54 protein-coding genes, 1 pseudogene and 1 riboswitch (2 of these 56 only partly in view) are annotated in these 55901 nt (G+C 71.2%); of the genes and pseudogenes, 30 read left to right on the top strand and 25 right to left on the bottom strand.

The genetic code is table 11. The annotated features are described in order from the left end of the window. The 4 genes from AV521_RS13485 to sucD all read left to right on the top strand — a co-directional run. On the top strand, positions 1-100 hold the end of the coding sequence (locus AV521_RS13485; RefSeq protein WP_076088059.1) for a hypothetical protein. It extends 752 nt beyond the left edge of the window; 100 of the gene's 852 nt are visible here — the last part of the coding sequence; its start codon lies beyond the left edge, outside the window; the stop codon is at positions 98-100. Positions 101-295: 195 nt separating this feature from the next. Then, positions 296-2191, top strand: a complete 1896-nt coding sequence (locus AV521_RS13480; RefSeq protein ID WP_076087897.1) for a hypothetical protein — start codon at positions 296-298, stop codon at positions 2189-2191. A 457-nt stretch (positions 2192-2648) separates the two neighbouring features. After that, positions 2649-3830, top strand: coding sequence for an ADP-forming succinate--CoA ligase subunit beta (sucC, locus tag AV521_RS13470; RefSeq protein WP_076087895.1), 1182 nt, complete (start codon positions 2649-2651; stop codon positions 3828-3830). A 27-nt stretch (positions 3831-3857) separates the two neighbouring features. Then, positions 3858-4742: a succinate--CoA ligase subunit alpha gene (sucD, locus tag AV521_RS13465; protein WP_076087893.1), complete on the top strand. Its 885-nt coding sequence runs from the start codon at positions 3858-3860 to the stop codon at positions 4740-4742. 104 nt (positions 4743-4846) lie between these two features. On the opposite strand, the gene AV521_RS13460 is transcribed toward sucD, so the two are convergent. Beyond that, entirely contained in the window at positions 4847-5989 is a 1143-nt protein-coding gene (locus AV521_RS13460; protein WP_371917030.1) for an RNA polymerase sigma factor, read from the bottom strand. Between AV521_RS13460 and AV521_RS13455 the strand changes: the two genes are divergently transcribed. Then, positions 5933-7534, top strand: a complete 1602-nt coding sequence (locus tag AV521_RS13455; RefSeq protein ID WP_371917029.1) for a DUF6350 family protein — start codon at positions 5933-5935, stop codon at positions 7532-7534. The genes AV521_RS13460 and AV521_RS13455 overlap by 57 nt on opposite strands. 52 nt (positions 7535-7586) lie before the next feature. Here the strand turns inward: AV521_RS13455 and AV521_RS49260 are convergent, their stop codons facing one another. Then, entirely contained in the window at positions 7587-8444 is an 858-nt protein-coding gene (locus AV521_RS49260; protein ID WP_076087890.1) for a hypothetical protein, read from the bottom strand. Positions 8445-8738: 294 nt separating this feature from the next. Between AV521_RS49260 and purN the strand changes: the two genes are divergently transcribed. Together purN and purH are read left to right on the top strand one after the other, a co-directional pair. Further along, positions 8739-9377: a phosphoribosylglycinamide formyltransferase gene (purN, locus tag AV521_RS13445; protein ID WP_076087888.1), complete on the top strand. Its 639-nt coding sequence runs from the start codon at positions 8739-8741 to the stop codon at positions 9375-9377. After that, complete coding sequence (gene purH / locus AV521_RS13440) at positions 9374-10954, top strand: bifunctional phosphoribosylaminoimidazolecarboxamide formyltransferase/IMP cyclohydrolase (RefSeq protein WP_076087886.1); 1581 nt, start codon at positions 9374-9376, stop codon at positions 10952-10954. The genes purN and purH overlap by 4 nt, the downstream gene beginning before the upstream one ends. A 67-nt stretch (positions 10955-11021) precedes the next feature. On the opposite strand, the gene AV521_RS13435 is transcribed toward purH, so the two are convergent. Both AV521_RS13435 and AV521_RS13430 read right to left on the bottom strand, forming a co-directional pair. After that, a complete protein-coding gene (locus AV521_RS13435; RefSeq protein WP_076087884.1) occupies positions 11022-11396 on the bottom strand; it encodes an ATP-binding protein in 375 nt (124 codons plus the stop codon). Then, complete coding sequence (locus tag AV521_RS13430; protein ID WP_076087883.1) at positions 11393-11602, bottom strand: hypothetical protein; 210 nt, start codon at positions 11600-11602, stop codon at positions 11393-11395. Before AV521_RS13430 ends, AV521_RS13435 begins: the two co-directional genes overlap by 4 nt. A gap of 106 nt (positions 11603-11708) precedes the next feature. Between AV521_RS13430 and AV521_RS13425 the strand changes: the two genes are divergently transcribed. Continuing rightward, positions 11709-12563, top strand: a complete 855-nt coding sequence (locus AV521_RS13425; protein WP_179023057.1) for a helix-turn-helix transcriptional regulator — start codon at positions 11709-11711, stop codon at positions 12561-12563. Continuing rightward, positions 12541-12780 (top strand): DUF397 domain-containing protein, encoded by a 240-nt coding sequence (locus tag AV521_RS13420; RefSeq protein WP_076087881.1) that lies wholly within the window; start codon positions 12541-12543, stop codon positions 12778-12780. Before AV521_RS13425 ends, AV521_RS13420 begins: the two co-directional genes overlap by 23 nt. A gap of 6 nt (positions 12781-12786) precedes the next feature. Here the strand turns inward: AV521_RS13420 and AV521_RS13415 are convergent, their stop codons facing one another. From AV521_RS13415 to AV521_RS13400, 4 genes are all read right to left on the bottom strand, one after another. After that, positions 12787-13257 (bottom strand): hypothetical protein, encoded by a 471-nt coding sequence (locus tag AV521_RS13415; RefSeq protein ID WP_076087879.1) that lies wholly within the window; start codon positions 13255-13257, stop codon positions 12787-12789. A gap of 109 nt (positions 13258-13366) precedes the next feature. Continuing rightward, positions 13367-14908 carry a protein kinase gene (locus AV521_RS13410; RefSeq protein ID WP_076087877.1) on the bottom strand — a complete coding sequence of 514 codons (1542 nt, stop codon included), beginning with the start codon at positions 14906-14908 and terminating at the stop codon, positions 13367-13369. Further along, on the bottom strand, positions 14905-15654 hold the full coding sequence (locus tag AV521_RS13405) for an FHA domain-containing protein (RefSeq protein ID WP_076087876.1): 750 nt from the start codon (positions 15652-15654) through the stop codon (positions 14905-14907). Before AV521_RS13405 ends, AV521_RS13410 begins: the two co-directional genes overlap by 4 nt. 151 nt (positions 15655-15805) lie before the next feature. Continuing rightward, the gene (locus AV521_RS13400; protein WP_076087875.1) at positions 15806-16357 is read right to left on the bottom strand and encodes a hypothetical protein; all 552 of its coding nucleotides are present in this window, start codon (positions 16355-16357) and stop codon (positions 15806-15808) included. A 265-nt stretch (positions 16358-16622) separates the two neighbouring features. Between AV521_RS13400 and AV521_RS13395 the strand changes: the two genes are divergently transcribed. From AV521_RS13395 to AV521_RS13380, 4 genes are all read left to right on the top strand, one after another. Further along, the gene (locus AV521_RS13395) at positions 16623-17477 is read left to right on the top strand and encodes a bifunctional methylenetetrahydrofolate dehydrogenase/methenyltetrahydrofolate cyclohydrolase (protein ID WP_076087873.1); all 855 of its coding nucleotides are present in this window, start codon (positions 16623-16625) and stop codon (positions 17475-17477) included. Next, positions 17467-17961: a DUF3017 domain-containing protein gene (locus tag AV521_RS13390; protein ID WP_079249236.1), complete on the top strand. Its 495-nt coding sequence runs from the start codon at positions 17467-17469 to the stop codon at positions 17959-17961. Before AV521_RS13395 ends, AV521_RS13390 begins: the two co-directional genes overlap by 11 nt. A 334-nt stretch (positions 17962-18295) precedes the next feature. After that, positions 18296-19675: an XRE family transcriptional regulator gene (locus AV521_RS13385; RefSeq protein ID WP_076087871.1), complete on the top strand. Its 1380-nt coding sequence runs from the start codon at positions 18296-18298 to the stop codon at positions 19673-19675. A 369-nt stretch (positions 19676-20044) separates the two neighbouring features. Then, positions 20045-21034, top strand: coding sequence for a malate dehydrogenase (locus AV521_RS13380; protein WP_076087869.1), 990 nt, complete (start codon positions 20045-20047; stop codon positions 21032-21034). A 109-nt stretch (positions 21035-21143) separates the two neighbouring features. On the opposite strand, the pseudogene AV521_RS13375 reads toward AV521_RS13380, so the two are convergent. Together AV521_RS13375 and AV521_RS13370 are read right to left on the bottom strand one after the other, a co-directional pair. After that, positions 21144-21406: pseudogene (locus AV521_RS13375) on the bottom strand (MFS transporter); the annotation flags it as partial. A gap of 29 nt (positions 21407-21435) precedes the next feature. Further along, a complete protein-coding gene (locus AV521_RS13370) occupies positions 21436-22356 on the bottom strand; it encodes a bifunctional helix-turn-helix transcriptional regulator/GNAT family N-acetyltransferase (RefSeq protein ID WP_076087868.1) in 921 nt (306 codons plus the stop codon). A gap of 209 nt (positions 22357-22565) precedes the next feature. Between AV521_RS13370 and AV521_RS13365 the strand changes: the two genes are divergently transcribed. From AV521_RS13365 to AV521_RS13345, 5 genes are all read left to right on the top strand, one after another. Beyond that, positions 22566-24095, top strand: coding sequence for an aldehyde dehydrogenase family protein (locus AV521_RS13365; RefSeq protein ID WP_076087867.1), 1530 nt, complete (start codon positions 22566-22568; stop codon positions 24093-24095). Positions 24096-24162: 67 nt separating this feature from the next. Next, positions 24163-25695, top strand: a complete 1533-nt coding sequence (locus tag AV521_RS13360) for a GMC family oxidoreductase (protein WP_076087865.1) — start codon at positions 24163-24165, stop codon at positions 25693-25695. Beyond that, a complete protein-coding gene (locus AV521_RS13355) occupies positions 25695-26804 on the top strand; it encodes a glycine betaine/L-proline ABC transporter ATP-binding protein (RefSeq protein WP_076087863.1) in 1110 nt (369 codons plus the stop codon). The genes AV521_RS13360 and AV521_RS13355 overlap by 1 nt, the downstream gene beginning before the upstream one ends. Then, positions 26804-28753: a proline/glycine betaine ABC transporter permease gene (locus AV521_RS13350; RefSeq protein ID WP_076087861.1), complete on the top strand. Its 1950-nt coding sequence runs from the start codon at positions 26804-26806 to the stop codon at positions 28751-28753. The genes AV521_RS13355 and AV521_RS13350 overlap by 1 nt, the downstream gene beginning before the upstream one ends. Position 28754: 1 nt before the next feature. Then, positions 28755-29720 (top strand): ABC transporter substrate-binding protein, encoded by a 966-nt coding sequence (locus tag AV521_RS13345; RefSeq protein ID WP_107480899.1) that lies wholly within the window; start codon positions 28755-28757, stop codon positions 29718-29720. Positions 29721-29729: 9 nt separating this feature from the next. On the opposite strand, the gene AV521_RS13340 is transcribed toward AV521_RS13345, so the two are convergent. Genes AV521_RS13340 through AV521_RS13330 form a run of 3 tightly spaced genes read right to left on the bottom strand, consistent with a single transcriptional unit; the run spans position 29730 to position 31392 of the window. After that, a complete protein-coding gene (locus AV521_RS13340; protein WP_076087859.1) occupies positions 29730-30449 on the bottom strand; it encodes an isocitrate lyase/phosphoenolpyruvate mutase family protein in 720 nt (239 codons plus the stop codon). Further along, positions 30446-30871 carry a carboxymuconolactone decarboxylase family protein gene (locus AV521_RS13335; protein ID WP_076087858.1) on the bottom strand — a complete coding sequence of 142 codons (426 nt, stop codon included), beginning with the start codon at positions 30869-30871 and terminating at the stop codon, positions 30446-30448. The genes AV521_RS13340 and AV521_RS13335 overlap by 4 nt, the downstream gene beginning before the upstream one ends. An 11-nt stretch (positions 30872-30882) precedes the next feature. Further along, a complete protein-coding gene (locus tag AV521_RS13330) occupies positions 30883-31392 on the bottom strand; it encodes a carboxymuconolactone decarboxylase family protein (RefSeq protein ID WP_076087856.1) in 510 nt (169 codons plus the stop codon). A gap of 47 nt (positions 31393-31439) precedes the next feature. Between AV521_RS13330 and AV521_RS13325 the strand changes: the two genes are divergently transcribed. Then, positions 31440-32852, top strand: a complete 1413-nt coding sequence (locus AV521_RS13325; RefSeq protein WP_076087854.1) for a PLP-dependent aminotransferase family protein — start codon at positions 31440-31442, stop codon at positions 32850-32852. Between the two features lie 112 nt (positions 32853-32964). On the opposite strand, the gene AV521_RS13320 is transcribed toward AV521_RS13325, so the two are convergent. Both AV521_RS13320 and rocD read right to left on the bottom strand, forming a co-directional pair. Beyond that, positions 32965-33801 carry a hypothetical protein gene (locus AV521_RS13320; protein ID WP_076087852.1) on the bottom strand — a complete coding sequence of 279 codons (837 nt, stop codon included), beginning with the start codon at positions 33799-33801 and terminating at the stop codon, positions 32965-32967. Positions 33802-33898: 97 nt separating this feature from the next. Beyond that, a complete protein-coding gene (gene rocD / locus AV521_RS13315; protein ID WP_076088052.1) occupies positions 33899-35104 on the bottom strand; it encodes an ornithine--oxo-acid transaminase in 1206 nt (401 codons plus the stop codon). A 102-nt stretch (positions 35105-35206) separates the two neighbouring features. Further along, positions 35207-35295: riboswitch (ZMP/ZTP riboswitch) on the top strand. A 33-nt stretch (positions 35296-35328) separates the two neighbouring features. Here rocD and AV521_RS13310 point away from each other — a divergent pair. The 3 genes from AV521_RS13310 (at position 35329) to AV521_RS13300 (ending at position 38717) form a co-directional block, all read left to right on the top strand. Continuing rightward, positions 35329-36780 carry a glycine hydroxymethyltransferase gene (locus AV521_RS13310; protein WP_076087850.1) on the top strand — a complete coding sequence of 484 codons (1452 nt, stop codon included), beginning with the start codon at positions 35329-35331 and terminating at the stop codon, positions 36778-36780. Positions 36781-36944: 164 nt separating this feature from the next. After that, positions 36945-37961, top strand: a complete 1017-nt coding sequence (gene trpS, locus AV521_RS13305; RefSeq protein WP_076088050.1) for a tryptophan--tRNA ligase — start codon at positions 36945-36947, stop codon at positions 37959-37961. 171 nt (positions 37962-38132) lie between these two features. Next, on the top strand, positions 38133-38717 hold the full coding sequence (locus AV521_RS13300; protein ID WP_076088048.1) for a 2'-5' RNA ligase family protein: 585 nt from the start codon (positions 38133-38135) through the stop codon (positions 38715-38717). 4 nt (positions 38718-38721) lie between these two features. Here AV521_RS13300 and AV521_RS13295 read toward each other — a convergent pair whose 3' ends face one another. Beyond that, positions 38722-39486: a decaprenylphospho-beta-D-erythro-pentofuranosid-2-ulose 2-reductase gene (locus tag AV521_RS13295; protein ID WP_076087848.1), complete on the bottom strand. Its 765-nt coding sequence runs from the start codon at positions 39484-39486 to the stop codon at positions 38722-38724. A gap of 116 nt (positions 39487-39602) precedes the next feature. Between AV521_RS13295 and AV521_RS13290 the strand changes: the two genes are divergently transcribed. After that, the gene (locus AV521_RS13290; RefSeq protein WP_076087846.1) at positions 39603-40514 is read left to right on the top strand and encodes a YihY/virulence factor BrkB family protein; all 912 of its coding nucleotides are present in this window, start codon (positions 39603-39605) and stop codon (positions 40512-40514) included. Here AV521_RS13290 and AV521_RS13285 read toward each other — a convergent pair. Then, a complete protein-coding gene (locus tag AV521_RS13285) occupies positions 40462-41676 on the bottom strand; it encodes a D-alanyl-D-alanine carboxypeptidase family protein (RefSeq protein WP_371917028.1) in 1215 nt (404 codons plus the stop codon). The two genes, AV521_RS13290 and AV521_RS13285, sit on opposite strands and share 53 nt — an antisense overlap. Before the next feature lie 91 nt (positions 41677-41767). Here AV521_RS13285 and AV521_RS13280 point away from each other — a divergent pair, with 91 nt between their 5' ends. After that, positions 41768-42007, top strand: a complete 240-nt coding sequence (locus tag AV521_RS13280) for an SCO4848 family membrane protein (protein WP_076088046.1) — start codon at positions 41768-41770, stop codon at positions 42005-42007. Between the two features lie 240 nt (positions 42008-42247). Further along, positions 42248-43792, top strand: coding sequence for an ABC transporter substrate-binding protein (locus tag AV521_RS13275; RefSeq protein WP_079249235.1), 1545 nt, complete (start codon positions 42248-42250; stop codon positions 43790-43792). Here AV521_RS13275 and AV521_RS13270 read toward each other — a convergent pair whose 3' ends face one another. The 7 genes from AV521_RS13270 to AV521_RS13240 form a co-directional block, all read right to left on the bottom strand. Further along, positions 43793-44575 carry a TetR/AcrR family transcriptional regulator gene (locus AV521_RS13270; RefSeq protein ID WP_076087841.1) on the bottom strand — a complete coding sequence of 261 codons (783 nt, stop codon included), beginning with the start codon at positions 44573-44575 and terminating at the stop codon, positions 43793-43795. 142 nt (positions 44576-44717) lie between these two features. Then, positions 44718-45128, bottom strand: a complete 411-nt coding sequence (locus tag AV521_RS13265; protein ID WP_076087839.1) for a VOC family protein — start codon at positions 45126-45128, stop codon at positions 44718-44720. A 144-nt stretch (positions 45129-45272) separates the two neighbouring features. Next, positions 45273-46037 (bottom strand): succinate dehydrogenase iron-sulfur subunit, encoded by a 765-nt coding sequence (locus AV521_RS13260; RefSeq protein WP_076087837.1) that lies wholly within the window; start codon positions 46035-46037, stop codon positions 45273-45275. Then, on the bottom strand, positions 46037-47791 hold the full coding sequence (gene sdhA / locus AV521_RS13255) for a succinate dehydrogenase flavoprotein subunit (RefSeq protein ID WP_076087835.1): 1755 nt from the start codon (positions 47789-47791) through the stop codon (positions 46037-46039). The genes AV521_RS13260 and sdhA overlap by 1 nt, the downstream gene beginning before the upstream one ends. A gap of 19 nt (positions 47792-47810) precedes the next feature. Further along, positions 47811-48293 (bottom strand): succinate dehydrogenase hydrophobic membrane anchor subunit, encoded by a 483-nt coding sequence (locus tag AV521_RS13250; protein ID WP_076087833.1) that lies wholly within the window; start codon positions 48291-48293, stop codon positions 47811-47813. Between the two features lie 5 nt (positions 48294-48298). Further along, positions 48299-48679 (bottom strand): succinate dehydrogenase, cytochrome b556 subunit, encoded by a 381-nt coding sequence (gene sdhC / locus AV521_RS13245; protein ID WP_076087831.1) that lies wholly within the window; start codon positions 48677-48679, stop codon positions 48299-48301. Between the two features lie 190 nt (positions 48680-48869). After that, positions 48870-49442 carry a 2-oxo-4-hydroxy-4-carboxy-5-ureidoimidazoline decarboxylase gene (locus AV521_RS13240; RefSeq protein WP_076087829.1) on the bottom strand — a complete coding sequence of 191 codons (573 nt, stop codon included), beginning with the start codon at positions 49440-49442 and terminating at the stop codon, positions 48870-48872. Between the two features lie 154 nt (positions 49443-49596). On the opposite strand from AV521_RS13240, the gene AV521_RS13235 reads away from it, so the two are divergent. The 5 genes from AV521_RS13235 to AV521_RS13215 all read left to right on the top strand — a co-directional run bounded on the left by AV521_RS13235 (position 49597) and on the right by AV521_RS13215 (position 54212). Next, positions 49597-51237 (top strand): glycoside hydrolase family 20 protein, encoded by a 1641-nt coding sequence (locus AV521_RS13235; protein ID WP_256725532.1) that lies wholly within the window; start codon positions 49597-49599, stop codon positions 51235-51237. Between the two features lie 173 nt (positions 51238-51410). Further along, complete coding sequence (locus AV521_RS13230) at positions 51411-51971, top strand: hypothetical protein (RefSeq protein ID WP_076087827.1); 561 nt, start codon at positions 51411-51413, stop codon at positions 51969-51971. 145 nt (positions 51972-52116) lie between these two features. Next, positions 52117-52503 carry a hypothetical protein gene (locus AV521_RS13225; protein ID WP_179023055.1) on the top strand — a complete coding sequence of 129 codons (387 nt, stop codon included), beginning with the start codon at positions 52117-52119 and terminating at the stop codon, positions 52501-52503. Between the two features lie 116 nt (positions 52504-52619). Continuing rightward, entirely contained in the window at positions 52620-53261 is a 642-nt protein-coding gene (locus tag AV521_RS13220; RefSeq protein ID WP_076088041.1) for an RNA polymerase sigma factor, read from the top strand. Positions 53262-53375: 114 nt separating this feature from the next. Further along, positions 53376-54212, top strand: a complete 837-nt coding sequence (locus tag AV521_RS13215; protein WP_076087825.1) for a hypothetical protein — start codon at positions 53376-53378, stop codon at positions 54210-54212. A 153-nt stretch (positions 54213-54365) separates the two neighbouring features. Here the strand turns inward: AV521_RS13215 and AV521_RS13210 are convergent, their stop codons facing one another. Beyond that, a protein-coding gene (locus AV521_RS13210) for an FG-GAP-like repeat-containing protein (protein ID WP_143658603.1) crosses the window boundary here: on the bottom strand, positions 54366-55901 show its 3' portion. Its footprint extends 1410 nt past the window's final position; only the last 1536 of its 2946 coding nucleotides appear in the window; the start codon falls outside the window, past its right edge; it ends in the stop codon at positions 54366-54368.

Here is a 55901-nt window from a genome sequence, read left to right as displayed (position 1 = left end):
CCACCGGGCGCCCCTGCGGCTCACGCCCGGCATCACCGCGTGCGTCGACGCGCCCCGCACCCGGGAACGGCACCGGGACATCCCCGTCTTCCCCGGCTAGGCAGCACGGCCGACCTCCCCGCCACGGACCTGTCGCGCGGGGGCGGAACAGGTCTGCCCGTCCGTCCGGACCCCCAGTGACCAGCGCAATCCGCGCTCATATGTCTCGCGTTGAGCGGCCTCCGGACGGAACCCCTAGCCGTTTCCAGCTCTTTCCAGCTGCTTCCAGCTGCCTTCGAAGGACTTGACGCACGCAATGAACAAGAACATCCGTCGTTCGATCGTGATAGCCGCCGGGGTCACCGGCGCATGGGCACTCGGCTCGTCCGTCGCCAGTGCCGACGAACTGTCCAGCACTTCCGTGTCCGCATCGGACGCGGGCACCGACTCCGTCGCCGGGACGGTCGACGGCGTCCTCAGCGGTGTCCACGACACCGTCTCCGGCGTCCAGAACACCGTCGGACAGACCGTCTCCGGCCTGACCGGCACGGCCGCCTCGGCCACCTCGACCGTGTCGGGTACCGCCGCCCAGGCCACGCAGTCCCTGCAGTCGACGCGGACCACCGGCAGTGCCACCGGAACCGTCGACCAGGCCCACCGCTACGTCGACGCCAAGGTTCCGGCCGCCGCGAAGATCCGGGGCGCCGAGGCCGTCAGGGGCGCCCAGGCGGCCCGTAAGGCGCAGGCGCACGCCCAGGCCCGCGTCCAGTCCGACGGCACGCACGGCACCGGGCACGTCACCGGGCACGTCACCCACGCGGCGGCGCACGCCGCTTCGACCGTGTCCCAGGCCGCTCCGCACGGCACCGCTCAGGACGGGATCGACTACCTCTTCGGCCCGCTCTCCTCCTTCGCCCCCGAGGTGGAGGAGGCCCTGGCGGCCGCTCAGACCAAGCTCCAGGTCACGCAGGCGGCCGCCCGCGCGAAGGCGCAGGGCGTCGAGGGTGCCGTACGGACGACGGCGCAGCGGACCGTCGCCGGCGCGCAGGGCCGGACCGCCGGTGCCGCGGCCGTCGCGCGCGGTACGGCCGCCGGGGCGACCGGCGCGGCCGAGGCCTCCGTCGCCGGGGTGCCCGCCCAGGTCACCGGTACGGCCACGGGTGTCGAGCAGCGGGTCGTCGGCACGGTCCGGGCCGTGCCCGGCGCGGTGACCCCGGTGGTGGACGAGACGACCGCCGCCGTCGTCCCGCCGGTGGCCTCCGCGGCGGTGCACGGCGCCGTGCCGGTCGCCGGTCAGGCGGTGGCGGGCGTACAGGGCACGGCCGGACACGCCGTGACGGGTGGATACGGGACCGCCCAGGACGCCGCCTTCGCCGTGCGGGGAGTCGCCGGGGGCGCCGTCTCCGGTGCGCTGGGCGTCGCCGAGGGCGCCGTCTCCGGTGGGTACGGGACCGCCGGGGGTGCCGTCTCCGGGGTTCACGGGGTCGCCACGGGTGCCGTCGGTGATGTGCGGCCGGTGGCCGCGGACGCGACGTCGTATGCCGGCGGGCTGGTCGGGCAGGTCGCCCAGAACGCCACGGAGGCCGTGCTGCCCCCGGTGGCCGCCGGTGTCGTGCACGGGGTCGTGCCGGTCGCCGGGCAGGCCGTCGTCGACGCGGGCACCCTCGGTCACGGTGTGGCCGGTGACGCGCAGCCCTTCGCGGGCGGTGCCGTCGGCGCCGTACCGCCGCTCGCGTACGGCCTGACCGCGCAGACCGGGGACTTCGCCGAGGGCGCGACCGCGCAGCTGCCGCCCTTCGCGGCCGGAGTCACGGGTGCGACCACGCCCCTCACCGACACCGCCACCGGGACCGTGCACCAGGCGGCCGGCACCGTCACGTCCACCGTGACGCCCGTGGCCGGCCAGGTCGCCGGGACCGTGCGGCCGGTCGCCGACGGGACCGTCGGGAGCACGGCCGGCCTGGCCCACGGCATCACGGGCGAGACCGGGCCCTACGCGGCGGGCGTCACCGGCACCGCCGCGCCGCTCGCTCAGCAGGCCGAGTCCTTCGCGTACGACCTCCAGGGCACGGTCCGGGACGCCGGTGGCCCGCTCGCCGGGCACGCCGTCGGCGGAGCCGCAGGGGCCGCCCGTACGGCCGTACCGACGACGCACCTCCAGGACCCGTACGGCGTGCGGGGCGCCGCATCGGGCATCCGATACCAGGGCTGACAACCCCGAAGCGCTCCGTGGGGTGCCGGACCCGGACGGCCGAATTCCGTCGGTCCGTCCGGCCGGGGCCCCGCGGCCCGGGCGGGTGGTCCCCATTGGGGTGGGGATCAACCGCCCCGGCTCCGGAACCACCGGGGCCGTCCCCGGGGCCTCACCGGGTCAACCCCAGCCCGGTGAGGCCTCACACATCGCCCCGAAGCCCCAGATCCGGATGCGTTCCGCCCTGATCCATCGGCACGGCGTGCCAGGAAATCCGGCATCATGTGACAGGTATCACCGCTCGGGTGTGACCCTCGATTTAGGGAGCCCCCGCAAGCGGCGATAACCTGCGAGACGGACATGCCGCGCGCTCGGACACCGTGTGCGCCTCCCTTGTGACAAGCGGACGTCACGTTGCCCTTCGCGGCACGCCCACGCATCCAACGAACCGCGAGATCACTGATAGGGACGGAAGCGCGTGGACCTGTTCGAGTACCAGGCGAGGGACCTCTTCGCCAAGCACGATGTACCGGTGCTGGCCGGTGAAGTCATCGACACGCCTGAGGCGGCGCGCGAGATCACCGAGCGTCTGGGCGGCAAGTCCGTCGTCAAGGCGCAGGTGAAGGTCGGTGGTCGCGGCAAGGCCGGTGGCGTCAAGCTGGCCGCCTCCGCGGACGAGGCCGTCGCCCGTGCGACGGACATCCTCGGCATGGACATCAAGGGCCACACGGTCCACAAGGTCATGATCGCCGAGACCGCTCCGGAGATCATCGAGGAGTACTACGTCTCCTTCCTCCTCGACCGTGCCAACCGCACCTTCCTCTCCATCGCCTCCGTCGAGGGCGGCGTGGAGATCGAGGAGGTGGCGGCCACCCGCCCCGAGGCCGTCGCCAAGACGGCGATCGACCCGATCGACGGTGTGGACGAGGCCAAGGCCCGCGAGATCGTCGCGGCCGCCAAGTTCCCGGCCGAGGTCGCGGACAAGGTCGCGAACGTCCTCGTCAAGCTGTGGGACACCTTCATCAAGTCTGACGCCCTCCTTGTCGAGGTCAACCCGCTCGCGAAGGTCGCCTCCGGTGACGTCATCGCCCTCGACGGCAAGGTGTCGCTCGACGAGAACGCCGAATTCCGCCACCCCGAGTACGAGGAGCTCCACGACAAGGACGCGGCCAACCCGCTTGAGGCCGCTGCCAAGGAGAAGAACCTCAACTACGTCAAGCTCGACGGCGAGGTCGGCATCATCGGCAACGGCGCCGGTCTCGTCATGAGCACCCTGGACGTCGTCGCGTACGCCGGTGAGAACCACGGTGGCGTCAAGCCCGCCAACTTCCTGGACATCGGCGGTGGCGCCTCCGCCCAGGTCATGGCGAACGGCCTGGAGATCATCCTGGGCGACCCGGACGTCAAGTCCGTCTTCGTGAACGTCTTCGGTGGCATCACGGCCTGCGACGAGGTCGCCAACGGCATCGTGCAGGCCCTGAAGCTCCTGGAGGACCGCGGCGAGAACGTCTCCAAGCCGCTCGTCGTCCGCCTCGACGGCAACAACGCCGAGCTGGGCCGACAGATCCTCACGGACGCCAACCACCCGCTGGTGCAGCGCGTCGACACCATGGACGGCGCGGCCGACAAGGCCGCCGAGCTGGCCCACGCCGCCAAGTAAGCACTCAGGACGAGGACACAACACACCATGGCTATCTGGCTCAACAAGGACAGCAAGGTCATCGTCCAGGGCATGACGGGTGCCACCGGCATGAAGCACACCAAGCTCATGCTCGGCGACGGCACGAACGTCGTGGGCGGCGTGAACCCGCGCAAGGCGGGCACCACCGTGGAGTTCGACGGCACCGAGGTACCGGTCTTCGGCACCGTCGAGGAGGCCATCAAGGCCACCGGCGCCAACGTCTCCGTCATCTTCGTGCCGGAGAAGTTCACCAAGGACGCGGTCGTCGAGGCCATCGACGCCGAGATCCCGCTGGCCGTCGTCATCACCGAGGGCATCGCCGTGCACGACACGGCGTCCTTCTGGGCGTACGCCGGCAAGAAGGGCAACAAGACCCGCATCATCGGCCCGAACTGCCCCGGCATCATCACCCCGGGCCAGTCGAACGTCGGCATCATCCCGGGCGACATCACCAAGCCGGGCCGCATCGGCCTGGTCTCGAAGTCCGGCACGCTGACGTACCAGATGATGTACGAGCTCCGTGACATCGGCTTCTCGACGGCCGTCGGCATCGGTGGCGACCCGATCATCGGCTCCACCCACATCGACGCCCTGGCTGCCTTCCAGGACGACCCGGAGACCGAGATCATCGTGATGATCGGTGAGATCGGTGGTGACGCCGAGGAGCGTGCGGCCGCGTTCATCAAGGAGAACGTGACCAAGCCGGTCGTCGGTTACGTCGCGGGCTTCACCGCGCCCGAGGGCAAGACCATGGGCCACGCCGGCGCCATCGTCTCCGGCTCCTCCGGCACCGCACAGGCCAAGAAGGAGGCCCTGGAGGCCGCGGGCGTCAAGGTCGGCAAGACCCCGACCGAGACGGCGAAGCTCGCCCGCGAGATCCTGGGCGGCTGAACTTCTCAGCTCCCTGTCGGTAGGCCCGTCCCGTTGGCTGGGGCGGGCCTACCGCGTTTTACGCAGTCGGCAGCACCGCAGTTCGCAGGCAGACGCATCGCCGCTCATCCGGCCAGCGGTGCCAATCGATCCGGCCTCCCCGCGGCAGCGTTCCGTACCTTCGCCCGCCGCGCCTGTTCCCTCGGGGGCGGCGGCCCCATCGGCAGCAGCGGCCCCATGATCCCGACCGGCGGAACCCCCTCCACCGCCTGGGCCGGAGCGATCGGTGCCTCGAAATGCGTCGGCGCCGTCCACAGCGTGAGCGTCGTCGCACCGACGATCGTCCCCGTGAACGCGATCGCCGCCCGGGTCCAGAACACGTTCCGCCGCTCGCCCTCGCGCCGCACCGGCTCCGGCCCGGCCGCGCGCAGCCGTTCGGCCGAGGCCAGTCCGAGCAGCCGGCGGTGCAGCTCGCCGGGGTCGTTCAGTTCCGGCAGCCGCGCGGCCACCGCCTCGCGGGCGTGGGTCAGCCGGTTCGCGGCGGCCGGCGTGCTGGCCTCCGTCTCCGCCGCCGTCGCCGGGAGATCGAGGCCCACACCGTCGTACAGGACGAGCGTGCGCCGGTACGAGGGCGGAAGTTCCAGCAGGGCGTTCAGCAGCGCCCGGTCGGCCGGATCGGCGGGCGGCGGCTCCGTGTGCCGGTACCGGGGGCGGAAGCGGTGCCACGGCGAGAGCGCACAGTCGTACGCCGCCGCCCGCACCCAGCTCCCCGGATCCCGGTCCCGGGCCACCTCGGGCCAGCGCTGCCAGGCCAGCTGGAAGGCCCGCTCCACAGCCTCGCGGGCCAGCTCCCGGCGCCCGGTGAGCAGATAGGTCTGGCGTACGAGGGCGGGGGCGCAGAACGCGTACAGCGCGTCGAAGGCCTGAGGCGGCGTCAGGGGCTGATCCTGCGTCAGCTTCGTCACTGTGCACCCTTTCGTACGAAAAAGCAGATAAACATATATTGAGCGACACATCGGTGGTTCGCCCGTTGCGACGGGAAAGCGCGTGTCATTGGGAGCATGGAGTGCGTGAATCTGATGACCGTTCACCGCACTTCGCTCTCGCCCCTGCTGGCTCGGATGCGGGACCGCGAGCCCGGACTCGCCGCGAGCTTCCTGGGCGGCGCCGTCGCGGCCGGGCTCGGCGTCGCCTCGTTCGCCGTGCTGTTGATGGCGCTGTGGGTCAGCTCGCCGTACCCCGACAGCGGCCCGGGCGGCGCGCTGCACGTCGCTGCCGCGCTGTGGCTGCTGGCGCACGGAGTCGAACTGGTCCGTACCGACACGCTCTCCGGGGCGCCCATGCCGGTGGGCGTGACGCCGTTGCTGTTGCTGGCGCTGCCCGTGTGGCGGGTGTACCGGGCGGCCAGGGACGCGGTGGACCCGCCCGACGACGCCGACGGTCCGCCGCCGGTACCGGCGTGCACGGTGTGGACCGGGGTCGTCCTCGGCTACCTCGGCGTCGGCGCCGCGATCGCGCTGTACTGCTCGGACGGCGAACTGCGCCCCTCGTGGGCCGGGGTGACGGTATGTCTGCCGCTGGTCGCGGCGGGTGCGGCGGCGGCCGGGGTGTGGTCGGCCTACGGCAGCCCGCGCGAACCGGTGCTGCGGGTGCTGGTGGTGGTGCCGGGGCCGGTGCGGCGGGTGGTGTTCGGCGCGGACGCGCGTGCCCGGCTGGGTACGGCCGTACGGGCCACGGGCGCGGCGATGGCGGTGCTCTGCGGCGGCGGGGCGTTGCTGCTCGGGGTGTCGCTGGTGTGGCACGGCGATCTGGCGCGGGTGTCCTTCCTCCAGCTGACGGAGGGGTGGACGGGGCGGTTCGCGGTGCTGATGCTCGGTATGGCCCTGATCCCCAACGCGGCGGTGTGGGCCGCCTCCTACGCGCTCGGCCCCGGGTTCCTTCTCGGCGCCGGGCATCTGGTGCACCCGTTCGCCTCCGATCCGGCCCCGCTGCTGCCACCGTTCCCGCTGCTGGCGGCGGTGCCGGATCCGGGTGCCGGGACGCTGCTGAACTGGGCGGGGGGCGTGGTGCCGGCGGCGGCCGGGGTGACGGCGGGGTGGTTCGTGGCGCGGGGGGCCATGGACTGGGCGGAGCCCGGCGTACCGGTCTCGGCGCGCTGGTCGTTCCTGCGTACCGCCGGGGTGGTGCTGCTGACGGCGGCGGTCTGCGCGGCGGCCTTCGCCCTGCTCGCCGAGCTGGCGGGCGGGCCGCTGGGCGTCGCCGCGCTGGCGAGCTTCGGGCCGGTGTGGTGGAAGGCCGGGGGAGCGGCGGGGGCGTGGACGGCGGCGTTCGCGATGCCGGTGGCGCTCGTGGTACGTGGGTGGCGGGTGTGGGGGCTGCGGACTCGGAACCGAACGGACGAGGGGGAGCCGAAGACGAAGGGTTCGGCCAAGACCACGGAAGCGGGTCCGGACACAGAGACCATCAGAGCCGAGGGCGAGGCGGCGGCCCAGGGTAAGGAGACGGCCAAGGGCGGCAAGGGCAGGGAGCCGGGCAAGGGAAAGGATTCCGCGCGGCCGGAGACGGCGTCCGGGACGACCGGTGGCGACGAGGAGGAGCTGTACGACTTCCTCCCGGCCGACGATCCGTTCCCCTCGGACCTGGACGACGACCTGGCACGTGTCTCCCGCCGGCCGGCCCTGCAAGAACCTGCCGACCCGCACGCCCCCACCGAAACCCCGGCAAGCCCCACCGACGCGGAGCCGCAGCCTCCAGCCGCTCCCACCGACCCGGCGCCGGACACCCCGGAACCCCCTGACACACCGCCCCACTGACCCGCCCCGAATCCCGTGCCCGCAGCTCAGCTACGGCTACGCGGGCGGGGCCTCAGCTGTCGCCGGCCCCCAAGACGCCCCGCAGCTGCTGCGGGAGCAGACGGTCACAGGACTGCTTGGCCTCGTGGGTGAGGGCGTCGTTGACGCACGTGTAGTAGTCCCGGTAGACGAACTGGACCGTGAAGGTCGAGGCCACCAGGACCAGGGCCAGGGAGGCCGTGAGGAGACCGCCGACGGCCGCTGTCGTCTGGGGGCGCCCGGCGCCGGGTGCCGGCGGGGTGTCCGGGTTCGTGCCGCGCGGCTTGGCACGCAGCGCGCTGACGCCCCAGTACAGAGCGAGCACACCCAGCAGCAGGGCCACGTACGGCCAGCTGAACAGCGCGAAGAAGACGGCCCACATGCCGGACAGCAGCGCGTAGCGCGCGCGGCGCTGGGCGGGGTCGGTCGGGTCCCAGCGCATACCGGGGCCGGCCGGTCCGCCGGGCCCCTGGGGGCCGCCGCCGGGCCGCTCGCCGAAGCCGCCGGGGGAGCGCCCGGGCTGGCGGTCGCTCCACTGGCCGCCCCACGGGGAGCCGCCCGCAGGGCCGTGACCATGGCCGTGGCCCTGGGAGCCTTCGGGGTGCCGGGGCTGCCAGGGCCGGTCCGGGGCATCCTCGGGCGGCGGCGCGAACGGATTGTCGTCCTGCTGCCCGCCCCCGCGACCGTCACCCCCGCGGCCGTCGCCTTGCCGACCCCCGCCCGGTCCGTCACCGTCACGGCCACCCTGACCGCCGTGCCCGCCCTGACCCGCGTCGCCCTGCCCAGCCTCCGGAGGAGACGCCGGGCGTTCACGCAGCAGGGCGGTGCCACGCTCGCCTCCCTGGGGCGGGTGCGGAGGGAACGTGAGGAGTCGCAGGCTGCGATCGGGCATCAAAAGAGCGTCTTCCCCTAGGTGAATACGGCTGTCCGATATGAGCTTCCACCCCGACAACGCACCGTACGACCACCGCGTTCCCAGGGCTGCCCCTTCGTGATTCCTTGCGAACGCTACCTTCCGGCCAAGCCCCCGTCCCGTGGGGGCCTTCCCAGGTGCCGGTATCGTTGCTGACGGTCGGCCGCTTCGTAGACTTCCCCGTATCACAGGGCGCGAAGCATTCGTATGAATGTACAGAACGAGGTTCGAGGCGCCGGCCGGACCCGTCGCCACCCGAGAAAGGGCCCCATCGTGGCCGCCACCCCCGCTGGCCCCGCGGTCAAGCGCCTCGTCGTGCTGGTCTCCGGATCCGGTACCAATCTGCAGGCGCTCCTGGACGAGATCGAGCGCACCGGAGCCGAGCGGTACGGCGCACGGATCGTCGCCGTAGGGGCCGACCGCACGGGTATCGAGGGGCTGGCCCGCGCCGAGCGGGCCGGACTGCCGACCTTCGTGTGCAGGGTCAAGGACCACGACAGCCGCGAGGAGTGGGACGCCGCCCTCGCCGGGGCCGTGGCGGCGTACGAGCCCGACCTCGTGATCTCCGCCGGGTTCATGAAGATCGTGGGGAAGGAGTTCCTCGCGCGCTTCGGCGGGCGGTTCGTGAACACCCATCCCGCCCTCCTCCCCAGTTTTCCGGGGGCCCACGGTGTCCGCGACGCGCTCGCGTACGGCGCCAAGGTCACCGGCTGCACCGTCCACTTCGTCGACGACGGCGTCGACACCGGCCCGATCATCGCTCAGGGCGTGGTCGAGGTCCGGGACGAGGACGACGAGAGCGCGCTGCACGAGCGCATCAAGGAAGTCGAGCGAAGGCTGCTCGTCGAGGTCGTGGGGCGGATCGCCCGCAACGGCCATCGCATTGAGGGACGAAAGGTAGTAATCCTGTGACCGCCGAGAGCACCGTCACGGCCGAGAGCGGCAAGCGGGCCCTGCGCCGCGCGCTCGTCAGCGTCTACGACAAGACCGGGCTGGAAGAGCTGGCCCGCGGGCTGCACGAGGCCGGTGTGGAACTGGTCTCCACCGGGTCCACGGCAGGCCGCATCGCCGCCGCCGGTGTCCCCGTCACCAAGGTCGAGGAGCTGACCGGCTTCCCCGAGTGCCTGGACGGCCGGGTGAAGACCCTGCACCCGAAGGTGCACGCGGGCATCCTCGCCGACCTGCGGCTGGACAGCCACCGCGAGCAGCTCGCCGAGCTGGGTGTGGAGCCGTTCGACCTCGTCGTCGTGAACCTGTACCCGTTCCGCGAGACCGTCGCCTCGGGCGCGAGCGACGACGAGTGCGTCGAGCAGATCGACATCGGCGGGCCGTCCATGGTCCGCGCCGCCGCCAAGAACCACCCGTCGGTCGCCGTGGTCACCAGCCCCGAGCGGTACGCCGACGTCCTCGCGGCCGTCAAGGACGGCGGCTTCGACCTCGCCGCACGCAAGCGGCTCGCCGCCGAGGCCTTCCAGCACACCGCCGCGTACGACGTGGCCGTCGCCTCCTGGTTCGCGTCCTCGTACGCCCCCGTCGACGAGTCGCAGTTCCCCGACTTCCTCGGTGCCACCTTCGAGCGCGCCAACACCCTGCGCTACGGCGAGAACCCGCACCAGCCCGCCGCCCTCTACGTCGACGGCACCGGCGGTCTCGCGGCGGCCGAGCAGCTGCACGGCAAGGAGATGTCGTACAACAACTACACGGACACGGACGCCGCCCGCCGTGCCGCGTACGACCACGACGAGCCGTGCGTCGCGATCATCAAGCACGCCAACCCCTGTGGTATCGCGGTCGGTTCGGACGTTGCCGAGGCGCACCGCAAGGCCCACGCCTGTGACCCGGTCTCCGCGTACGGCGGCGTGATCGCCGTGAACCGGCCGGTCAGCAAGGAGCTGGCCGAGCAGGTCGCCGAGATCTTCACCGAGGTCATCGTCGCGCCGGACTACGAGGAGGGGGCCCTGGAGGCCCTCGCCAGGAAGAAGAACATCCGGGTCCTGAAGGCCCCGGGCGCGCCCTGCAACCGGGTCGAGGCCAAGCAGGTCGACGGCGGTCTGCTGCTCCAGGTCACCGACCGGCTCCAGGCCGACGGCGACGATCCCGCCAACTGGACGCTGGCGACCGGCGAGGCGCTGGGCGACGCGGAGCTGAAGGACCTGGCCTTCGCCTGGAAGGCGTGCCGGGCCGTCAAGTCCAACGCGATCCTGCTCGCCAGGGACGGCGCCTCGGTCGGCGTCGGCATGGGCCAGGTCAACCGCGTCGACTCCTGCAAGCTCGCGGTCGAGCGGGCCGGCGAGGAGCGGGCGCGCGGCTCCTACGCGGCCTCCGACGCCTTCTTCCCCTTCCCCGACGGCCCGGAGATCCTCATCGGCGCCGGTGTCCGCGCGATCGTCCAGCCGGGCGGCTCGATCCGTGACGAACTGGTCGTCGAGGCCGCCAAGAAGGCGGGCGTGACGATGTACTTCACGGGCACGCGCCACTTCTTCCACTGACCTCACCGAGGGGTCGGGGGCACTGGGACTTCTGTACGGATATCCGTGCCGGGACCGTCTCCCGGCACTAGCCCTCGCCGGGCAGTTCGCACCACACGGTCTTGCCACCGGGGCCGTGCTCCACGCCCCAGCCCAGGGCCACGGCGTCGATCAGTAACAGGCCCCGGCCGGACTCCTCGTCCGCGCCGGGGCTTCGTCGTACGAGCCAGGCGTGGGCGTCGGGATCGGTGACCTCCAGTCGGGTACGGCCGCCTTCCTGGCGGGTCAGCCGTACCGTGACCGGGGTGCCCTCGCCGACATGGTTGATCACATTGGCCAGCAACTCGCCGACGCAGAGCTGTAGTTCCTGGCACGGGCCGTCGCCCAGATGCTCGCTGACCGCACGGCGCACCTCCGGTACGGCCTTGGGCAGCGCGAGCAGATCGAGGATCAGTGGGTTCACCGGCCGGCGGCCTTGCGCAGGGCCTCCGTCAGGGTGCGGGCTGTCTCCGCGTCGCAGTTCCCGAGGTAGATGAGCGGCTTGGCGTACGAGCTCGCGAAGGTGACCAGGTCGACGCCGAGGGACGGCAGTGTGATGCCGTTCGCCTTCAGGGCGTCGCGGAGCTGTACGACCTCGGTTTCGGTGGCGTTGAGGGGGCGGGGCTGCATGGCCTGTGCCTTTCTGTGATGAATCGCTCACAGAGTGGCGTCAGTTGCCCTACCTTGGAAGACGTTTCGGTTGCGCTGGGTAACTGGTAAACGGCGGTGGTGAGTTGTGCCTGCGCGTAAGGATCCCGACGCCTCGGTGAGCGTCCCCTGCTTCTACGGCGCCGAGTTGCGCTTCAAGCGGGAGGCGGCCGGGCTGACGCTGGAGCAGTTGGCCGAGGGGAGTTTCCGGGGGATCTCGTTCCTCAGCCAGATCGAGCGCGGTGAGCGCCGGATGCCGATGGATCTGGCCCTGCATGTGGACAAGCGGCTGGAGACGGACGGGTTTTTCGAGCGGCGGTGTGAAGATGCCGCCAAGGCGCGGCAGGTGGGGCACGCGTGGTTCTACGCGGACGTCCCCGACATGGAGAAGCAGGCGCAGACGCTGGAGGAGTGGGCGCCCAATGTCGTCCCGGGGATTCTGCAAACCGGAGCGTACTTTCGGGGGCTGATTCGGTGGGGGGATCCGGAGCTGCCACCAGAGGAGGCCGAGGAGCGGATCCGGGCACGATTGGCGCGTGCGGAGTTGTGGAAACGCGAGGATAGGCCCACCTATTGGGGGATCGTGCGGGAGTCGGTCATCCAGAGCACGCCGCTTCCTCCGGAGGTGATGGCCGAGCAGGTGGAGCACATCCTTGATGTCATCCGGTCCACGCGGAGCATTCTTCAAGTCGTGCCGGAAACGATCCCCTGGCACCCGCTCAATCACGGCATGGCCAAGATCATGACCTTCGCTGACGCCCCGCCGATGGTGTACACGGAGGGTGATTTCACCGGACAGATCGTCGACTTTCCGGCTCACGTGCAGCAGTACCGTCGTAGATACGATCTGCTCAGGGCCGTCGCGCTGTCTCCCGAGGCGTCCCTGGCTCTGTTGGAAGAAGCAGTGAGGACGTACAGAGATGCGGCGCAGCAAGGGGATTGACCTAGGTTCCGTCACCTGGCGCAAGAGCAGTTACAGCAACCAAGAGGGTGGCGACTGCCTGGAAGTCGCCAACACCTTCCCTGCCCTCATCCCCGTCCGCGACTCCAAGAACCCGGACGGCCCCGTCCTCCTCTTCCCCGCCCCCGCCTGGGCATGCTTCGTCGGCGGTCTCCGGCCCTCCCCCGAGGGGGCCGGAGACCGCCGACTGTCCCGCTAGGTCAGGTCAGCAGGGACGCAGGGAGTAGATCGGGTCCCACGTCGCGTTTCCGGCCTCGTACGCCGTCGACGTCCAGCGGGTGCTGCCGTCCTGGTTGTAGAAGCTGGCGACCGTGCCCGGCGTCTGGTTGTTGGTGAACGGGCCGTCGCCGGTCCAGTTGTTGACGGTCCAGGTCTGGCACTTGTAGAAGTCGAACTTGGTGCCCTTGACGATCATGCACAGGTGCCCGTAGGCGCAGTCCAGGTCCTTGGCGGTGACCTTCCCCTTCGGGGCCTTGGTGAGGGTCAGGCCGTCGTACCGGACCTTGTCGGCGGAGGCCGAGAGCGCCTTCGGGTGCCCGGTGAGGACCTGGTCGGCCACCTGCTGCACGCCGGTGACCCGGACGCCGTCGGGTGTGGCGGCGGTGGCCGCGACCGTGGAGCCGGCGAGCAGGGCGGTGGCCGCGACGAGCAGCGCGGCGGGCTTGGCGATGTTCACGATTCCCCCATGTGAACGAACGGTGTTGGTCACTCCGCCGTGACGCCTTGGCGGAGTGGTTCCACCGTGCCGCCCTATCCCGTCAGCCGGTACCTCGGAACTCTCAGGGTCACGTCTTTCCCGGCGGCGTGTACTCCTTGAGGTAGTGGGCGACACGGGCGCAGTAGTCGCGGTACTTCGGGGGAACTCCGCCCGTGTCGTTCACTTTCCTGTACGACGTCCGGTAGCCGGCTGCGACCAGCAACCGCTTGTCGCCGGGCAGACCGTCCTTCAGATGGGAGTCGATGAAGCACAGGTAGCGGCCCATGGCCGGGATGGACACGGAGGGGCTCAGTGGCGGCGTGGGTGTCGCCGACGCGGGGACGCCGTCGTCGCGCATCCACCAGCGCAGCACACCTGGGGTCCAGCGGGCGATACCGAACTCCTGGTTGCCGGGGTCGGAGAGGTTCGGGTCGAAGTTGCTCTCGGACTTCAGCATCGCCGCGATGAGCGGGGGCGTGACGTCGGGCTGGGCGCAGGTGTGGGCCGAGTTCACGATGAGCCGGCGATATTCGACCGGAACGCCCTGGTCGGTGCGGAGTTCCGAGGCGCCGTAGCCTGCGGAGGACGCGTCGGTCGAACCGTCGTTGCCGCCGGAGGCCCAGGTGCTGATGCCGTAGCCGAGGGCCGCCACGGCGGCCGTCGCGGCCGCGGCCCCGGCGATCGCCGCCTGCCGGCGTCTGCGGCGCCGGAACAGCCGGGGCAGCCGGGGGGAGCGGCCCGTCCCGGCCGCCGTCTCGACACGGCGCAGCAGCGCGTCCGTGCCGATGCGGTCGGCGTGCGTACGGGTCAGGCAGTCACGCACGATCTCCCGCCAGGCGTCGGGGAGTTCCGGCGACAGACGCAGTTCGTCGGTGCCGCGGGCGTAGGCGGCGGCCGCGTCGCGGCGGGCGGTCGGGGTGCCTCCGGGGAGAGGGAAGGAGTCCGTCAGGACCAGATGCGCCAGGACACCGAAGGCCCATACGTCCGCCGACGGGCGGATACGGCGGCCGCGTTCACCGATCTCGGACCAGAGGAGTTCGGGGGGTGTGTAGTCGGGCGTCGAGAAGGCGGGCGTGTACGCGTGCGTGCCCTCCAGCTCCGCCGCCATGTTGAAGTCGGTCAGCCGTGCCGAACCGTCCTTCATCAGCAGCACGTTGGCCGGTTTCAGGTCTCCGTGCACCCAGCCGGCGTGGTGCAGCTGGGCCAGGCCCTCGCAGATCTGCGCGAGGAGGACGGGGCCGGCGGACGGGCGGGGCTCCGCGTCCAGCAGCGCGGACAGGGAGTGCTCCGCCTTCTCCAGTACGAGGACGGTGGCGCCGTCGAGTTCGGGGCGGGCCGGGTCGTCGACGACCAGGGTCTCGTACATCCGGATCAGCCGGGGCCGTCTGAGCCGGCGGTGCAGGTCGACCTCGCGCTCGATGAGTTCGCGCAGATGGGTCAGTTGACGCGGGGTGCCGGTGCCGGTGGGCAGGAACTTGAGCGCGGCGGTGGGCGGCAGTTCGCCGTCGCCGTCGCCGCTGCGCCTGCCGCCGTACACGCTGCCGAAGGCGCCCGTCGCGATCGGCTCGCGCACCTCCCAGGCGCCGACCCGGTAGCCCCTGGGTACCGGCACGGCGTACGGCTCGGTCACGGGGCCGTCCGGCTCGGGGATCCGGATTCGGACAGCACGACCAGATCGTCCTCCCGCACCAGGTCGAAGCGGAGCGCCAGGGAGACCAGGGACTCCTTCTTGCCGTTGAGGCGGGGACCGGTGTCCGCGGTGTCCGGGCCGGGCTTGAGCCGCAGCTTCACGGCCAGGTAGTCGATGTTCCACTGCACCGAGGTGCGCGAGGCGGCCGGCCAGGCGGGGCGCAGCCGGTCGACGACCTGGTCGACGGTGGGCAGCGGGGCGTGCGGGTCGCCGCGCAGCCGGGGTTCGCACAGGGCGGCCAGGACGGCGAAGTAGCGCTTGGTGCGGTCGACGGAGAAGGCGGGGGCGGTGGGGTCGCCGTCGGGTCCGTCACCGTCGCGCAGGTAGTCGTGGCGCGGCGCCCACACCTCGATCGTCAGCAGGTCACCGGCGGCGGGCAGCACGATCCGCGAGAACTCGAACGGGATGGGCGCCTCCAGCCGGCCCGGGCCGACCTTGATGTGCTCGCCGGCGCCTTCCGGGTTCTCCACGACATACGTCTGGTGCGTGGACAGGTTGCTCAGTATCCAGAACGCGCCCTGCGCGCTCAGCTCGCCCGCCCGGCGTGAGACCCCGTCGTGCGGGATCGTCAGATCATTGTCGGACGCCCGCCCGAAGGTGAGGCGCTCACCGGGGGCGAGCCGGATCTGGCTGCGGTGCGGTCGGTCCTCCGGGGCCGGCGGAGGTACGACGATGATGCTGTACAAAGTGCGTCTCCCCGAGCCTGACGGCCACGCCGGCCGGTACGGCTACGCCAGCCAGACTAGGGGGAGACACCGGGGCCGTGCCTCCCCCTGGACGGGTGAGACACGGCCCTCGGCGCGGAATGGCGCGAACTGGTCTGTCGCGCGGGCGGGTTCAGTACCGCGCGCGGTTGAACCAGGCCTTGCCGTTGGCGCCGCCGACGAAGCAGGCGATCAGGATGCCGAGCACCAGGTGGATGATGCCCAGAATCGTGAACGGGTAGAGGGCGAGCACCGCGGTGATGATGCCGAAGACGAGCGTGGTGACGCGCAGGCCGTTGCCGCCGGTGGTGAACTTCGTCGCCAGGACGGCCGCCCACACCAGCCACGCGAGCGCGAGCGCCGCGAAGGCCCACAGGACGCCCACCGGGTAGTTGGAGAGCGCCGGGACGGAGTTTTCCTTCTTGACCTTGTCGATGGCCAGGGCGCCGAAGGCGAAGACCGCCACACCCAGCACCTGCAGGCCGACTATCACCCAGAGCAGAACGCGGGCCGTGTTGACGTTGCCCGGCATGGTCGTCATCGGGGCGCCGGCGCCGTACGGCTGCTGGACCGGCGGGGCGGCCGGGTAGCCGTAGCCGGGCTGCTGCTGGCCCTGCGGGTAGCCGTAGCCCTGCTGCTGCCCCTGCGGGGCCCCGTAGGGGTTGTTCGGGTCGCCGAAGCTCATGGCGGTGTTTCCTCCGTTGATTTCGAGTGCTGGGGACGAGGAGCGGCACTGCACGGAGGAGAGTTTCTACAGATGCGGTCCGTCCCCCCGTTGAGCTGCCCGCTGCACTGTGCTGCCCATGGTTCTTGACCGATTACTGACTTGTCCAGCCGGACGGCCCAGGTGTTGTGCAAGTGCAACATCATTGATCATCTGCTGACAATGCGGTACGTCGTCCGGTCACCCGGATTGGAACCCGGGCCGGGTCATCCGCGAGGATGGAGGTATGACCGCCCAGATTCTCGATGGCAAGGCCACCGCAGCCGCGATCAAGTCCGATCTGACCGCCCGCGTGGCGGCGCTGAAGGAGAAGGGCGTCACGCCCGGCCTCGGCACGATCCTGGTCGGGGACGACCCCGGCAGCCAGAAGTACGTCGCCGGCAAGCACCGCGACTGCGCGCAGGTCGGCATCGCCTCCATCCAGCGCGAACTTCCGGCCACCGCGACCCAGGAGGAGATCGAGGCGGTCGTCCGAGAGCTGAACGAGGACCCGGCCTGCACCGGTTACATCGTCCAGCTGCCGCTGCCCAAGGGCATCGACGAGAACCGCATCCTGGAGCTGATGGACCCGGCCAAGGACGCCGACGGCCTGCATCCGATGAACCTCGGACGGCTTGTCCTCAACGAGCCCGCGCCGCTGCCCTGCACCCCCAACGGCATCCTCAGCCTGCTGCGAGCCCACGGAGTGGAGATCAAGGGCGCCGAGGTCGTGGTCGTCGGGCGTGGCGTGACCATCGGGCGGCCGATGCCGCTGCTGCTCACCCGGCGCAGCGAGAACGCCACCGTGACCCAGTGCCACACCGGCACCCGCGATCTGTCCGCCCACCTGAAGCGGGCCGACATCATCATCGCGGCCGCCGGATTCCCGCATCTGATCCGTGCCGAGGACGTCAAGCCGGGCGCCGCCGTCCTGGACGTCGGCGTCTCGCGCAACGCCGAGGGCAAGATCGTCGGCGATGTTCACCCGGACGTGACCGAGGTGGCCGCCTGGATCTCTCCGAACCCCGGCGGGGTGGGCCCGATGACCCGGGCGCAGCTGCTGGTCAACGTGGTCGAGGCGGCGGAGCGCAGTGCCGGCTGAGGACGCCCGCGCGGGGGCGGTCACCCGCGGAGCGAAGGGCGCGGGGGCGGTCACCCGCGGTACGGAGCACGGCGGGGAGCGGCCCCAGCGGATCACCCGCCGGTTCCCGCGGATCACACGGGACACCGCGCGACCGGAGGGCGGCGGCCGGGCCGCGCGCGGCGACGCCCCGGCCCCGGCGCGGCAGTGGCCCCTGCTCGTCGTGCTCGGCGCGGTCGCGCTCGGCCTGCTGCTGACCTCGCTCGACCTGTTCCGCGTCGGCAGCCTGCTGATCGGCGCCGCCCTGCTGGCCGGCGCGGTCATGCGCTGGATACTGCCCGGCGTCGGCATGCTCGCCGTACGCTCGCGGTTCACGGACATCGCCACCTACGGCATCCTCGGCCTCGCGATCGTCCTGCTGGCGCTGATGGCCCAGCCCAAGCCGTGGATCGTGGTCCCGTTCCTGAAGGACACCCTGCACTTCACGCTCAGCAGCAACAGGTAGCGCCGTCCGTGCGTGAGAAGTAGCGGTGCCACCGGGCGGCTGAACGGCGGTTCGTCCTCTCCCCCGAGGAAGGACGAACCGCCGCCCGGAATCAGCCTTCCGCCTGTGAACTGCCTGTTCAACGCCTGTTCTTGCGCTGTGGCACGGAAGTGACCGTTCCGCTACGGTGCCCGCGCGCCCCCGCCGATGCACCCGTGCGCCCCCACTCCGGGAACTGGGATCCTTAGGCAGCGCATCCCTGTGGGTAGCCAGCACGGGTACCGGAACGCGGGGCGGTCCGGGGGCCGGGCGCGAGACCAAGAGCACTGAAACCGGGGGGAAGAGGGGGGAACCGATGCCTCGCTGGAAAGACCTGCCCGAGGATCTGGACCCGCAGATCAAGGAGTTCACCAGCCAGGTGCGCCGGCTCGTGGACCGCAGCGGCCTGAGCGTCGCGGCACTGGCCGACCGCACGGGCTACAGCAAGACGTCCTGGGAGCGTTATCTGGGCGGCCGGCTTCTCGCGCCCAAGGGCGCGATCGTCGCGCTCGCCGAGGTCACCGGCACCAATCCCGTGCATCTGACCACGATGTGGGAGCTGGCCGAACGCGCCTGGAGCCGGGCGGAGATGCGGCACGACCGCACCATGGAGGCGATCCGCATCTCCCAGGCGCGCGCCGCACTCGGGGAGTTCGGGGCGGCGGAGGCCACCGGGGGGCCGTCGGGCCGTACGAGTGCCGACTCGTCCGGTCGTAGGGGTGCCGACTCGTCGGGACGTGGGGGTGCCGACTCGTCCGGTCGTACGGGTGGGGGTCGTACGGGTGGAGGAGCATCCGGTCGTACGGGTCGTACCGGTATCGGTGCGGCCATGGGGATCGCCGGTCCGGCCGGTGTCTCCCCGACGATTCCGCCTCAGCCGACGGCCCCGGACGCCGACGCTCGCGAGGGCACGGGCCGCGCTCCGGGCGACCGTGACGGTGCCGGGAGCGGCAGCGGGACCTCGGGCGCCAACTCCTGGGGCCTGGCCGGGTATCAGGGCCCGTCCCGGGCGAGCGCACGCCCCGGCACCGGGGCGGGTGGCGCCGCCGCCTCGGGCGGTGCCGCTCCCGTGAGCGGTGCCCGGCCCGGCGCCTCGCCCGACGGGCCCGGCCGGACCCCGGGCACCCCGAACCCGTACGACGGACAGGCACCGGTGGCCTCCCCCGCTGGGGGCACCCCCTCCGGGGGAGGCACCGCGGCCCGGGGGAGTGCCGGCCGGCAGCGGGTGGTCATGTTCGTCGCGGGGCTCGTCGGTGTGCTCGTCGTCATCGCCGCCGTCTTCTACGTCACCAACCGGGGAGGTGCGCGGCACGAGAACGCCGCCAAGCCGTCCCCGAGCGCGACGCAGGCGAGCCCGCCGCCCGGCGTCAAGTGCGCCGGTTCCGCCTGCGACGGCAAGGACGCCGAGGCCATGGGGTGCAGCGGCGACCTGGTGACCACCGCCAAGACCGCCGTCATCGGCACCACCACCCTGGAGGTCCGCTACAGCAAGGCCTGCGGCGCCGCCTGGGGCCGGATCACCGGCGCAGGCCAGGGCGACAAGGTCCAGGTCTCCGCCGGCCGGGTCCGGCAGACGGGCGAGACCAGCGGGGTGGGCGACACCATCGCGTACACCCCGATGGTCGCCGTGCCGGACCCGGCTCAGGCCAAGGCGTGCGCGACGCTGGCGTCGGGGCGAACGGGGTGCACGAAGTAGGACTGCGCGAAGCAGGAAATCGGGTGGGTGAAATTCCGGGGGCGGGCGCATGGAGGGGCGGATCCCGGGCACGCGTGGGATACCCCCACGGGAGTCCGGCATCCGGTACCCCCACCTGGCGGCCGCCTCCGTCCTTTCCCCCTCTCCCGGACGGGCGGCCGCCCTTTTCGTTCCGACACGCGTGCGCCCTTCGGTTTCCGCGTCGGGTTCCGCCTTGGATTCCGCCTTGTGGGGCGAGCCACAGGGCCCCGTACGTCTCGCATGCCGGATGCGCGATAGCCTGACCGGTGGATCTCTCTTGACGCCAAGAGATCGATCATCCGCCCGGGGCAGGGACGCCCCACCGCCAGCTGTCATACGGAGAACGCCATGACCCGCACTCCCGTGAACGTCACCGTCACCGGCGCGGCCGGCCAGATCGGTTACGCCCTGCTCTTCCGCATCGCCTCCGGCCAGCTGCTCGGCGCGGACGTGCCGGTCAAGCTCCGCCTCCTGGAGATCACCCCCGCGCTGAAGGCCGCCGAGGGCACGGCGATGGAGCTCGACGACTGCGCCTTCCCCCTCCTCCAGGGCATCGACATCTCCGACGACCCGAACGTCGCCTTCGACGGCGCCAACGTAGCCCTCCTCGTGGGCGCCCGCCCGCGCACCAAGGGCATGGAGCGCGGCGACCTGCTGGAGGCCAACGGCGGCATCTTCAAGCCGCAGGGCAAGGCCATCAACGACCACGCCGCGGACGACATCAAGGTCCTCGTCGTCGGCAACCCGGCGAACACCAACGCGCTCATCGCGCAGGCCGCCGCGCCGGACGTCCCGGCCGAGCGCTTCACCGCGATGACCCGTCTGGACCACAACCGTGCGCTGACCCAGCTGGCGAAGAAGACGGGCACCTCGGTTGCCGACATCAAGCGCCTGACCATCTGGGGCAACCACTCCGCCACGCAGTACCCGGACATCTTCCACGCCACGGTCGCCGGCAAGAACGCCGCCGAGGTCGTGAACGACGAGAAGTGGCTGGCCGAGGACTTCATCCCGACCGTCGCCAAGCGCGGTGCCGCGATCATCGAGGCCCGCGGCGCCTCGTCGGCCGCCTCCGCCGCCAACGCCGCCATCGACCACGTGTACACCTGGGTCAACGGCACGGCCGAGGGCGACTGGGCCTCCATGGGCATCCCGTCCGACGGCTCCTACGGCGTCCCGGAGGGCCTGATCTCCTCCTTCCCGGTGACCGTCAAGGACGGCAAGTACGAGATCGTCCAGGGCCTGGACATCAACGACTTCTCCCGCGCCCGCATCGACGCGTCCGTCAAGGAGCTGGAGGAGGAGCGCGAGGCGGTTCGCGGCCTCGGCCTCATCTGAGTACCCGCTGAGTACCCGCGTGGGCTCCGCTCCGGTTTCTCCCGGAGCGGGGCCCACGGGTGTTTTCGGCTACTCGCCGTTGAGCCGCGTGGAGGTCGGTGTGCGCCTACAGGACCGTGGCGGTGACGGCGACGCCCAGCGCGGCCCCTGTCTTCCGGGCCGTGGTGCCCAGGCCGGAGCCCAGGCCCGCCTGGTGGGCCGGGAGTGAGGTGACCATGCCGAGGGTCAGGGCGGGCATGTGCACGCCGGCACGGACGCGATGACCGGCAGCCAGCAGGCGTACACCACGTAGGGGGTGCCCGCGTCGGCGGTGCCCGCGCCGAAGCCCTTGAGGTCCTGCAGATACCGCGAGTTGACGAAGAACAGGGCGAACGGGCGTACGGGAGCTGATCGTTCAGGCATCAGGCGTCGGTCAGCTGCTTCTCGAACCAGTGGGCGGCGTAGACGTTGTCGTCGTAGCGCGGGATCTCGGTGTATCCGCATGCCCGGTACATCGCCTGCGCCTCGGTGAGCACGGCGTGTGTGTCCAGGCGTACGACCGCGAGGCCGCGCGCCCGCGCGGACCGCTCCAGCTCCGCCAGCAGCCGGCGCGCCAGACCCAGCCGGCGCGCCTGCGCATGCACCCACAGGTGCCGGATCTCGCCCACGCCCGGTTCCAGGCGGCGCAGGGCCCCGCAGCCAACCGGCCGCCGTTCCTCGTACGCCACCAGGAAGGCGCCGGCGTCGCCGGTGACCTCCTCGGCCCGGACGAGAGCCGTCCTGTCGAAGCCCTCGGGGAAGCGGGCGTCGATGTCCGCCGCGTAGGCGTCCAGGCACGCCCGTGCGTCCGGGGAGGCGCCGTCGACGGTCTCGACGGTGATCCCGGCCAGCCGCAGCAGCCGCTCCGCACTCGCCATGGCCCCGCTCAGCTCGGCCCGCTGGGCGGGGGTGAGACCGTCGAGGAGGCCGGCCACGAGCGCGTCGGACCGGCGGTTCTGCTCGGCGACCTCGGCGCGGCCGGCCGGGGTCAGCTCGACCCTGCGCAGCCGGTTGTCGTGCGCGGGCACGCCGACCCGGACCATCCCCTGGGCGTCCAGCGCCTTCACCATCCGGCTGAGATACCCGGCGTCCAGCCCGAGTCGCCCCCGCAGCTCCCGCAGGGACACCCCGTCACCGATCTCGAACAGCAGCCGGGCCTCACCGAGCGGCCGGTCCTGACCGAGGTAGTGGTCGTCCAGGACGCCGATACGGCGCGTGAAGTACCGATTGAAGCGGCGGAAGGCGGCGACGTCCTCGTCCGGGACCGGTCGCTCGACTCCTTGACCTGAGTCAAAGACCTGCATTCTTTGACTGTAGTCAGAGAACGCGGATCGCGTCCATGGAGAGTTCTGACGCCTTTGTCTGTTTTCGACCGCATTTTCAGTGACGCCGCGCACTTTCAGTCACCGATTACGCATGGTTTCCGCGGGGCCGGGGCAGGCGGACGCGGTCCCCGAGGGTGGCACGTGTGTGACACAGGGGCACGGAACAGGAACGGAAGGCAACACCGATCATGGCGGACACAACGGAACGACAGGCCCAGGCGACCATCCATGCGGGGGGCGAGTGGCTGGGAGCGATCTCGGGCGCGACGCGCGAGATCCTCGACCCCGCGGACGCCCGGCCGTTCGCCGTGGTCGCGGAGGGTGACGAGAAGGATACCGAGCGCGCGGTGGCCGCCGCCCGGCAGGCCTTCGACCACGGCCCCTGGCCCCGCACCCCGGTCGCCGACCGCGCCGCGCTGCTGCGCCGCGTCGCCGACCTCCTCGTGCAGGGCCGCGAGGAACTCGGCCTGCTGGAGAGCCAGGACGCGGGCAAGACCGTGGAAGAGGGCCGTATCGACATCGACTGTGTCGCCGACGCCTTCCGCTACTTCGCCGACCTGGTCGCCGCCGAGGCCCCCGGCCGGGTCGTGGACGCGGGCTCGCCCGACATCCACAGCGTGGTCGTGCACGAGCCCGTCGGTGTGTGCGCGCTGATCACCCCCTGGAACTACCCGCTTCTTCAGGCCAGTTGGAAGATCGCCCCGGCGCTCGCCGCGGGCAACACCTTCGTCATCAAGCCTAGCGAGATCACCCCGATGACGACCATCGCGCTGATCGAGCTGCTCGCCGAGGCCGGCCTGCCCGCCGGTGTCGCCAACATCGTCACCGGCCCCGGGCACACCGTCGGCGCCCGGCTCGCCGAGCACCCCGACGTCGACCTGGTCTCCTTCACCGGCGGCCTGGTCAGCGGCGTCAAGGTCGCCCAGGCCGCCGCCCCGTCCGTGAAGAAGGTCGCGCTCGAACTCGGCGGCAAGAACCCCAACGTCGTCTTCGCCGACGCCTGCGCCACCGAGGAGGGCTTCGACACGGCCGTCGACCAGGCCCTCAACGCCGCCTTCATCCACAGCGGCCAGGTCTGCTCGGCCGGCGGCCGGCTGATCATCGAGGAGTCGGTCCGGGACCGCTTCGTCACCGAACTCGCCCGCCGGGCCCAGAAGATCAGGCTCGGGCGCGGAACCGCCGACGGTGTCGAGTGCGGCCCGCTGGTCAGCTGGCAGCAGCGCGCCAAGGTCGAGGCGTACGTCGCCTCCGCGCTGGAGGAGGGCGCGGTGCTGCGCTGCGGCGGCAAGCGGCCCGAGCCGAGCGAGGCCCGCCCGGAGTCCGGCTACTTCTACGAGCCGACCGTCCTCGACGCCTGCCACCGCGAGATGAAGGTCGTACGCGAGGAGGTGTTCGGACCCGTCCTCACCGTGGAGACCTTCCGTACCGAGGACGAGGCGGTGCTGCTCGCCAACGACACCGAGTACGGCCTCGCCGGCGCCGTCTGGACCGCCGACGCGGGCCGGGCCCGCCGTGTCGCCGGCCGGCTGCGCCACGGCACCGTCTGGATCAACGACTTCCACCCCTACCTGCCGCAGGCGGAGTGGGGCGGCTTCGGCAAGAGCGGCACCGGCCGCGAGCTGGGGCCCGCGGGACTCGCCGAGTACCGCGAGGCCAAGCACGTCTACCAGAACCTCGCGCCGAAGCCGGTGCGCTGGTTCGCCGGCGGAACCGACTGAACCCGGCCGCACCCGGCTCGATCGGCTGAGTCCCACCTCTTTCCCCACCCCTGGAGTAACACCCCTCATGTCCGAGACCACTCCCCACGTCTACGACTATGTCGTCATCGGCGGCGGCACCGCGGGCTCCGTCATCGCCTCCCGCCTCACCGAGAACCCGGACGTCACCGTCGCCGTCATCGAGGGCGGCCCGAGTGACGTCGGCCGCGACGACGTCCTCACCCTGCGCCGCTGGATGGGCCTGCTCGGCGGCGACCTCGACTACGACTACCCGACCGTCGAGCAGCCGCGCGGCAACTCCCACATCCGGCACAGCCGCGCCCGCGTCCTCGGCGGCTGCTCCTCCCACAACACCCTCATCTCCTTCAAGCCGCTGCCGTCCGACTGGGACGAGTGGGAGGCCGCCGGCGCCAAGGGCTGGGGCGCCGTCCCCATGGAGGCGTACTTCGCCCGCCTGAAGAACAACATCGTCTCGGTCGACGAGAAGGACCGGAACGCCATCGCCCGCGACTTCGTCGACGCCGCCCAGTCGGCCCTCGGCGTGCCCCGGGTCGAGGGCTTCAACAAGAAGCCGTTCACCGAGGGCGTCGGCTTCTTCGACCTCGCCTACCACCCGGAGAACAACAAGCGGTCGAGCGCGTCCGTCGCCTACCTCCACCCGGTGATGGACGAGCGCCCCAACCTGACCGTCCTCCTGGAGACCTGGGCGTACCAGCTGGAGCTGAACGGCACCCGCGCCGACGGCGTCCACGTGCGCACCAAGGACGGCGAGGAACTGCTGGTCCGCGCCCGTAACGAGGTGGTCCTGTGCGCGGGCGCCGTGGACTCCCCGCGCCTGCTGATGCACTCGGGCATCGGTCCGCGGGAAGACCTGGAGGCTCTCGGCATCCCGGTCGTCCGCGACCTGCCGGGCGTCGGCGAGAATCTGCTCGACCACCCCGAGTCGGTCATCGTCTGGGAGACCCACGGCCCGATCCCGGAGAACTCCGCGATGGACTCCGACGCGGGCCTGTTCGTGCACCGCGACCCCGACCACGCGGGCCCGGACCTGATGTTCCACTTCTACCAGATCCCGTTCACGGACAACCCGGAGCGACTGGGGTACCAGCGGCCGGAGTTCGGGGTGTCGATGACCCCGAACATCCCCAAGCCGAAGTCCCGCGGCCGCCTGTACCTGACCAGCGCCGACCCGTCCGTGAAGCCGGCCCTGGACTTCCGGTACTTCACCGACGAGGACGACTACGACGGCCGGACCCTGGTCGACGGCATCCGCATCGCCCGCGAGATCGCCAGGACCGAGCCGCTCGCGAGCTGGCTCAAGCGTGAGGTCTGCCCCGGCCCGGAGGTCCTCGGTGACGCCGAGCTGAGCGAGTACGCCCGCAAGGTCGCGCACACCGTCTACCACCCCGCCGGCACCTGCAAGATGGGCGCCGCCGACGACCCACTCGCCGTGGTGGACCCGGAGCTGAGGATCCGCGGCCTCGACGGCATCCGGATCGCCGACGCCTCCGTCTTCCCGACCATGCCCGCCGTGAACCCGATGATCGGGGTGCTCATGGTCGGGGAGAAGGCCGTCGAACTGATCGGTGGTGATGCGTGATGAGTACGGCGATCGAGACGCCCGTCTTCTCCGTCTCCGGCCTGTGGAAGGTCTTCGGCCCCAAGCCGGAGCGGATTCCCGCCGACCGGGAACTCAGCACACTGGACCCCGCCGACCTGCGCGCCCGCACGGGCTGTACGGCGGCCGTGCGTGACGTCTCCTTCGACGTCCGCAAGGGCGAGGTGTTCGTGGTGATGGGCCTGTCGGGCTCCGGCAAGTCCACCCTGGTCCGCTGTCTGACCCGCCTCATCGAGCCCACGGCGGGCACGATCGCCATCGACGGCGAGGACGTCCGCGCGATGGACAAGTCCCGCCTGCGCGAACTGCGCCGCCACCGCGCCGCCATGGTCTTCCAGCACTTCGGCCTGCTCCCGCACCGCACGGTCCTCGACAACGTGGCCTACGGCCTGGAGATCCAGGGCATGGGCAAGGCCGAGCGCCGCGAGCGGGCCGCCGAGGTCGTCGCCAAGGTCGGCCTGGAGGGCATGGAACACCGCCGGCCCGCCCAGCTCTCCGGCGGCCAGCGCCAACGCGTCGGCCTGGCCCGGGCGTTGGCGGTCGACCCCGAGGTGCTCCTCTTCGACGAACCCTTCAGCGCCCTCGACCCGCTCATCCGGCGCGACATGCAGGACGAGGTGGCCCGCCTGCACCGCGAGGAGGGCCGCACGATGGTCTTCATCACCCATGACCTCGCCGAGGCCCTGAAACTCGGCGACCGCATCGCCCTGATGCGCGACGGCAAGGTCGTCCAGCTCGGCACCCCGGAGGAGATCGTCGGCTCCCCGGCCGACGACTACGTCCGCGAGTTCGTCCGAGAGGTTCCTCGCGAGCAGGTCATGACCGTGCGTACGGCCATGAAGCCGGGCGACTGTGGCGGCCCGGACCACCCGGGCGCACTGGCCCCGGACGCGGTCGTCGTGGACGCGATCAAGACGGTGGCGGGAATCGGTACTCCGGCGTGCGTGGTGGAGAAGGGCGAGTGCGTGGGCGTGGTCGACCACGAGCGCCTGCTCGCCGTGGTGGCGGGTGTGCCCGCCGTATCCGCGGCACCCCGCGAGCCTGGGCAAGTGAAGACCCCCGGCCCCCGCACCAGCCCGGAGGCCGTCTGATGGCAACGCTCACCGTCTCCACCTCCGCCCGCGCCAGAGCCCCCCGCGTCCTCAAGAGCCGAGCCGCGGGCAAACTCCTCCTGCTCGCTCTCGTCGCCGCGGTCCTCGCCCCCTGGGCCGCCACCCACTGGCCCGGCGCCAGCTGGCCCCACGACCTGACCGTCAGCCTCGACAAACCCCTCGCCTCGGCGAGCAACTGGGTCATCGACAACCGGGACAGCCACCCCCTGTTCCTGTACTTCTTCGGCTACATCAGCAACGCGGTCGTCCTCTCCGTACGCGCCGTCTACCTCACCCTGCTCGCCGCGGGCTGGACCGGTGTCACGGTCTTCGGCGCCCTCGTCGCCTGGCGAGTCGCCGGTGCCCGCCTGGCCGCCGGCACGGCGATCGCCTTCCTGGCCTGCGGCGCGCTGGGCATGTGGGTCCCGACGATGCAGACCCTCGCGCTGATGGTCGTGGCGGTCCTCGCCTCCGTGGTCGTCGGCGCCCTGCTCGGCCTCGCCGCCGGGCTCTCCGACCGCCTGGACCGCGCCCTGCGCCCGGTCCTGGACACCATGCAGGTGCTCCCGGCCTTCGCCTATCTCCTCCCCGTCGTCCTGGTCTTCGGCATCGGCGTCCCCGCGGCCGTCCTCGCCACCGTCGTGTACGCCGCCCCGCCGATGGCCCGCCTCACCGCGCTCGGCCTGCGCGGCGCCGACCCCGAGGTCCTGGAGGCCGTGGAGTCCCTCGGCTCGACCCGCCGCCAGCGGCTGCTGACCGCCCGTATCCCGCTGGCCCGGGGGGAACTCCTCCTCGGCCTCAACCAGACGATCATGATGGCGCTGTCCATGGCCACCATCGCCTCGATCATCGGCGCCGCCGGCCTCGGTGACCGCGTCTACCAGGCGCTCGCCTCGGTCGACGTCGGCGCGGCACTCGCGGCCGGCATCCCGATCGTGCTGCTCGCGGTCGTGCTGGACCGGGTGACCGGAGCGGCAGGAGCGGCAGACGACGGCACCACGCGCCCGAAGACCATCGGCTGGGCCTACGCCCTCGCCGTCACCGTGGCCGTCGCCCTGGCCACCCGCCTCCTCGGCAGTCTGGACTGGCCGAGCGGCTGGAACCTGAACATCGCCGAACCGGTCGACCGCGCCGTCGACTGGATGACCAACCACCTGTACTCCGGTGTCCCGGTCGTCGGCGGTACGGCCGACTGGGCGGCCCACTTCACCACCTGGGTGCTCGACCCCGTCCGCTCCGGTCTGCTGTGGCTGCCCTGGTGGTCGGTGCTGCTGATCGTCGCCGCCCTGGCCTGGTCGATCGGCACCTGGCGCACCGCCCTGACCGCCGTCCTCGCCATGGCCGCGATCGGGGTCCTCGGTGTCTGGGGGCCCGCCCTCGACACGCTCTCCCAGGTGCTGGCCGCCGTCGCCGTCACCCTGGTCCTCGGAGTCGCGACCGGTATCGCCGCCGCCCGCAGCGACCGTGTCGAACGCGCCCTGCGCCCGGTCCTGGACGTCTTCCAGACCATGCCGCAGTTCGTGTACCTGATCCCGGTCGTCGCGCTGTTCGGCGTGGGCCGCGCGCCCGCCGTCGCCGCGGCCGTCGTCTACGCCCTCCCGGCCGTCGTCCGGATCACCGCCCAGGGCCTGCGCCAGGTCGACCCGGCCGCGCTGGAGTCGGCGCGCTCGCTCGGCGCGACCGGCCGCCAGCAGCTGTGGCAGGTCCAACTCCCCCTCGCGAGGCGTTCGTTGCTGCTCGCCGTCAACCAGGGCGTGGTCCTGGTCCTCGCCGTCGTCATCATCGGCGGCCTGGTCGGCGGTGGCGCCCTCGGCTACAGCACGGTCTTCGGCCTCGCCCAGGGCGACCTGGCGACCGGTCTGGTGGCCGGTGCGGCGATCGTCTGCCTGGGCCTGATGCTCGACCGGGTGACCCAGCCGACCGAGCGACGTACGAAGAAGGGAGCGTGACATGACGAAGCTGAAGCGCAGGACGGCGCTGATCGCCGCCGGAGCGGCCACCGTGTCGCTGCTCACCGGCTGCGGCGCCGCCGACATGACCAAGCAGGCCTCGCCGTTCGCCAATGCCCAGGGCACGAAGTCCGTGACCCTGTCCGTGCAGTCCTGGGTGGGCGCGCAGTCGAACGTCGCCGTGGCCCAGTACCTCCTGGCACACAAGCTCGGCTACCGCGTCGACACCGTCCAGGTCGACGAGGTGCCCGCCTGGGACGCGCTCAGCCAGGGCCGCGTCGACGCGATCCTGGAGGACTGGGGCCACCCGGACCAGGAGAAGCGGTACGTCGAGGACAAGAAGACCATCGCCCGCGCCGGCGACCTCGGGGTGACCGGCCACATCGGCTGGTTCGTGCCGACCTACCTGGCCAAGCAGCACCCGGACATCACGGACTGGAAGAACCTCAACAAGTACGCCCCCCTCTTCCGCACCGCGGAGAGCGGCGGCAAGGGCCAGCTGATGGACGGCTCCCCGTCGTACGTCACCAACGACAAGGCCCTGGTGCAGAACCTGAAGCTGAACTACCAGGTCGTCTTCGCCGGCTCCGAGGCCGCCCAGATCACCCAGATGAGGCAGTTCGCCAAGCAGCAGAAGCCCTTCCTGACCTACTGGTACTCACCCCAGTGGCTGTTCAAGAAGGTTCCCATGACGGAGGTGAAGCTGCCGCCGTACAAGGTCGGCTGCGACGCGGACCCGGCGAAGATCGCCTGCGCCTATCCGCACACCCCGCTGCAGAAGTACCTCAACGCCGGCTTCGCCAAGTCCGGGGGCAAGGCGGCCGCCTTCCTGAAGAAGTTCAAGTGGACGACCGAGGACCAGAACGAGGTCTCCCTGATGATCGCCGACGAGAAACTGTCGCCCCAGGACGCGGCGAAGAAGTGGGTGGACAGCCACCCCGACGTGTGGAAGCGATGGCTGTCCTGAACGGCCGTGTCAGCCGAGCCCGTTGGTGATCTCCCGCAGGGCGGCCGTCGCCATCCGCTGGAGTCCCGGGCCGAACGTGATGCGGGTGGCCCCGAGTTCGCCGAGTTCGGTGACCGAGGGGCCCCCGCCGTCCGGGCGGGCGTTGATGTTGACGGGGCCCTGGATCCCGGAGCGCAGCAGCGGCAGTACGTCCGCCGGGGCGAAGATCGGGTAGATGCAGTCGGCGCCCGCCGCGACGTACGACGCGGCCCGCTCGATGGCCCGTTCGGGATCCTTGTCGCCGTGGAGGAAGACATCCACGCGGGCGTTGAGGAACAGCCGGCCGGCGGCGGCCTCGCGGAACTCGGCGAGGAACTCGGCCTGCTCCCGCGTGTCCCTGAGGACGCCCCCGGCCGAGTCCTCCAGGTTGCAGCCGACGGCACCGGCCTCCAGCAGCCGCTCCACCAGCTCCTTGGGCGCGAGCCCGTACCCGCTCTCGATGTCCGCCGACACCGGCACGTCCACCGCCCGGGTGATCCGCGCGATCGCCGCGAACATCTCGTCGGCCGGGGTGGACCCGTCCTCGTGGCCGAGTGACGCGGCCACCCCGGCGCTCGGCGTGGCCAGCGCCGGGAACCCGGCCTCCACCAGCACCCGGGCGCTGGCCGCGTCCCAGGGCCCGGGCAGGACCAGCGGATCGCCCGGCGTGCGCCCCAGATGCAGTGCGCGGAACTCCTCGACCTTGCTCACGGCTGGTAACCCCCCGGCGGGACTCGACGGCTGACCATCAGACGGTTCCAGCCGTTGATGACGGTGATCAGGCCGATGAGATGGGCGAGTTCGGCCTCGCTGAAGTGTTTCGCGGCGCGTTCGTACACCTCGTCCGGCACGCCGCCGGTGAGCAGGGTGACCGCCTCGGTCAGCGCCAGCGCGGCCCGCTCCCGCTCGCTGTAGAGGTCCTCGGCCTCCTCCCAGGCGTTGAGGAGCTGGATGCGGTCCTCCGACTCCCCGTGCCTGCGGGCCAGTCGGAGGTGCATGTCGAGGCAGAACGCGCAGTGGTTGAGCTGTGAGGCGCGGATCATCACCAGCTCGGCCAGGGCCGGATCGCCGAGCCCCTTCTTCGCGGCCGCGCTGAGCGCGGACATCGCCTGCGCGACCTCCCGGTCCAGCATCTGTGTACGGCTCACTTGTGCTGTCCCGCCTGGTAGTGGCCGGGCACCGCGCGGGTGGTCACCCCGAACCGGTTCCACGCGTTGATCACCGCGATGGCGGCGATCAGCTGGGCCAGCTCGGCCTCCTCGAAGTGCCCCGCAGCCTCCTCGTACACCTCGTCCGGCACGAAGCCGTCCGTCAGCACGGTGATCGCCTCGGTCAGCTCGATCGCCGCCAGCTCCTTCGCGGTGTAGAAGTGCCGCGACTCCTCCCAGGCGCTGAGCTGCACGATCCGCTGCACGGTCTCGCCGGCCGCCAGCGCGTCCTTGGTGTGCATGTCGAGACAGAGCGCGCAGTGGTTGAGCTGCGAGGCGCGGATCTTCACCAGCTCGAACAGCGTGGGGTCCAGACCCTGCCTGGCCGCCGCGTCGAGCCGGATCATCGCCTTGTAGACGTCGGGGGCCAGCTGGGCCCAGCTCATACGGGGGGTGTGCTCGGGAACGTACTCGGTGCTGATGCCGGTGCTGATGTCAGTGCTCATGGCCTCGACCCTAGGAGTCGGGCAGCCCAGGGGTATGGTCCATTTCCATGGTGGAATCCTGGGCCACTCTGGGCGTCGACCTGCACCTCGAACCGTCCGGCACGGGCGGGCTGCGCCGGGGGCTGACCGACGCGCTGCGGGACGCCGTCCGCACCGGCCGACTGGCCCCCGGCACCCGGCTGCCCTCCTCCCGTGCCCTCGCCGCCGACCTCGGCATCGCCCGCAACACCGTCGCCGAGGCCTATGCGGACCTGGTGGCGGAAGGCTGGCTCACGGCCCGGCAGGGCTCCGGCACCCGGGTGTCGGAGAGGGCCGCCGCGGCCCCGCCGGCCGCCGCCACACGGCCCGGCGGGGAAGCCGCACCCCGCCAGGGGCAACCGGCCCGGCCGACGTACAGCCTCCTGCCCGGCAGCCCCGACCTGGCCGCCTTCCCCCGCACCGAGTGGCTCAGGGCCGCCCGCCGCGCCCTCGCCACGGCCCCGTACGACGCCCTCGGCTACGGCGACCCGCGCGGCCGCCCCGAACTGCGCACCGCCCTCGCCGGCTATCTCGCCCGCGTGCGCGGTGTCCGGACCGACCCGGAGACCATCCTGATCACCTCCGGCTTCGCGCACGCCCTGCGCATCATCGGCACGGTGCTCGCGGCGCGCGGGGTACGCACGGTGGCCGTCGAGTCGTACGGCCTGGACGCCTACTGGCGCCTGCTGCAACAGGCAGGCCTCGCCACCCCCGCGCTGCCCTACGACGAACTCGGCACCGACACAGGGGAGTTGACCGGCGCCGGCGCGGTACTGCTGACCCCCGCCCACCAGTTCCCCATGGGCACGGCCCTGCACCCCGACCGGCGGGCCGCCGTCGTCGACTGGGCCCGGCACACCGGCGGGCTGGTCCTGGAGGACGACTACGACGGCGAGTTCCGCTACGACCGCCAGCCCGTCGGCGCCCTCCAGGGCCTCGACCCCGACCGGGTCCTCTACTTCGGCACCGCCAGCAAGTCCCTGGCCCCCGGACTCCGGCTGGGCTGGATGGCGCTGCCCCCGGCCCTGGCGGCGGAGGCGGCCTCGGCCAAGGGCGGCACCGACACCGTGGGGGTGCTCGAACAGCTCACCCTCGCCGAGTTCATCACCTCCGGGGCGTACGACCGCCACGTCCGCTCCTCCCGCCTGCGCTACCGGCGCCGCCGCGACGCCCTCGCCGCCGCCGTCACCGCCCGCGCGCCCGAGGTCACGGTCACCGGGATCGCCGCCGGCCTGCACGCGCTGCTCCGCCTCCCACCCGGCCTGGAACAGTCCGTGATCCAGGCCGCGGCCTGGCAGGGCCTGGCCCTGCAGGGCCTCACCTTCCATCGCCACGAGGAGGCTGTCACCGAGCCGTTGGACGCGTTGGTCGTGGGGTACGCGACGCCTCCGGACAGCGCCTGGGCGGGGGCGCTGGACGCGTTGTGCCGGGTACTGCCGTAGCCGGGGATGCCTGTGAAGGGGCGCGGGGCCCTGTCCATCAGCGGCTTCGCCGCGGGGCGCGACCAGCCACGCACATGCCGCAGTCGCCGACCGGACAGCAGCCCCCACCCCATCAGGCGCCCGGCGACTCCTCCACCGGTGCCTCCCCAAAGCGCGCGAGCGCCAGCGCCCCCGCCACCGCCACCGCGAAACCGAGGACCGCCAGCCAGGTCAGCCCCTCCCGCGTGCGGTCCCCCAGCCAGATCACACCCACCGCCGCCGGCCCGATCGTCTCCCCGATCACTATCCCGGCGGTGGCCGTCGTCACCGAGCCCCGCTGCAGCGCCGAGGTGAGCAGCACGAACGCGGCGCCGCCGCCGAGCAGCAGCGCATACGTCGCCGGATTGGCCAGCAGATCGGCCGGCCGCAGGGAGTCGATCAGACGGACCGCGACCTCGACCACCCCGAACCCGAACCCGGCGCCGAGCCCCAGGAACAACGCGCGGGTCCGCCCGGACAGCCGGCCGCCGACCCCGCCGAGCAGCAGCACGCCCACTGCCGCCACGACCATCGCGTACTTCAGCCAGCCCGGACCACTCCGGTCGCCCTCCGCGCCCGAGGCCAGCCCCAGCATCGCCAGGCCCGCGCACACCACACCCACGGCGGCCCACTCGACCCCGCTCAGCCGTACCCTCAGCAGCCGGGCCGCCACCACGGCCGTCACGGCGAGGCTGGCCGCCAGCGCCGCTCCCACCGCGTAGATCGGCACCGATCGCAGCGCCGCGATCTGCAGCAGAAAGCCCAGCCCGTCCAGCGCCAGCCCGGCGATGTACCGCCACTGCCGCAGCGCGCGCAGCAACAGCGCCGCGTCCCCGCCACCACCCCCGTCCGTGCTCGCCGCCCGCGCGGCCACCGCCTGCAAAACCGTCGCGGTGCCGAAGCAGACCGCCGCGCCGAGGGCGCACACCATTCCAAACAACACAAAGGGACTCTAGGGGAACGGTAAAGCGCCGGGTCGCCCGCACGGACCTTCTCACCGATCTCTAGCCCGACCCGGCAGCCCCCTCTCAGCCGTTCAGTACCGCACGCAGCTGCTCAAGCCCCCAGTCCAGGTCCTCCTCGGAGATCACCAGCGGCGGGGCGATCCGGATCGTGGCGTCGTGGGTGTCCTTCACCAGCACACCCCGGTCCATCAGCCGCTCGGACACCGCCCGCGCCGTACCGGCCTTCGGCGCGAGGTCCAGGCCCGCCCACAGCCCGCGCCCGCGGACCGCCGTCACCGTGCCCGTGGCCCGCAGGGCCGCCAGCGCCCGGTGCATCCGCTCGCCCAGCGCGGCCGCCCGGGCCTGGAACTCGCCGGTCCGCAGCATCGCGATCACCTCCAGCGCCACCGCGCAGGCCAGCGGATTCCCGCCGAACGTCGACCCGTGCTCGCCCGGCCGGAACACCCCGAGCACCTCCGCGCTCGACACCACCGCCGACACCGGCACGATCCCGCCGCCCAGCGCCTTGCCCAGCACATACATGTCCGGGACCACCCCCTCGTGCTCGCACGCGAAGGTCCGCCCGGTCCGGCCGAGGCCCGACTGGATCTCGTCGGCGACGAAGAGCACGTTCCGCTCCCGGGTCAGCTCCCGGACGGCCGGGAGATAGCCGGCCGGTGGCACGATCACCCCGTTCTCGCCCTGGATCGGCTCCAGCAGCACCGCGACGGTGTTCTCCGTCAGCGCCGCCCGCATCGCCGTCAGATCGCCGTACGGCACGATCTGGAACCCCGGCGTGTACGGCCCGAAGTCCGCCCGCGCCTCCGGGTCGGTGGAGAAGCTGATGATCGTCGTCGTACGACCGTGGAAGTTGCCGCCCGCGACCACGATCTTCGCCATCTCCGCGGGCACCCCCTTCACCCGGTACCCCCACTTCCGGGCCGTCTTCACCGCGCTCTCCACCGCCTCCGCGCCGGTGTTCATCGGCAGCACCATCTCCATCCCGCACAGCTCGGCCAGCTCCGTGCAGAACGCGGCGAACCGGTCGTGCAGAAAGGCGCGGGAGGTCAGCGTCACCCGCTCCAGCTGCGCCTTCGCCGCCTCGATCAGCCGCCGGTTGCCGTGCCCGAAGTTGAGCGCCGAGTAACCGGCCAGCAGATCCAGATACCGCCGCCCCTCCACATCCGTCATCCACGCCCCCTGTGCCGTGGCCACGACGACCGGCAGCGGACGGTAGGTGGGCGCGCAGTGCGCCTCGGCGGCGGCGACGAGGTCTTCAGCAGCGGTCATGGCCTCTCCCGGATCCGGCGGGAACACGACGGTGGGCTCCTTCCTATCCTCGCTCGCATGGTGGACGAGGGCCTGCCACGCCGGGCACGCCCGGTAGGCTGATCAGCGGGCCGTGACTGGCGCGCTGGGATGGGACGGACCATCGGGGAGCGGCCCGAGTGTGATGTGTGCCGTGCGCCTGGGCCGAACGTGAATGCTTGTACGCACGCCGTCCGGAGGTCCTCATGCCAGAGCAGCAACCCCTCTCCACCGAGTCCACCGCCTTCCGCGCCGCCCTCGACGTCATCCGCACCGTCGAACCGCGCATCGCCGACGCCATCGGTCAGGAGGTCGCCGACCAGCGCGAGATGCTCAAGCTGATCGCCTCCGAGAACTACGCCTCCCCGGCGACCTTGCTGGCGATGGGCAACTGGTTCAGCGACAAGTACGCCGAGGGGACCATCGGCCGCCGCTTCTACGCCGGCTGCCGCAACGTCGACACCGTGGAGACGCTGGCCGCCGAGCACGCCCGCGAGCTGTTCGGCGCCCGCCACGCCTACGTCCAGCCGCACTCCGGCATCGACGCCAACCTCGTCGCCTTCTGGGCCGTCCTCGCCGGCCGGGTCGAGGCCCCCTTCCTGGAGAAGGCCGGCGCCCGCCAGGTCAACGACCTCTCCGAGGCCGACTGGGCCGAGCTGCGCCAGGCCTTCGGCAACCAGCGCATGCTCGGCATGTCCCTGGACGCCGGCGGCCACCTCACCCACGGCTTCCGCCCGAACATCTCCGGCAAGATGTTCGACCAGCGCTCCTACGGCACCGACCCGGCCACCGGCCTCGTCGACTACGACGCCCTGCGCGCCCAGGCCCGCGAGTTCAAGCCGCTGATCATCATCGCCGGCTACTCGGCCTACCCCAGGCTGCTGAACTTCCGGATCATGCGCGAGATCGCCGACGAGGCCGGCGCGACCCTGATGGTCGACATGGCCCACTTCGCGGGCCTCGTCGCAGGAAAGGTCTTCACCGGCGACTTCGACCCGGTCCCGCACGCCCAGATCGTCACCACCACCACCCACAAGTCGCTGCGCGGCCCGCGCGGCGGCATGGTCCTGTGCGACGACTCCCTCAAGGACCAGGTCGACCGCGGCTGCCCGATGGTGCTCGGCGGTCCGCTGCCGCACATCATGGCCGCCAAGGCCGTCGCCCTCGCCGAAGCGCGGCAGCCCGCCTTCCAGGACTACGCCCAGCGCATCGTCGACAACTCCCGCGCCCTGGCCGAAGGCCTCATGCGGCGTGGCGCCACCCTGGTGACCGGCGGCACGGACAACCACCTCAGCCTGATCGACGTCGCCACCTCCTACGGACTCACCGGCCGGCAGGCCGAGGCCGCCCTGCTGGACTCCGGCATCGTCACCAACCGCAACGCCATCCCGGCCGACCCCAACGGCGCCTGGTACACCTCCGGCATCCGCATCGGCACCCCGGCCCTGACCACCCGTGGCCTGGGCGCCGCCGAGATGGACGAGGTGGCCGGCCTCATCGACCGCGTCCTCACCACCACCGAGCCGGGCACGACGAAGTCGGGCGCCCCGAGCAAGGCCGCCCACGTCCTGGACGAGAAGATCGCGGACGAGATCTCCCACCGGGCGACCGACCTGGTAGCGGGCTTCCCGCTGTACCCGGAAATCGACCTGGGCTGATAGACACCCTGCGGGGCAGCACGCCAGGGCGCGGGGCCGCATCCATATGCGGCTCCGCCGCGGGGCGCGACCAGCCACGACGGGTCCGCGGTCCCCCACGCACCGGAACCCACCCCCCACCTCACGGGCCAATCCCACCCTCAGCCGATGAGAGAATGGGCAACATGGCCTCCGCTGACCGACCTCGCGTGCTCTCCGGCATCCAGCCCACCGCCGGCTCGTTCCACCTCGGCAACTACCTCGGCGCCGTCCGCCAGTGGGTGGCCCTGCAGGAGTCCCACGACGCGTTCTACATGGTCGTCGACCTGCACGCGATCACGGTCCCGCAGGACCCCGAGGAGCTGCGGTCCAACACCCGGCTCGCCGCGGCCCAGCTGCTGGCCGCCGGCCTGGACCCGGACCGCTGCACGCTCTTCGTCCAGAGCCATGTCCCCGAGCACGCCCAGCTCGCGTGGATCATGAACTGCCTCACCGGCTTCGGCGAGGCGAGCCGTATGACCCAGTTCAAGGACAAGTCCGCCAAGCAGGGCGCCGACCGCGCCTCGGTCGGCCTGTTCACGTACCCGATCCTCCAGGTCGCCGACATCCTGCTGTACCAGGCGAACGAGGTGCCGGTCGGCGAGGACCAGCGCCAGCACATCGAGCTGACCCGTGACCTGGCCGAGCGCTTCAACGGACGCTTCGGCCAGACGTTCACGATCCCGTCGCCGTACATCCTCAAGGAGACGGCGAAGATCTACGACCTGCAGGAACCGTCGATCAAGATGAGCAAGTCGGCGTCCACGCCGAAGGGCCTGATCAACCTGCTCGACGAGCCGAAGACCACCGCCAAGAAGGTCAAGAGCGCCGTCACCGACACCGACACCGTGATCCGCTACGACGCGGTGGACAAGCCCGGCGTGTCGAACCTCCTCACCATCTACTCCACGCTCACCGGCAAGTCGATCGCCGAGCTGGAGCGGGACTACGAGGGCAAGATGTACGGCGCCCTCAAGACCGACCTGGCCGAGATCATGGTCGATTTCGTGACGCCGTTCCGCGAGCGCACCCAGCAGTACCTGGACGACTCCGAGACGCTCGACGCGATCCTCGCCAAGGGCGCGGAGAAGGCGCGCGCGGTCGCCGCGGAGACGCTCGCGCAGGCCTACGACCGCGTCGGCTTCCTGCCGGCGAAGCACTGAGCCGCACGCACCGGCGCTGAGGCGCACGGCCGTACACACGTCCGAGTGGGCAGAGCGCTGCACATCACTTCCGTTGCGCCTGCCCACAGGACATCCATGGCCGTACAGTCGGTAGCCGACGGCCCGGGCGAGACGGCCGAGAAGACGACGGACGCGACGACAGGAGAAGACGTGGGGACCGTAACGATCGGCGTGTCGATCGCGGTCCCGGAGCCTCACGGCAGCCTGCTCCAGGAGCGGCGCGCGGGCTTCGGCGACCCCGCGGCTCACGGCATCCCCACGCATGTCACGCTGCTGCCGCCGACCGAGGTCGAGGAGGCGGAGCTGCCGGCCGTCGAGGCGTATCTGACCGAGGTCGCCGGGGCCGGCCGGCCGTTCCCGATGCGGCTGTCGGGCACCGGCACGTTCCGTCCCCTGTCGCCGGTGGTCTACGTCCGTGTCGTCCAGGGCGCCGAGGACTGCGCCTGGCTGCAGCAGCGGGTGCGGGACGCGTCCGGGCCGCTGGCGCGCGAGCTGCAGTTCCCGTACCACCCGCACGTCACCGTCGCGCACGGCATCGACGAGGCGTCGATGGACCGCGCCTTCGCCGAGCTGGCCGGCTTCGACGCGCAGTGGCCGTGCACCGGCTTCGCGCTCTACGAACAGGGCGCCGACCTGATCTGGCGCAAGCTGCGGGAGTACGCGTTCGGGGTATCGGTGGTGCCGCCACAACCGGGCCACGCGGACGTCGGACGCGGGACGATCGCGAGCCGATAGCCCCCTACAGCGGCAGCCTGCGGAACAGCGTCCGCGGGATGTGCCTTAGCACCGTCATCACCAGACGGAGCGTGCCCGGTACCCACACCGCTTCCGAGCGGCGGCGCAGGCCCAGTTCGATGGCCGTGGCGACCGCCTCCGGGGTGGTGGCGAGCGGGATCCGGTCCCGGCCGGCCATCGCCGTCGTACGGACGTGTCCGGGGCGTACGACCATCACCTGCACGCCGGTGCCGTGCAGGGCGTCGCCGAGGCCCTGGGCGAAGGCGTCGAGGCCGGCCTTGCTGGAGCCGTAGATGAAGTCGGCGCGGCGGGCCCGCTCGCCGGCCACGGAGGACAGGACCACGAGAAAGCCGTGCCCCTGGGACTGCAGGGCGCGGGCGGCGACCAGGGTCGCGCTGACGGCGCCGGTGTAGTTGGTCTGGGCGACCCGGACGGCGCGTACCGGGTCGCGCTCGTCGTGGGCCTGGTCGCCGAGGATGCCGAAGGCGAGCAGCACCAGGTCGATGTCGCCCTCGGCGAACACCTTGCCGAGGACGCTCTCGTGGGACTCGGGGTCGAGGGCGTCGAAGGCGACGGTGCGGGTGTCCGCGCCGAGTGTGCGCAGATGCTCGGCGGCCTGGTCCAGGGCCGGCGAGGGGCGGCCCGCCAGCCACACCGTGCGCGCGCCGCGAGCGATCAGCCGGCGGGTGGTGGCCAGCGCGATCTCGGACGTGCCGCCGAGGACGAGCAGGGACTGGGGAAGACCGAAGGCGGCTGAGGATGCAGGCATGTCGGTGACCGTATCGTCCTGATATGAGTGGTTAGTTACTGAACATTCGCCCGCTCCACACAATGGGTGATTAGTGGGATGTCATACGAGCGTGCCGTCGGGGGCAGGAACGGATCATGGACTGGCTGAAGAGACTTCCCGGCATCGGGCCGCTCGTCGCCTGGCTGATGGAGACGCACGCGTGGCACTCCTACGAACGGCTGGACCGGGTGAAGTGGGCGCGACTGGCCGCGGCGATGACGTTCATCAGCTTCGTGGCGCTGTTCCCGCTGCTGACCCTGGTCGCCGCCGTCAGCGCCGCCGCGCTCAGCCCGGCCCGGCAGAAGACGGTGGAGCTCAAGATCGCCGAGCAGTTCCCCGGCGTCGTCTCCACCCAGCTGGACCTCACCTCGCTCGTCCACAACGCCGGCACCGTCGGCGTCATCGCGGGCGCCCTGCTGCTGTTCACCGGCATCGGCTGGGTCGGTCAGATGCGGGACTGTCTGCGCGCGGTGTGGGAGCTGCCGGACCAGCAGCAGAACCCGTTGGTGGCCAAGGCCAAGGACGCCGGCGTCCTCCTCGGCCTCGGCGGGGCCCTGCTCGTCACGCTCGCCGCGTCCACGTTCGCCTCGGCCGCCGTCGGCCTGGTCTCGCGTCATCTCGGCCTGGCCGCGTACGGCTGGGGCAGTGTGCTGCTGCGGATCGCCGCGTTCGCCGTCGCCGTGCTCGCCGACTTCCTGGTCCTGCTCTACGTCCTGACCCTGCTGCCCGGGGTCGAGCCGCCGCGCCGCCTCCTGGTGGTGGCCGCACTGCTCGGCGCGGTCGGCTTCGAACTGCTCAAGCTGCTGCTCAGCGGCTATATCCAGGGGATCGCCGCGAAGAGCATGTACGGCGCGTTCGGCGTCCCCGTCGCACTGCTGCTGTGGATCAACTTCACCGCGAAACTGGTCCTGTTCTGCGCCGCCTGGACGGCGACGCAGAACGGCGGGAACGGCCTCAGGGGCGCGGCCGACGGCGCATCAGATCCGGCAGCGGCCAGCGGCGATTGATCAGGAACGCCGCGCCCGCGAGCAGCACCAGCACCCCGCCCGCGATGGCCGCGGCGATGCCGACGCCGCCCGACCCGGTGGTGTCACCGGCCACCGGCCTGGAACCGGACCCGTGGGTCCCCGCGGACTGACCGGCAGAGGCGCTGGGGCTCGGCAGGGCGCTCTTCGGCGGCACCAGCTCGCCCACCGGATTGACCTTGCCGGCCGCCGAGAAGCCCCAGTCGAACAGCTTGGCCGTCTCCTTGTAGACCTCGTTGTGCTCGTGCTTCTCCGGATTCATCACCGTGACCAGCAGCACCCTGCCGTTCCGCTCGGCGACACCGGTGAACGTGGCGCCCGCGTTGGTGGTGTTGCCGTTCTTCACGCCCGCGATGCCCTGGTAGACGGGCACGTCGGCGTCACCGCTCAGCAGCCGGTTGGTGTTGCGGATCTCGTTGTCCCCGAACTTGGCGTGGACGGTCGAGCAGTAGTCGCGGAAGTCCTTCTTCTGCAGCCCGGAGCGGGCGATCAGGGTCAGGTCGTACGCCGACGACAGCTGCCCCGGTTCGTCGTAGCCGTCGGGCGAGATCACATGGGTGTCCCGCGCCTGGAGTTCGTCGGCATGGTTCTGCATGTCCTTGACGGTCTGCTCGACGCCGTCGTTCATCGCGGACAGCACGTGCACGGCGTCGTTGCCGGAGCGCAGGAAGACGCCGAGCCACAGGTCGTGGACGTTGTAGGTGCGGCCCTCCTTTATCCCGACCACGCTGGAGCCCTCGCCCATGCCCGCGAGGTCGGACGGCGCCACCTTGTGCTCCATGGTCTTCGGGAACCGGGGCAGCAGGGTGTCCGCGAACAGCATCTTCAGCGTGCTCGCGGGCGGCAGCTGCCAGTGCGCGTTGTGCGCGGCGAGCACGTCGCCGGACTCGGCGTCGGTGACGATCCAGGAGCGAGCGGTGACGTCCTTGGGGATGACGGGCACACCCGGGGCGAGATTGACCTGGGTGCCGGGCTGCCCGAGCCGTTCGCCACCCACGGTCGACATACGGACCGGGGGTGTGGCCGTGGCCCCCGTCGAGGGGGTCGGGGCGGCGAGCGCGGCGGGCGCGGTGGCGGACAGGGACAGCAGTGTGGCGGAGGTGACCAGCAGGGATCGCCGGCGGGTCTGCTTCGGTGCGGGCACGGTCGAGAACGTACCCGTCGCAGACCGTGAAGTCCCGTCTTCGACCCCACCCCCGACACGGAACCGGACACGGTACGGCGATACTGGCCCCATGAAGCTCAGCCGCCCCGTCTCCTGGTTCCTGCTCGCCTTCGGGGTGTGGAGCTGGGTCATCTGGGTCACTTTCGTCAAGAATCTCGTCAAGGACAGCAGCGGGCTCGCCTTCGACCGCGGTCACCCGACCGCGTACTTCTGGGTCCACCTGCTGCTGGCGGTCGTTTCCTTCGTATTGGGGACGGTCATCGGGGGCATCGGGTTGCGCGGACTGCGCGCACTGCGCCGGACGTCATAGAGACGCGAACCCCTCCCACGCCGTGCGGGGAACCGCTCCCACGCCTGTGAAGGCGCTGTGAAACCCGGCGGAAACAGCGCCTCGGTAAGTTCTTGCACATCTGGTTCAGAAAGCCCTTCCCCCGGCTGAAACAGGTGTGATTAGGTGAGCCGCGCCACTAGGGGAGTGGCGAAACAGTGCTGGCCAGGGGTAGGGCCTTCGAAGGGGCCTGGGGAGGGCACCACCATGCGATCTCTTCGCATGCGCATTCTCGTGACGCTGCTCGTAGTCGCGGTCGTGGGAATCGGCGGCTGGCAGCTGCTGCCGTCGCAGGAGGACAAGAACAAGACCATCACGGTCGGTACGACGGACGCCGTCACGGACCTCGACCCGGCCGGTGCCTACGACGCCGGTTCCTGGGCGCTGTTCAGCAACGTCTTCCAGTCGCTGCTGACGTTCGAGCCGGGCGGTGTCGCGCCGGTACCGGACGCCGCGAAGAGCTGTGCCTTCCAGGGCAGCGGTCTGCGGACCTACCAGTGCACACTGCGCTCCGGGATCACCTTCCCGAGCGGGCGCGCGATGACGGCCGAGGACGTGAAGTACTCCTTCGACCGGGTCAAGAAGATCAACTCCGATGTGGGGCCCGCGTCGCTGTTCGCCACGCTCGCCTCGGTGACCGCCGACAACGCGACGACCGTCACCTTCCATCTGTCGTCCTCGGACGCCACCTTCCCGCTGAAGGTCGCCACCGGTGCCGGGTCGATCGTGGACAAGGACACCTACCCGGCGGGCTCCCTGCGCACCGGCACCGCCGTCGACGGCACCGGCCCGTACACGCTGACGTCGTACACCAAGGACCAGCAGGCCGAACTCGCCCCGAACAAGCGCTACCAGGGCTATCTCGGCGGCATCGGCCGCCCGATCGAGCTGCGCTACTACACCGACTCCGCGAAGCTCGACAGCGCCTGGAAGGACCAGCAGATCGACGTCGCCACCCGGACCCTGTCGCCGGGTGTGCTGTCCCAGCTGAACCCGAGCGACCCCAAGCAGCGCGTCACCGAGTCCGACAGCGCCGAGACCCGCAACCTGTACCTCAACACCCGCGCGAGTTCCCCGCTGCACGACGTGCGGGTGCGCCGCGCGCTGGCCTGGCTGGTCAACCGCGAGGAGCTGGCCGCGACGGTCTACCAGGGCACGGTCAACCCGCTGTACTCGCTGATCCCGACCGGCATCACCGGCCACACCACCTCGTTCTTCGACAGCTACCCGACGCAGCGCCTCAGCAAGGCCCGCGCGCTGCTCACCGAGGCCGGGGTGAGCCTGCCGGTGCGCTTCACCTTCGGCTACGGCATCGGCCGGGGCGCGGGCAAGGAGGAGGCCGCGGCGCTGAAGCAGCAGCTGGAGGCGGGCGGCCTGTTCAAGGTGGACGTCCAGGGGTACGAGTGGACCGACTTCCAGAAGCGCTGGGCCGCGGGGAAGATGGACGCCTGGGCCGTCGGCTGGGTCGCCGACTATCCCGACCCGGACACCTTCGGCGCCGCGCTCGTCGGCACCGGCTCCACGATGAGCACCGGGTACAGCAACAAGCTGGTCGACCATCTCATCCTGGACAGCCAGCAGTACGCCGACCGCAGCCGGGCCGCGAACGACTTCAGGGGCATCCAGACGGACGTCGCCCAGGACGTCCCGCTGATCCCGCTGTGGCAGCGCAAGGAGTACGTGGTCAGCACCGAGGACGTGGGCGGCGGCCAGTACCTGGACGACGGCACGGGCGTCTTCCGCCTGTGGCGTCTGCAGTGGATCTGATCAGCCGGCCTGCTCGTCGGTCTTCTCTCCGCGCCCCTCGGTCTCCGTGGTCCTCCTGGTCCGCGGATCCGGCAGTGCCTTCGTCATGCCGGGCAGGAAGTCCGTGAACAGTTCATGGATCTCCAGGACCAGGGGGCGCAGAACGCGGAAGCGGGCGAGCGCCACGCCGCGGGCGGTCAGCCGGGCGCCGCGGCGGGCCAGGCGGTAGCTGCGTTCCCGGTCCTCCGTGCGGTCGAAGATCCAGTACAGGACCAGTCCCATCTGGGCGAGCCACATCAACTCCGGGAGAATGTCCCGCAGTTCGGGGGCGACCTTGGACTTGGAACCGGCCAGCACCTGCCGGTGGACGGCGATGGCCTGCTCGCGGGCGTGCTCGCTCTCCGGCGAGAACGGGCTGAGCGGGCTGTCGGGATCGGCGGCGTTCTTGAAGAACTGCACGGCGAACTCGTGGTAGGGGCGGGCGATGTCGAGCCAGACGGTCAGCACGCCCGCCAGCCGCGCCTCCAGGTCGGTCTCCCGGTCCAGCACCTCGCGGACCGCCGCCTGGTGCTCGGCGGCGATCCGGTCGTAGAAGCCCTGGATCAGGTGTTCCTTGCCCTCGAAGTAGTAGTAGGCGTTGCCGACGGAGACGCCCGCCTCCTTGGCGATGGCCCGCATCGTGGTCTTGTCGTACCCGCGCTCCTGGAACAACCGCATCGCGGTCTCCAGGATCAGCGCGCGGGTCTGCTCGGACTTGCTGCTGGGGGGACCGGCCGCCTCGGGACCGTGGTTGTTCGCGGGCACGCCACAGAGCCTAAGCGCTCCGCCGGGGGTGCCATGACGGGCCGTCGGTCGTCTGCGGGTCCGTCGTGGCCGGCCGAGCCCGCGCGGCGGAGCCGCACATCGATACAGCCCCGTGCCCCTTCGGGGCGCTGCCCGGTCCTCGTCAGCCCCTGCGGCCCAGCTCGCGGCGCTTGGTGTAGTCCGTGAAGCCGAGGATGTTGCCCCAGGGGTCGGCGAACTCCACCGTCCAGCCGGTGGCCTCCTGGAACACCTCGTCCAGCGGCGTGATGCCGGCGTCGGCCAGCTCCCGCGCCGCGGCCCGTGCGTCCGGCACCTCCAGCCAGATGTGCGGCGAGTGCCACGGCGGCATGCGGTGCCCGAGCGCCAGCTCGGCGCGCAGCAGGATCCCGGGTGTCTCCCCGCCGACCTTCAGCTGTGCGATCCCGGCCTCGTCGAACCGGAACCCCACGGTGAATCCGGCCCGCTCGTAGAATTCGAGGGCCTCGCCGAGGTCGCCGACGGGGAGCAGCACGTTGTCGAAACCGAGCAGTTCGTACGACTCATCGTCTGACATGTCGTCAGATTAGAACCGCTGGGCAGCGGAACCCGTCAACAGCGTGGCGAAACCCGGCAAAAACGCCCAAGGGGCCTGCTTCCGGAGGAGCGGAAGCAGGCCCCTTGGGGAGGACCGATGGAATCAGTGAAGATCCCGTGAAGATCAGTAACGCCGGGTGATCAGCGCGCGCTTCACTTCCTGGATCGCCTTGGTGACCTCGATACCGCGCGGGCAGGCGTCCGTGCAGTTGAAGGTCGTACGGCAACGCCACACGCCGTCACGGTCGTTGAGGATCTCCAGGCGCTGCTCGCCCGCCTCGTCGCGGCTGTCGAAGATGAAGCGGTGGGCGTTCACGATCGCGGCCGGACCGAAGTACTGGCCGTCGTTCCAGAACACCGGGCAGGAGGAGGTGCAGGCCGCGCAGAGGATGCACTTCGTCGTGTCGTCGAAGCGCTCACGGTCCTCGGCGGACTGCAGCCGCTCGCGGGTCGGCTCGTTCGTGTCCTTGGTGACCAGGAACGGCATGACGTCCCGGTACGCCTGGAAGAACGGCTCCATGTCCACGACCAGGTCCTTCAGGACCGTCAGGCCCTTGATGGGCTCGACCGTGATCGGCTTCTCGGGGTTGATGTCCTTGATCAGCGTCTTGCAGGCAAGGCGGTTCTTGCCGTTGATCCGCATAGCGTCCGAGCCGCAGATTCCGTGCGCGCACGAGCGGCGGAAGGTGAGGGTGCCGTCGACGTCCCACTTGATCTTGTGGAGGCCGTCGAGGACACGCTCCTTCGGGTCGATCTCCAGCTGGAAGTCTTCCCAGTCCGCCTCGGCGGAGACCTCCGGGTTGAACCGGCGGATCCGGAAGGTGACCGTGATCAGGTGCGAGGAGGCCGCGGCCTCCGCCTCCACCTTGTCCAGAACGGGGGTAGCCATCAGTACTTACGCTCCATCGGCTGGTAGCGGGTCTGGACGACCGGCTTGTAGTCGAGACGGATGGACTCGGCGCCGTCGTCGCCCACCTCGCGGTACGCCATGGTGTGGCGCATGAAGTTGACGTCGTCGCGGTTCGGGTAGTCCTCGCGGTAGTGACCGCCGCGGGACTCCTTGCGGGCCAGGGCGGAGACGGCCATGACCTCGGCCAGCTCAAGCAGGTTGCCCAGCTCGATGGCCTCCAGCAGGTCCGTGTTGAACCGCTTGCCCTTGTCCTGGATCGCCACGTTCTTGTAGCGCTCGCGCAGCTCGGCGATCTTCTCGACGGCCGTCTTGATCGTCTGCTCGGTGCGGAACACCATGACGTTGGCGTCCATGGTCTCCTGCAGCTCCTTGCGGAGCGTGGCCACCCGCTCGTTGCCGGTGAACTCGCGCAGCCGCTCGATCTGCTCGACGACGAGGGACTCCGGGTTCTCCGGCAGCTCGACGAAGTCCGCCGTGTGCGCGTACTCGGCGGCGGCGATGCCCGCGCGCCGGCCGAAGACGTTGATGTCCAGCAGCGAGTTGGTGCCCAGGCGGTTGGCGCCGTGCACCGACACACAGGCGACCTCACCGGCCGCGTACAGGCCCGGGACGACGGTGGTGTTGTCCGACAGGACCTCACCCTCGACGTTGGTCGGGATGCCGCCCATCGCGTAGTGCGCGGTCGGCTGGATCGGGATCGGGTCCGTGTACGGCTCGATACCGAGGTAGGTCCGCGCGAACTCGGTGATGTCCGGCAGCTTGGCGTCCAGCTGCTCCGGCGGCAGGTGGGTCAGGTCCAGGTAGACGTGGTCGCCCTCGGGACCACAGCCGCGGCCCTCGCGGATCTCCGTGTAGATGGAGCGGGAGACCACGTCACGGGACGCGAGGTCCTTCATGACCGGCGCGTACTTCTCCATGAAGCGCTCGCCGTCCTTGTTGCGGAGGATGCCGCCCTCACCGCGGGCGCCCTCCGTCAGCAGGATGCCCATGCGCCAGATGCCGGTCGGGTGGAACTGGAAGAACTCCATGTCCTCCAGCGGCAGACCGCGGCGGTAGCAGGCCGCCTGGCCGTCACCCGTCAGGGTGTGCGCGTTGGAGGTCACCTTGAAGAACTTGCCGGTGCCGCCGGAGGCGTAGATGACCGCCTTCGCCTGGAAGACGTGGATCTCACCGGTGGCCAGCTCGTAGGCGACCACACCGGCGGAGCGCTTGACCCCGTCGACCTCGGTGATCAGCTGGTCCAGGACGTAGAACTCGTTGAAGAACTCCACGCCCTCCTTGACGCAGTTCTGGTACAGCGTCTGGAGGATCATGTGGCCGGTGCGGTCCGCGGCGTAGCAGGACCGGCGGACCGGGGCCTCGCCGTGGTTGCGGGAGTGACCGCCGAAGCGGCGCTGGTCGATCGTCCCGTCGGGCGTCCGGTTGAACGGCAGGCCCATCTTCTCCAGGTCGAGGACGGCGTCGATGGCCTCCTTCGCCAGGATCTCGGCGGCGTCCTGGTCGACCAGGTAGTCACCGCCCTTGACCGTGTCGAAGGTGTGCCACTCCCAGTTGTCCTCCTCCACGTTGGCGAGCGCGGCGGCCATACCGCCCTGCGCGGCGCCCGTGTGGGAGCGGGTGGGGTAGAGCTTGGTCAGCACGGCGGTGCGGCTGCGCTTCGTCGACTCGATGGCCGCGCGCATGCCAGCGCCACCGGCGCCGACGATGACGGTGTCGTACTTGTGGATCTTCATGATTCTCGCAGCCCCGTGCCTAGCGGATGTTCGGGTCGAAGGTGAAGATCACCAGCGTGCCCAGCAGGATGGTGAACACCGTGGCGGTGTAGAGCAGAGCCTTCAGCCACAGACGGGTGTTCGGCCGCTCGGCGTAGTCGTTGATGACCGTGCGCAGGCCGTTGGCGCCGTGCAGCATCGCGAGCCACAGCATCAGCAGGTCCCAGACCTGCCAGAACGGGGACGCCCAGCGGCCGGCCACGAAGGCGAAGCCGATCTTGGAGACACCGCCGTCCAGCACGAGCTGGATCAGCAGGTGGCCGAGGACCAGAACGACCAGCACGACGCCGGACAGGCGCATGAACAGCCAGGCCGCCAGCTCGAAGTTGCCCCGCGTCGACTTCGGGGTCTTCTTGGTGCGCTTGCGCGGCGCCTCGATCAGCGGGGCCGGGTTGTCGACGTCGTAGAGCGAGGCGCCCTCGACGGGGCCGACGCCGGCTGCGGTGGTTTCAGTCGTGGACATCTGCGTCAGCTCCCGAACAGGACACGAGCGGCGTGGCCGAGCACGGGGTAGATCGCGCCGGCCATCAGGACGACCCAGACACCCATCACGGTCCAGAACATCTGCTTCTGGTAGCGCGGGCCCTTCGACCAGAAGTCGACGGCGATGACGCGCAGGCCGTTGAGCGCGTGGAAGAGGATGGCGGCGACGAGGCCGTACTCCAGCAGCGCGACGATCGGCGTCTTGTACGTGGCTACGACCTTGTCGTAGTCCTCGGGGGAGACACGCACGAGAGCGGTGTCCAGCACGTGAACGAACAGGAAGAAGAAAATGAGGACACCGGTGACTCGGTGAGCCACCCACGACCACATTCCTTCCCGGCCGCGGTACAGCGTTCCAGCCGGCACGGAAGTCCCTCCGGGAGCGGGGATTGGGGCCGCGCCGGCTTCTCTGTCGGTCGGGCCCGGCCGGGTACGGTCCACCGGCCCTCAGCATCGTATCCATGCGGTGCGCTGCCGCTTACGGGGGGCCTATCTGTGTGATCAAACTGGCATCGGATGGGCTACTGCCTTGCGGCTAGTGGGGTGGGGTGTCCTGTTATTTGCCGACTGCGGGTGCGTGGGGGCTGGTCGTTCCCCGCGGCGGAACCGCAGATGGATGCGGTCCCGTGCCCCTCAGGGAGGCTGCCAGTCTGCTTCTTGCGAGGCGCCGGAGTTCCTCTGCCGCTATGACCCGCTCCTCCTCCGGATCGTTTGCCAATCGTGACCGGATGGCTTCGAGGATGTGGTCGAGGGATTCGTCCGGGTGGGTGTCACCCAGGTAGATGACGAACGCGTGCCCGAATCGGGCCTCGTAGGCCGCGTGTGCCGCGCTCAGGGCCATGTGGGCCGCCGAGTAGGTGTCCTCGGGCAGGTCGGGGAGGGACTCTCCGGCCAGGGCCTCCGCCAGGTCGCCCGGTGACAGGTCGTACGCCGCCTCGTCCGCCGCGGCCAGGAGGGACTCCAGGTCGGGATAGGGGCGGTGGTCCGCGATGCGGCGGGACCAGCGCAGGCTGTGCAGGCAGTGCTGCAGGAGGGCGCGGGTCTCGTCGGCGGGGGCGGTGTTGAACGCGTCGAGGGGCCTGGGGAGAGAGGGCAGGCGGTGGGCGGGCAGCGTGGGTCCTCGCGTCACATGTGGCGTGGCAGGGGATGCTGTGAAAGGTGTGTCGTCAGGCTATCGAGAGTGGTCACGGTGTGTCCGTGAGACGCCTGGAATTCACTCGAACGGCAGAGTTTCGGAACGGCTGGATGACGAACGGCGTGCGGATCGGTCGTACGTTGGCAGGGTGACCCAGCACAAGCGCCGGGCTTCGGCGCAGCAGGTGATACGTAAGCGGGCGGTCGTGGCCGCCGCGTTCGTCGGGACCGTCGCGCTCGGCACGGGCGTCGGCGTGTGGGCCTCGTCGGTCGGGGGCGGCGGGGCGACGGAAGGGGGTGCGCGGCAGTCGTCGTCCGGCCGGGTGGCCGAGACCGGCGGTGCGGCCACGCCCTCCGGCCGGTCCTATCCGATGTCCCAGGCGCCGCGCACGATACCCGCCGTGCGCTCGCACACCGCGGCGCGCGGGCCCGGCTGGAAGCCGCAGAAGGCGGACCGGGTGGTGGTCAGCGACGGGGAGCTGGCCGGCGCGGGGCAGCTGATAGCCGGGGAGTTGGGGCTGACCTACGTGGGACAGAAGGACGACGTGCGGGCGGGCGACGTCCGGCTCGCGCTCGGCGGCGGGGGCGGGAGCCAGGAGTCGTACACGATGACCGTCCGCGACGGGCGGGTCGACATCAGCGGACCCGGCGAGGCGGGGGTGTTCTACGGCACCCGCACGCTGAAGCAGGAGGTCCACGGCGGCGGTACGGCGCCGGAGGGGGTCGTGCGGGACGAACCGGCCAAGCCGGTGCGCGGGTTCATGCTGGACATCGCGCGCAAGCCGTTCAGCGAGTCCTGGATCGAGGACCGGATACGCGAGTTGGGGGACCTGAAGTTCAACGAGCTGGGGCTGCACTTCTCCGACGACCAGGCCTTCCGGATCGAGTCCAGCAGCCACCCCGAGATCGTCTCCAGGGACCATCTGACCAAGGCGCAGGTCAAGAAGATCGTGGACCTGGCGAACAGCCGGCACATCACCGTCGTACCCGAGATCGACTCGCCGGGACATCTGGGTGCCGTCCTCGCCGCCCACCCCGGTCTGCAGCTCCGCAACGCGAGCGGAGTCGCCACCAAGGGCGCGATCGACATCTCCAAGCCCGGCTCCGCGAAGATCGTCGACGATCTGCTGAACGAGTACGCGGGGCTGTTCACCGGCGATCAGTGGCATCTCGGCGGTGACGAGTACCAGGCGCTGACCGTGAAGGATCCGCAGGCCTCGTATCCGCAGCTGGCCGCGGCCGCCCGGCAGAGGTACGGCGCCTCCGGCACGGTCGCCGACCTCGCCACCGGCTGGCTGGACGACCGCGCCGACACCGTCCGCGGCCATGGCAAGACCATGCGGGCCTGGAACGACGGCTTCTACCGCGGGACCTCGGCGCGGGCGGCGGGGGATCTCCAGGTCGCCTACTGGACCGGCAAGGAACTCGGCGCCCGGCAGCCCGTGGAGTACCTGAGCGCGGGGCGCAAGGTCCTCAACTACAACGACGAGTTCCTCTACTACGTCCTCGGCCAGCCGCAGACCTTCGTGTACCCGACCGGGCAGCGGATCTACGAGCAGTGGAACCCGCGCGTGCTCCGCGGCACGGCCGCCGTACCGGGGAGCTACGACGGCCAGATCCTCGGCGGCTCGTTCGCGGTGTGGTGCGACTTCCCGAACGCGCAGACCGAGGACCAGGTCGCGGCCGGGATACGGATGCCGCTACGGGCCACCGTGCAGAAGCTGTGGGACCCGGGCCGGCCGACTTTGTCCTGGCAGGACTTCCAGCGACTTTCGGCCAAGCTCGGCTGAGCGATCGCAGGGGCGCGTGGAACTGCGCGAACAGCCCCACAACACCCGCACCCGGCATACAACAGACAGTCCCACCCGAGTAGCCGTCCCCTGTGACATCCGGCGGGCATCGCACGCAGTAAGGGGAAGTGCGGGCTCCGTACCGGTCGGCGCCCCGGCGAGGGAGACATTTCATGAGCCTGGTGGAACGGATCGCACAGGCCGACGAACGCGGACTGGCGGCCAGCGGGTTGGCTTGTTTGGACCGGTGCCTGCCCCTGCTCGGTGCCGACGACGAGCTGCTGCGGCCCCTGTGGGCGAGCCTCGCCGACGGCTCCGGCTGGGGTGAGAGCCTGGAGAAGGCCCGCGGGGCGCTCGGCACCGAGGGGCCCGACGACGAGGAGGCGGCGCTGCTGGTCCGCCGGATGCTGCAGGCGGCGCCGGCCGAGCGCACCGCCGACGCGGTACGGCCCTGGGCCGACGCCTGCTCGGTCGCTGCGCTGCGGGTGCACCGGCTGCTCGATCCGGCGGCGGACGGTACGCCGGACGTCGCCGGCCTCGATGCCGGGCGGGCGGGTGACATGGCGGATCTGCCACCGCTGGTCGCCGCGGAACTGCGTCGGCAGACGGCCGTACTGGACCTCTTGGCGGAACACGGGCCGCACGGCCTGCGCCGCGCGCTGGATCTGTCGATCGAGGGGCGGCGGGTGTTGCGCGCGGTGGTGTCGCGCCGGGCGCGCAGCGAGTCCTGCTGAGCCGCACGATTCATGCGGGTACGGCGATGCTGTGACCGTCCTGCGGTGGACGTGGGGTAGTCCTGCGACGGTTGGCGGAACTCCTTCCGGATCGGGTGACGGATGGGCGGGGCCGGTCGCTCTTCCCTATGTGACAGCCCAGTACGTGACACCACAGCAGGAGACCCGGCCGCAGGCCGCGGCCAAGCCCGTGCGATGGGCCGCGGACACCGTGGCGACGATGCGCGAGGGCGCCCGGGTGCGGCTCGACTACTCGGCGCAGAGCCTGTGGCGGGTCGACCGGATGATCGAGGAGATCCGGCGCGAGGGACCGCCGTACGCCGCTGTCGAGAGCGTGCTGCGCGGCTTCGGCGCCTACGCCGGTGAGGTGATCGTCCGCCAGACCGGCGCCGAGTGGTGGACGACCGGCGGCGACCACTGGGTGCGCAGCCCCGACGGCCGGCTCTGGGACCCCATCGACGAGGCCCGGCGCGCCTACGGCGGCCACGGCTCGCTGCGCCTGCTGTGCCGCGACGCGACCGCCCCGCTGTGACACTTCTGTGAGGCCCGGCGCTGATGATCGTGGAGGGCGGAGACACGGCCGGTACGTGTCGGACCGTGACGGACGCGCCACGCAGTGGCCATGAACCGGGCACGAACGAGGACGTCTTGGGCCAGGGAGTGGAACCCCGGCGCGCACAGCCGCGGGACGGGGAACTGGGCGCGGCCGTCGCGCGCGCCCAGGACGGTGACGAGACCGCGTTCGCGGTGGCCTACCGGATCGTGCAGCCCGGCCTGCTCGGCTATCTGCGGGGCCTGGTCGGCGAGGACGCCGAGGACGTGGCCGCGGACGCCTGGCTGGAGATAGCCCGCGACCTCGGCCGGTTCCAGGGCGACGGCGCCGGCTTCCGCGGCTGGACCGCGACCATCGCCCGGCACCGCGCCCTGGACCATCTGCGCCGCCGACGGGTACGGCCCCGCATCGCGCCGCTCGAACAGGACGCGCTGGAGCTGCCCGGCCGGCTGAGCACCCACGACCAGGCCCTGGAGACGCTGTCCACGGAGCGGGCGCTGGATCTGGTGCGCAGCCTGCCGCGCGACCAGGCCGAGGCCGTGCTGCTGCGGGTGGTCGTCGGCCTCGACGGCCCGGCCGCCGCACGCGTCCTGGGCAAGCGCCCCGGCGCCGTCCGCACGGCCGCGCACCGCGGGCTGAAACGTCTGGCCCGGAACCTGGGCGGTCAGGGCGCCGGGCACGAAGGCGGCGAAGGTGTGACGGATGACGGCCCCCGGACGCTGGGTGAGTCGACATGAACGGCGCCGGCCGTCACCCGTACGGACACGGGGAAAACATCGTTCCCGGACCCGGTACGAGGTCCGGGAGGAGGCCACGCGTCTCCGGTACGCCGGAAGAGGACGGGAACAGGCATGGGTGAACGGCACAGCGGCGACGGTTCCTTCGGTCGTCCGCACGGGCACCCCGGCGGCACCCTGTCCGCACCGGACCACGTCGCCGGGAGCCTCACGGCCTCCGGATTCGAGGCGCGGCTCGCCGCCGCCCTGCGCGCCGACGGTATCGACGCCGAGGCCGAGCGCCGCGCGGTGGCCGCCTTCCGGGCCGCCCGAGAGACACAGGCGTCCCCCGCGCGCACCCGGCGCCGGGACGACTGGCGGCCCGCCGCGCCCCGCCGCGGGCGGCGCTCGCTGCGGGTCACGCTCTCGCTGGCGTTCGCGAGCCTCGCGCTGGGCGGTGTGGCCGTCGCGGCGATCGGCTCCGCCCGCTCCGGCTCGCACGCCCGGCCCGACACCCCGCGTCCGGCCCACCCGTCGGCGAGCGGGCCGCTCCGGCCGGGCACTCCCGGCGCGTCCGCCGGACCGGGATCGGCGAGCCCGTCCGCCCGCCCGCACCACCCGGCCACCGCGCGGGACACGGTGGCCCACTGCCGTACCTACGAGCGGGCCGGGGAACGGGGTGGCGCGCTGGACTCGACGGCCTGGCGGCGGCTCGTCGCGGAGGCGGGCGGCGCGGACAAGGTCACGGCCTACTGCGTGGCCCAGGTGACGAACGGCACAACCGGCGGCGGCGAAACAGGCGGAAAGGACCCCAAGCCGGGTAAGCCGGGTGAGAAGTCGGAGTCGGGCGACGGCAGCTCCAAGCAGAAGCCGACGACGGGGAAAGCGAAGTCGGACGCGGGGAGCGGGAAGTCCGCCACGGGCGGCGCCAAACAGGGCGACGGGAAGACGAAGGCCGCCAACGGCGGCTGAACGAGGCCGGTTTCGGCCCGCTGAGGCAACGGCCGGGGCCGCGACCCCGGGGAGAGGCGTTGATCGCGGAGTCGGAGATCTGCTCGGTGGGGCGTGGGGTGGGCATGGGCCGGGCCGGACACCGCGTGTGGTGTCCGGCCCGGGGACCGGAGATCAGGACATCCCGGTGTAGTTCCAGCCGGTCGCTGCTTTGATCCGTCCGCCGAAGGAGCCCTTCCCGAGACCCGGGTTGACCCACATGGTGCCGGAGGAGTCCCGTTCGACGAGGTCAGGCTTGCCGTCACCGGTGATGTCGCCGACGCCGATCACGGCGTTGTACCCGGTGCCCCAGTTGCTGAAGATCGGCTTGCGGGACTGGAAGTTACCGTGGCCGTCGCCTGCCATCAGCCACAGGCTGCCGGAGCGGTCGTAGGCCAGCAGGTCCCCGATCGCGTCGCCGGTCACGTCACCGATCGAGATCAGCTTCGCGTAGGTCAGTCCGGAACGGACCAGTTGTCGGGCCCCGAGCGTCCCCTGCCGGGTGACCGGGATGACATACAGGTCACCGGTCGAGGCGCTCCACGCCACCAGGTCCGGGGTGCCGTCGCCGTTCAGATCACCCGGCGAGGAGAGCCACTTGTACTGACTGAAGCCGGTGCCCAGCGAGGCGTACGAGGTGTTCGGCGAGGGCCAGTGCCCGCATCCGGCACGGTACGCGCGCAGTTGACCGCCAGGCATGCGCACCAGCAGTTCGTTGCAGCCGTCCCCGTTGATGTCGCCGAAGGGCACCGCGGTGATCCCGCTCGGCCAGCCGCTGCTGCCGCTCGTGCCGGTGAACGTGCCGTCCGCGTGCGATGAGAAGTGGGCGGTGAGCCAGCCCGTCGAGGTCAGCGTGGTCAGGGAGCCGAGGCCGCTTGCGCCGTAGTCCCGGTAGGCGTCCGCGGCACCGGTCAGCCGCAGGGTGCCGGTGGTCACCGCGCTGGTGCCGTCGGCCGCCGTGGCCGTCACCTTCCAGGTGTAGGTGCCGTTCGGGAGCGCTGTGCCGCTGTCGGTGCGGCCGTTCCACGTCACGTCGGCCGAGGCCCCCGCGAGTTCGGCCGTCTGGGTGCGGAGTACGTGGCCGAAGGGGTCGCTGAACGTCACCGTCGCCGAGCCCGCGGGACGCGACAGCTGAACGGTCAGCCTTCTGCCGTTCGTACGCGCGTCGATCGCGGCGATCGGGGAACGCGGCACGGAGACCGGCACCAGATGGACGCGCTGTTGGGAGTCGACGTAGGCCGCGGAGCCGCCGAACCTGTCGACCGTCCAGACCCCGGTGGCCGCGCCGGCGAACTCGGTGGTCACCGGTGCTGTTCCCGCGCCGTTGTGGAAGTCGGTGAGCATCAACGCGCCGGTGGCCGCGTCACGCAAGACCAGGTAGCCGTCCCCGAGTTGAGCCTGCCCGTAGCGGACCGGGATGTTCTTGCCCGCGGTCAGGTCCCATACCCCGGCCCTGTCGGTGACTCCGTCGACGTGCGCGCAGGACCAGTACAGCCAGCGGCCGACGGCCTGGACCGCGGACAGGTTCCCGCACGCCGGGTCCACCGGGAGATCTGCCGTGTACCGCTTCGAGACCAGGTCGTAGGACCTGACGTCACCGTGGTGGCCCGGGTCCTCCTCCCAGACCTTCCGGCCCCACAGTGACGCCGCCTCTGTGGTCGACTGGTAGGG

This window comes from Streptomyces sp. IMTB 2501, assembly GCF_001953885.1.
GTDB lineage: Bacteria > Actinomycetota > Actinomycetes > Streptomycetales > Streptomycetaceae > Streptomyces.
The sequence above is the reverse complement of the archived record's forward strand: the minus strand, read 5'-3'. Positions and strand labels throughout refer to the sequence as shown.

What these genes read in the sequence shown, in the direction of transcription:
- AV521_RS13280 (WP_076088046.1), top strand. Translation starts at nt 41,768, where the DNA reads ATGAAGCTCAGCCGCCCCGTCTCCTGGTTCCTGCTCGCCTTCGGGGTG.
- AV521_RS49260 (WP_076087890.1), bottom strand. Translation starts at nt 8,444, where the DNA reads ATGCCCGATCGCAGCCTGCGACTCCTCACGTTCCCTCCGCACCCGCCC.
- AV521_RS13455 (WP_371917029.1), top strand. Translation starts at nt 5,933, where the DNA reads ATGGCGCTGTGGGTCAGCTCGCCGTACCCCGACAGCGGCCCGGGCGGC.
- AV521_RS13385 (WP_076087871.1), top strand. Translation starts at nt 18,296, where the DNA reads ATGCCTCGCTGGAAAGACCTGCCCGAGGATCTGGACCCGCAGATCAAG.
- AV521_RS13360 (WP_076087865.1), top strand. Translation starts at nt 24,163, where the DNA reads ATGTCCGAGACCACTCCCCACGTCTACGACTATGTCGTCATCGGCGGC.
- AV521_RS13265 (WP_076087839.1), bottom strand. Translation starts at nt 45,128, where the DNA reads ATGTCAGACGATGAGTCGTACGAACTGCTCGGTTTCGACAACGTGCTG.
- AV521_RS13395 (WP_076087873.1), top strand. Translation starts at nt 16,623, where the DNA reads ATGACCGCCCAGATTCTCGATGGCAAGGCCACCGCAGCCGCGATCAAG.
- AV521_RS13295 (WP_076087848.1), bottom strand. Translation starts at nt 39,486, where the DNA reads ATGCCTGCATCCTCAGCCGCCTTCGGTCTTCCCCAGTCCCTGCTCGTC.
- AV521_RS13350 (WP_076087861.1), top strand. Translation starts at nt 26,804, where the DNA reads ATGGCAACGCTCACCGTCTCCACCTCCGCCCGCGCCAGAGCCCCCCGC.
- AV521_RS13290 (WP_076087846.1), top strand. Translation starts at nt 39,603, where the DNA reads ATGGACTGGCTGAAGAGACTTCCCGGCATCGGGCCGCTCGTCGCCTGG.
- AV521_RS13230 (WP_076087827.1), top strand. Translation starts at nt 51,411, where the DNA reads ATGAGCCTGGTGGAACGGATCGCACAGGCCGACGAACGCGGACTGGCG.
- rocD (WP_076088052.1), bottom strand. Translation starts at nt 35,104, where the DNA reads ATGACCGCTGCTGAAGACCTCGTCGCCGCCGCCGAGGCGCACTGCGCG.
- AV521_RS13310 (WP_076087850.1), top strand. Translation starts at nt 35,329, where the DNA reads ATGCCAGAGCAGCAACCCCTCTCCACCGAGTCCACCGCCTTCCGCGCC.
- AV521_RS13335 (WP_076087858.1), bottom strand. Translation starts at nt 30,871, where the DNA reads ATGCTGGACCGGGAGGTCGCGCAGGCGATGTCCGCGCTCAGCGCGGCC.
- AV521_RS13370 (WP_076087868.1), bottom strand. Translation starts at nt 22,356, where the DNA reads ATGCAGGTCTTTGACTCAGGTCAAGGAGTCGAGCGACCGGTCCCGGAC.
- AV521_RS13365 (WP_076087867.1), top strand. Translation starts at nt 22,566, where the DNA reads ATGGCGGACACAACGGAACGACAGGCCCAGGCGACCATCCATGCGGGG.
- AV521_RS13355 (WP_076087863.1), top strand. Translation starts at nt 25,695, where the DNA reads ATGAGTACGGCGATCGAGACGCCCGTCTTCTCCGTCTCCGGCCTGTGG.
- AV521_RS13420 (WP_076087881.1), top strand. Translation starts at nt 12,541, where the DNA reads ATGCGGCGCAGCAAGGGGATTGACCTAGGTTCCGTCACCTGGCGCAAG.
- AV521_RS13400 (WP_076087875.1), bottom strand. Translation starts at nt 16,357, where the DNA reads ATGAGCTTCGGCGACCCGAACAACCCCTACGGGGCCCCGCAGGGGCAG.
- sucD (WP_076087893.1), top strand. Translation starts at nt 3,858, where the DNA reads ATGGCTATCTGGCTCAACAAGGACAGCAAGGTCATCGTCCAGGGCATG.
- trpS (WP_076088050.1), top strand. Translation starts at nt 36,945, where the DNA reads ATGGCCTCCGCTGACCGACCTCGCGTGCTCTCCGGCATCCAGCCCACC.
- AV521_RS13380 (WP_076087869.1), top strand. Translation starts at nt 20,045, where the DNA reads ATGACCCGCACTCCCGTGAACGTCACCGTCACCGGCGCGGCCGGCCAG.
- AV521_RS13325 (WP_076087854.1), top strand. Translation starts at nt 31,440, where the DNA reads ATGGTGGAATCCTGGGCCACTCTGGGCGTCGACCTGCACCTCGAACCG.
- sdhA (WP_076087835.1), bottom strand. Translation starts at nt 47,791, where the DNA reads ATGAAGATCCACAAGTACGACACCGTCATCGTCGGCGCCGGTGGCGCT.
- AV521_RS13260 (WP_076087837.1), bottom strand. Translation starts at nt 46,037, where the DNA reads ATGGCTACCCCCGTTCTGGACAAGGTGGAGGCGGAGGCCGCGGCCTCC.
- AV521_RS13330 (WP_076087856.1), bottom strand. Translation starts at nt 31,392, where the DNA reads ATGAGCACTGACATCAGCACCGGCATCAGCACCGAGTACGTTCCCGAG.
- AV521_RS13215 (WP_076087825.1), top strand. Translation starts at nt 53,376, where the DNA reads ATGGGTGAACGGCACAGCGGCGACGGTTCCTTCGGTCGTCCGCACGGG.
- AV521_RS13480 (WP_076087897.1), top strand. Translation starts at nt 296, where the DNA reads ATGAACAAGAACATCCGTCGTTCGATCGTGATAGCCGCCGGGGTCACC.
- AV521_RS13275 (WP_079249235.1), top strand. Translation starts at nt 42,248, where the DNA reads ATGCGCATTCTCGTGACGCTGCTCGTAGTCGCGGTCGTGGGAATCGGC.
- AV521_RS13345 (WP_107480899.1), top strand. Translation starts at nt 28,755, where the DNA reads ATGACGAAGCTGAAGCGCAGGACGGCGCTGATCGCCGCCGGAGCGGCC.
- AV521_RS13250 (WP_076087833.1), bottom strand. Translation starts at nt 48,293, where the DNA reads ATGTCCACGACTGAAACCACCGCAGCCGGCGTCGGCCCCGTCGAGGGC.
- AV521_RS13320 (WP_076087852.1), bottom strand. Translation starts at nt 33,801, where the DNA reads ATGGTGTGCGCCCTCGGCGCGGCGGTCTGCTTCGGCACCGCGACGGTT.
- AV521_RS13430 (WP_076087883.1), bottom strand. Translation starts at nt 11,602, where the DNA reads ATGCAGCCCCGCCCCCTCAACGCCACCGAAACCGAGGTCGTACAGCTC.